The following is a 57,671-nucleotide window of genomic DNA, read 5'->3' on the forward strand; positions in this document are numbered from 1 at the left end:
CGCGACCTCTTCGGGCTCGTCGACCTCGGGGAACACCAGCACGCCGGTCGTCGAGGTGTGGATGCGCCCCTGCGACTCGGTCTGCGGCACGCGCTGCACACGGTGCACGCCGCCCTCGTACTTCAGGTGCGCCCAGACACCCTGCGACGGGTCGGTCGTGTTCGACTTGATCGCGACCTGGACGTCCTTGTAGCCACCCAGGTCGGACTCGGTGCGCTCGAGGAGCTCGACCTTCCAGCCCTTGGTCTCGGCGTAGTGCGAGTACATGCGCAGGAGGTCGGCCGCGAACAGCGCCGATTCCTCGCCGCCCTCGCCGCCCTTGATCTCCATGATCACGTCGCGCCCGTCGTCGGGGTCGCGCGGGATGAGCAGCCGGCGGAGACGCTCCTGGCGCTCCGCCAACTGCTCCTCGAGCTCGGGGACCTCGTCCGCGAACGCCGAGTCCTCACGCGCGAGCTCCTGGGCGGCGGCGAGGTCGTCCCCCGCCGCCTGCCAGGACTCGTACGCGGACTTGATCTGGTTGAGCTCGGCGTAGCGCCGGTTCACCTTCTTCGCCCGGGCCGCATCGGCGTGGAGCGCGGGGTCCGACAGCTGCTGCGTCAGGTCCTCGTGTTCCGCCAGCAGCCCTGCCACCGACTCGAACACGCGTTACTCCTGGTGACCGTTGTGGTGAGCGCCGCCGGTCGTCGGGACCGACTTCTGCACCTGCACCAGGAACTCGACGTTCGACTGCGTCTCCTTGAGGTTCCGCAGCACGATCTCGAGGGCCTGCTGCGGGTCGAGCCCGGCGAGGGCTCGGCGCAGACGCCAGGTGATCTTGACCTCGTCGGCGGAGAGCAGCTGCTCCTCGCGACGGGTGCCGGAGGCGTTGACGTCGACGGCCGGGAAGATCCGCTTGTCGGCCAGGTGACGGTTCAGGCGGAGCTCCATGTTGCCGGTGCCCTTGAACTCCTCGAAGATGACCTCGTCCATCTTGGAACCGGTCTCGACGAGCGCGGTGGCGAGGATGGTCAGCGAGCCGCCGTCCTCGATGTTGCGCGCGGCACCGAAGAAGCGCTTCGGCGGGTAGAGCGCCGCCGAGTCGACGCCACCGGAGAGCACGCGGCCCGACGCCGGGGTCGACAGGTTGTAGGCACGGCCCAGACGGGTGATCGAGTCGAGCAGCAGCACGACGTCGTGGCCCAGCTCCACCAAGCGCTTCGCACGCTCGATGGCGAGCTCGGCGACCGTGGTGTGGTCCTCGGCCGGACGGTCGAAGGTCGAGGCGATGACCTCGCCCTTCACCGTGCGCTGCATGTCGGTGACCTCTTCGGGCCGCTCGTCGACGAGGACGACCATGAGGTGCGCCTCGGGGTTGTTCTTCGCGACGGCGTTGGCGATGGCCTGCAGCACGACGGTCTTGCCGGCCTTGGGCGGCGAGACGATGAGGCCGCGCTGGCCCTTGCCGATCGGCGACACGAGGTCGATGATGCGGGTGCTCAGCTTGCCCGGCTCCGTCTCGAGGCGCAGGCGCTCGTTCGGGTACAGCGGGGTGAGGTCCGAGAAGTCGACACGGGCCGCTGCTTCTTCGGCGGTCTGGCCGTTGACCGAGTCGACGGTCACGAGCGCGTTGTACTTCTGACGGCTCTGCTGCTCGTTGTCACGGGGCTGCTTGATCGAACCGACGACGGCGTCGCCCTTGCGCAGGTGGTACTTCTTCACCTGGCCGAGGGAGACGTAGACGTCGTTCGGTCCGGGCAGGTAGCCGGTGGTGCGGACGAACGCGTAGTTGTCGAGGACGTCGAGGATGCCCGCGATCGGGATCAGGACGTCGTCCTCGGTGACCTCGGGCTCGAAGTCGTCGTTCTGGCCGCCACGGCCGCGCTTGCGGTCACGCTGGCGACGGCTGCGGCCGCCCTCGGTGTCGTCGGCGTTCTGCTGGGCCTGCTGGCCCTGCTTCTGCTGACCGTTCTGCTTCTGCTGGTTGGCCGCCTGCTGCTTCTGCTCGGCGCGGTCGTCCTGCTTCGCGTCGCGCTGCTTGGAGTCGCCCTGCTTCGCGTCGGCCTGCTTGGCGTCGGCCTGCTTCTGCTGGTCGCCGCCGTTCTGCTTCTGCTGGCCGCCCTGCTGGTGCTGCTGGCCGTCCTGCTGCTCGCCGTTCTGCTCGCCGTTCTCGGCGTTCTGCCCACGCCCACGACCACGACCACGGCTGCGACGGCCGCGACGCGAACCACCCTCACCGTTCTGGTCGTTCTGGTCGTGCTGCTCGCCGAAGTCGGCGGCACCGGACTGGTCCTGCGACTCGCCGTCGGTGCTCTGCTGCTCGGTCCGCGCCTGCTGTTCGGTCCGCGCCTGCTGCTCGGTGCGGGCCTGCTGGTCGGTCTGAGCGGGTGCCGAGGTCGGCGTCTGCTGGTCGGCCGACTCGTTCGGCTGCTGGGCCTGCTGGTCGGCACCGCGCTGGCCGCGGCCGCGACGCTGCCCACCGGTCTGCGTCTGGGCGGCTTCCTGGGCGTCCTTCTCGGCACGCACCTGGTCGAGGCCCGCGAGCAGGTCCTCGGTGCCGGTGTGGCCGGCGTTGGTGTGCTCGGCGGCCGAGGTCGGGCCGGCGTTCACGGTGCCACCGGACGACGCGCGGCGCGAACGGCGGGCACGCGACGGCGCGGCCGGCTCGGACTCGACGGCGGGTGCCTCGGGGTCGGCGACCGGAGCGATCGGTGCCTCGGCTCCGGGCTCCGGCAGCGTCGGCTGCTCGGTCACCGGCGCCGCGGCGGGGGTCGTGGCGGGCGCTGCCGCAGCGGGGACGTCGTCCGTGACGGGGCGCTTGTCCTCGATGGAGGCGATGAGGTCGCCCTTGCGGAGCTTGGAGAGCCCGGTGATGCCGAGCGAGGAGGCGATGCGCTGGAGTTCCGGCAGGCGGAGGGCGCGCAGGTCGCTGGGGATCTCCACCGGGGCGGAGTTGTTGTCGGTCAAGGTCGGTGTTTCCTTTCGAACCGCAGAACGCGGAGAGTTTCCACCGTCCCGGATGCACGGGTATGCATCGACCGCCGTTCAGACGACGGACCGGGATTCGGTGATCAGAAAGAGATGCACACCCGCGCGCCGGACCCTGCGACGTCGCAGGCGCTGTCCTTGAGGACGGGCATACCGTGCGGTTACGCGGGTTCGGCTTCGAGCGCCGAGTGCGCCACCACTGTAGCACCACCGAGATCGACGGCCAGCATGAGCGCGCGCCAGTCGGATTCCCCGTGTCGGGCGACGAGATCCGCGGCCGTGAGCCGTTGTGCCGGGTCGCTGCCGAGCACGAGCAGGCTCGGTCCCGCCCCGGACACGACGGCCGCGAGGCCGTGCTGCCGGAGCAGGCCGATCAGTGCGTCGGTCTCCGGCATCGCGCTCGCCCGGTACGCCTGGTGCAGGCGGTCCTCGGTCGCGGCGAGCAGGAGCTCGGGGCTCTGGATGAGCGCGGCGACGAGCAGCGCGGAACGGGAGACGTTGAACGCGGCGTCGGCGTGCGGGACGTTCTCGGGCTGCAGGGAGCGGGCGAGCTTCGTCGACAGCGTGGACGTCGGCACGAACACGACCGGTGCGACGCCGCGGTGCACCAGGAGGCGCTTGTACGCGGGTCCCTCGGCCGTCATCCACGCGATGGTGAGCCCACCGAAGAGTGCGGGGGCGACGTTGTCCGGGTGCCCCTCCATCTCGGTGGCCAGGCTGAGCAGGGTCGAGGCGTCCAGGTCGACGATGCCCTCGAGCAGCCCGCGGGCCGCCATCAGGCCGGCGACGATCGCGGCCGCCGAGGAACCGAGCCCGCGGCCGTGCGGGATCGCGTTCGTGGCGTGCAGCTCGAGGCCGGGCTGGTCGACGCCGGCGTGCTCGAGGCCGCGGCGGACGGCGCGCACGACCAGGTTCGTGTCGTCGGTGGCGACCTCGCCGGCACCGACGCCCTGCACCGTGACGGTGGCGCCGGCTTCCGGTCGGACCCGGACGACGACCTCGTCGTACAGCGAGAGCGCAAGACCGAGCGAGTCGAACCCCGGGCCGAGGTTCGCGGACGTCGCCGGCACGCGGACGCGCACGGCCCGTCCGGCGGGCAACACGTGGGCCGCCCGCCCGGCGGGCACAGCGTGGACCGCCCGTCCGGCCGGTACAGCACTGTGGGCGGTGACGCCCTCCCCCGGTCCGGACGAGCGGTCGGGGCTCACTGCGCCGCGACCAGTCCGAGCACGTCCGCGATCGACTTGGTGTCGACCGGCACGCTCGTCGGGGTGACCTCGCTGCCGTCCTCGGTGCGCAGGGCCCACTGCGGGTCCTTCAGGCCGTGGCCGGTGACGGTGATGACGACCTTCGCGCCCTTCGGCACGACGCCGGCGTCGGCGCGCTCGAGCAGCCCGGCGACACCGATGGCCGACGCGGGCTCGACGAAGACGCCGACCTCGGCCGACAGGATGTGGTGCGCGGCGAGGATCGCCTCGTCCGAGATCGCGCCGAAGTAGCCGTCGGTCTCGTCGCGGGCCTCGAGGGCGAACTGCCACGAGGCCGGGTTGCCGATGCGGATCGCGGAGGCGATGGTGTCGGGGTTCTTGACGACCTCGCCACGGACGATCGGTGCGGAACCGGCGGCCTGGAACCCGAACATGCGCGGGAGCTTCGTCGTGCGACCGGCGGCCACGTCCTCGCGGTAGCCACGGGAGTACGCGGTGTAGTTGCCCGCGTTGCCGACCGGCAGGAAGTGGAAGTCCGGGGCGTCGCCGAGGACGTCGACGACCTCGAACGCAGCGGTCTTCTGACCCTCGATGCGGTCGTTGTTGACCGAGTTGACGAGGTGCACCGGGTAGTTCGCCGCCAGGTCGCGGGCGATGTCGAGGCAGTCGTCGAAGTTGCCCTGGACCTGCAGCAGCTGGGCGTCGTGGGCGACGGCCTGGCTGAGCTTGCCCATGGCGATCTTGCCCTCGGGCACGAGCACCGCGGCGGTGATGCCGGCGTGCGTGGCGTACGCGGCGGCCGAGGCGCTGGTGTTGCCGGTCGAGGCGCAGATGACGGCCTTCGCGCCGTGCTCGACGGCCTTCGAGATCGCCATCGTCATGCCGCGGTCCTTGAAGGACCCGGTCGGGTTCATGCCCTCGAACTTGACGTAGACCTCGGCGCCGGTGCGCTCGGAGAGCCGACGAGCCGGGATGAGGGGCGTGCCGCCCTCGCCGAGCGTGACGATCGGCGTCGCCTCGGTCACGTCGAGTCGGTCGGCGTACTCGCGCAGGACTCCCTGCCACTGGTGGGCCATCAGGCTTCTCTCTCTGTCCGGTGGGTCGGTCTGGTGGTGGTTCGCGGTCGGCCTGGAGGCCCGTGGTGCGTCAGGCGCCGACGAAGCGCAGGACGCTGGTCACGTCCAGGACCACGTCTTCGCCGCGGAGCGTGCGGACGGTGTCCGCCAGGTCGGCTTCGCGCGCCAGGTGCGTGCCGATGACGAGCGCTGCCGTCCCCTCGGAGGCACCCGTGGTGGTCTGCTCGACGGTCTCGACGCTCACGCCGTGCTTCGCGAGCACGCCGGCGACCGTCGACAGCACGCCGGGAGCGTCCGTGACGTGCAGGGTGATCTGGTAGCGCGTGCGCACGGTGCCGATCGGGAAGACGGGCAGGTCCGACTGGGTCGACTCCGCGACACCCGGGCCGCCGATGACGTGCCGACGTGCGGCGGACACCAGGTCGCCGAGGACGGCGGACGCGGTCTCGACACCACCGGCACCGGCGCCGTAGAACATGAGGTCGCCCGCGGCCTCGGCCTCGACGAACACGGCGTTCTTCGCGCCGTGCACGCTCGCCAGGGGGTGCGACTCCGGCACGAGGGCCGGGTAGACGCGGGCGCTGACGCCCTCGCGGCCGTCCTCGTCGGTCAGTCGCTCGGCGGTCGCCAGGATCTTCACGACGTAGCCGGCCTTGCGCGCGGCGCGGACCTGCTCGATGGTCACCGAGGTGATGCCCTCGCGGTGCACGGCAGCGAGCGGCACCGAGGTGTGGAACGCCAGCGAGGCCAGGATCGCGGCCTTCTGCGCGGCGTCGTAGCCCTCGATGTCGGCGGTCGGGTCGGCCTCGGCGTACCCGAGCTCGGTCGCGGTCGCCAGGGCGTCCTCGAACGTCGCGCCCTCGCGGTCCATCAGGTCGAGGATGAAGTTCGTGGTGCCGTTGACGATGCCCATGATCCGCTCGATGCGGTCCCCGGCGAGCGAGTCGTGCAGCGGTCGGATGATCGGGATCGCTCCGGCGACGGCGGCCTCGTAGTACAGCTGCGCACCGACCTGCTCGGCCACCGCGAAGAGCTCCGGACCGTGGGTCGCGAGGAGCGCCTTGTTGCCGGTCACGACGTCCGCGCCGGACTGCAGCGCCTGCAGCACGAGCGTGCGCGCGGGCTCGATGCCACCGATCAGCTCGACGACGATGTCGGCACCGAGGATGAGCGACTCGGCGTCGGTCGTGTAGAGGTCCTTCGGCAGGTCGACGTCGCGCGGGGCGTCGACGTCGCGCACGGCGATCCCGACGAGTTCGAGGCCGGCACCGGCGCGCGAGGCGAGTTCGTCGGCGTGCTCGAGCAGGAGCCGCGCGACCTGGGACCCGACCGAGCCGGCCCCGAGCAGCGCGACGCGGACGTTGCGGTATTCGATCATCTGGAGTTGGTTCCTGTTCGTCGGGTCAGCGACCGGTGCCGGCGTGGGGCACGGGGCGGACCCCGGTGTCGCGGGCGAGGAGGTCGTCGATCGACTCGCCCCGCACGAGGATACGGGTTGTGCCGTCCGCCACGGCGACGACCGGCGGGCGGCCCACGTGGTTGTAGTTGCTCGACAGCGCCCAGCAGTACGCCCCGGTGGCTGCGACGGCGAGCAGGTCCCCCCGCTGGACGTCACCCGGCAGGTACTCGTCGCCCACCACGATGTCCCCGCTCTCGCAGTGCTTCCCGACGACGCGGGTGAGGACGGCCGGCGCCTCGGACGTCCGGGCGAGGCGAGCGGTGTAGTCGGCGCCGTACAGGGCAGGACGGGCGTTGTCGCTCATGCCGCCGTCGACGGACACGTAGGTGCGGGTGGCGTGGCCGGTGTCCGCGTCGCCGGTCTCGAGGGTGACGGGCTTGATCGTGCCGACGCGGTAGAGCGTGATGCCCGCCGGCCCGACGATGTAGCGACCGGGCTCGACGGCGACCTCGGGCACCGGGATGTCCCGCTCGGCGCAGGCCTCGGCGATGATCGCGGCGAGGGCGTCGGCGACGTCCTCGGGAGCGAAGGCGGAGTCGGCCTCGGTGTAGTCGATGCCCCAGCCGCCGCCGAGGTTCAGCTCGGGCACCGGACCGGTCTCGACGAGGGTGGCGTGCACGTCCATCAGGCGTCGAGCGGCTTCGCGGAACCCGGACTCGTCGAAGATCTGCGACCCGATGTGCGAGTGCAGCCCGACGAACACGAGCGACGACTCGGCGCGCACCGCCTCGGCCGCGGCGACGGCCTCGGTGAGCGGGATGCCGAACTTCTGGTCCTCGCGCGCGGTCGCCAGGTACTCGTGAGTGGACGCGTGGACGCCGCTGTTGATGCGGATCCGGACGCGCTGCACGACCCCGGCGTCGGCAGCGGCACGGGCGACGCGCTGGACCTCCTCGTGGCTGTCGAGCACGATCGTGCCCACGCCGACCTCGACCGCGCGGGCGATCTCGGCGTCGGACTTGTCGTTGCCGTGGAAGCCGAGCATCGCCGGGTCGATGCCCGCAGCCAGGGCGACCGCGAGCTCCCCGCCGGTGCAGACGTCCACACGCAGGTCGGCCTCGGCCATCCACGCCACGACCTGCGTCGTCAGGAACGCCTTGCCGGCGTAGTAGACGTGCGCCCGGGTGCCGATGCCCTCGAAGGCCTCGGTGAACGCGTTCCGCACCCGGACCGCACGCGACTGCACGTCACGCTCGTCGACGACGTACAGCGGAGTGCCGTACTGCCGGACGAGGTCCGTCGCGGTGACACCGCCGACCGCCAGGTCGCCGTCGTCGGTCCGCGTCGCGGACGCGGGCCAGATCCGGTCCACCAGCTCGGAGGCGTCCGTCGGGAACCGCAGTCGCGGCGGTGCAAGGGGGTTCTCGCTCACGGGACCCGATCCTACCGACGCGGGGCGGGCCTCCCGTCCGTGTGACGCAGCCACGGGATCAGCCGCAGCTGCCGACCGTCTGCAGGCCCTGCTCGTTGAGCGGTAGCGCGTCCGCGGTGACGCGGACCGTCGCGTCGGCCTTCGAGACGTCGAGCGAGCGCACGCGGAGCGCCTCGGGCAGGAACTGCGCCGTGCAGACCTGCACCGGCACGTTCGTGACGCCGGGGATCGAGTCCACCTTGAGGCCGAGGTCGGAGTTCGTGATCCGCACGCTCTTCGGGGTGATCGTGATGCCGCGGCCGTCGTCCTGCGCGACCACGTCGCCCTTCGCCGCGTAGGTGATGTCGTAGCCGAGCACCGCCGTGGAACCGGACAGCTCGACGCCGCCGTCCACCAGGGACAACCGGTCGAACAGCGGGCTGTACTTCGACAGGTCCTTCACGCTCGACGACGCCAACGTGACCGTGCCGTCGACGTCGTGCACGTCGCCCTTGCCGTCCACGGGGACGTCCTTCGCGGTGACGTCGGCGGCGAGCGGGATGCCGTCGACGGTGAGCTTCTCGGACGTGATCTCGACCTGGTCGAGGGTGCCACCGATCAGCTGCGGGATGACGATGCCGTCGGCGTGCGCCTCGACCTGGCCCGTCGTGCCGTCGGGCAGCGACTGCTCGACCTGCTGGGCGATGATGCGGTCGACGACCCCGCGGAGCACGAACTCGGCGATCACGACGAGGGCGGCGAGCAGGACGACGACCACGAGCAGGACGACGGGCCAGCGGCGGCGCTTGCGGGGGCGTTCGGTGGCGGCGGACATGCGTCCCACCCTGCCAGGTGGTCCCGTCAGCCTGCCTGGAGGCGCGGGGGGCGTCCGGTGGGCGGGTGCGGCGGGGCGATGGGTTCCTTCCACACCGTGGAACGGACACAGCACCGCGGGATTCCGCGGTGCTGTGTCCGGAACCTGGTTCCGGGGGGGGGGGCGGGCGCTCCGCTACATGCGGGACGGAGCGCTCACGCCGAGCAGGCCGAGGCCGTTGCGGACGACCTGGCCGGTGGCGTCGTTCAGCCACAGGCGCGTGCGGTGCAGGTCGGTGACCGGCTCGTCGCCGAGCGGGGTCACGCGGCAGGCGTCGTACCAGCGGTGGTACAGGCCGGCGAGCTGCTCGATGTAGCGGGCGATGCGGTGCGGCTCGCGGAGCTCCGCGGCGTGGCGCACCACGCGCGGGTACTCGGCGAGGGCGCCGAGCAGCGCACCCTCGGAGTCGTGCGTCAACAGCGAGGCGTCGAACACGGAGCGGTCGACCCCCGCGGCCTCGGCGTTGCGGGCCACCGACTGGGTGCGCGCGTGGGCGTACTGCACGTAGAAGACGGGGTTGTCGTTGGTCCGCTTCGTGAGCAGGTCGAGGTCGATGTCGATCGCGGTGTCGCTGGCGAACCGGACGAGCGAGTACCGGCCGGCGTCGACGCCCACCGCGTCGACGAGGTCCTCCATCGTGACGATCGTGCCGTTGCGCTTGGACATGCGCATCGGCTCGCCGTCCTTGAGCAGGTTGACCATCTGCCCGATCAGGATCTCGAGGTTCGTGCCCGGCTCGTCGCCGAACGCGGCGCACATCGCCATCATCCGGCCGACGTAGCCGTGGTGGTCCGCACCGAGCATGATCAGGTTGCGATCGAAGCCGCGCTCGCGCTTGTCGAGGTAGTACGCCAGGTCGCCGGCGATGTACGCGGGCTCGCCGTCGGACTTGATGACCACACGGTCGCGGTCGTCGCCGAAGTCGGTCGTGCGGAGCCACTCGGCGCCCTCGGCCTCGTACATCACGCCCGCCGAACGCAGCCGGGCGATGGCGCGCTCGACGGCCTTCGACTCGTGCAGGGCGTTCTCGTGGAAGTAGACGTCGAAGTCCACGCCGAAGTCGTGCAGCGACGACTTGATGTCCGCGAACATGAAGTCGACGCCCTCACGCCGGAAGAGTTCCTGCGCCTCGTCGCGCGGCAGGTCCTTCACGTCGACCGAGGGGTCGAGCGTCGCGATGACGCGGGCCGCGATCTCGGCGATGTACGCACCGCCGTAGCCGTCCTCCGGCGTGGGCTCACCGAGCGCCGACGCGACGAGCGAGCGGGCGAAGCGGTCGATCTGCGCGCCGTGGTCGTTGAAGTAGTACTCGCGGGTGACGAGGCCGCCCTGCGCCTGGAACACGCGAGCCAGGCTGTCGCCGACCGCCGCCCAGCGCACGCCACCCATGTGGATCGGGCCGGTCGGGTTCGCCGACACGAACTCCAGGTTGATCCGGACGCCGTCGTACAGGTCGCCGTGCCCGAAGGCGTCGCCGCCCTCGACGATCGTGCGGGCGATCTCACCGGCCGCTGCGGCCTCGAGCGTGATGTTGATGAACCCCGGGCCGGCGACGTCGACCGAGGCCACGCCGTCGAGCTCGGTCAGCTCGCCGGCGATCTCCGTCGCGAGCTCGCGCGGGTTCGTGCCGATGCGCTTCGCGAGCTGCATGGCGGCGTTCGAGGCCCAGTCGCCGTGCGCACGGTTCTTCGGACGCTCGAGCACCACGTGGGAGTCCCCGATCGTCACGGTCTCGGACGCGCCTCGTCGCTCGACGATCCCGGTCAGGATCGACAGGTACGCGGCGGAGAGTTCGGCAGGAGTCACGGCGGACGAGTCTACCGGGACACCCAGGTGCACGCCGGACGATGGGCCATCATGTCGGGATGACCACCCGAAGCCGTGCCCGGGCGTGCTCCGTCGCCGTCGTCACCGCCGCAGCAGCACTCGCGTTGTCGGCCTGCTCGGGCGGCGGGGACAGCCACCCGACGCCCAGCCCGACCCCGGTCGGCAAGACGGTGTCGCAGACCTGCGCCGAGCTCCTGCCGACCGAGGCCCTGTCGGTGTACGGGACGACCTTCGCGCTCGACGGCTCCTTCACCCCCGCGAAGGGCTCCCCCGCCGCCACGATCGCGAAGCAGCGGGGCCGCGTCTGCCAGTTCGTCGCCACCGACGACGACACCGAGACGATCACCCTGGCTGTCGCCGACCTGCCTGAGAAGTCGCTCACGAACCTGAAGGACGCCCTGTACGACCGGGGCGGATCGGTCCCCACCTACCGCGTCGAGGGCTACTTCGCGCTGAACGACGGCATCGGCCGCGCGGATGTCTTCGCCGACCCGTACTGGATCACCACGCAGTCGACGCTGTTCACGGAGCCCGGCGGCGCACAGCCCGTCGTCGACGCGGTGCGCGCAGCGCTGCAGCCGTCGGCGACGGCGACGGCGACACCCGCGGGCTGAGGCGACCGCGCCGGCACGGTGCGGGGTCCGCCGCCCGGTGCGAGGTTGCACGCTTGGTGCGCGCTTGCAGCGCCGCACGGAGCGCGCAAGCCCGCACGGGCCCGAAACGCGCGCACGGTGCGGACGGGAGGCCCGTGGCGGGCCCGCACCGCGCCTCCCGTCCGACGGCCACCACGCACAGTGCCGGGCCCGCCGCCCGGTGCGAGGTTGCACACTTGGTGCGCGCTTGCAGCGCCGCACGGAGCGCGCAACCTCGCACGGGCCCGAGACGCACGCACGGTGCGGACGGGAGGCCCGTGGCGGGCCCGCACCGCGCCTCCCGTCCGCCCTGCAGCCGCGTCTCGTGCGCGACACGCGCTGTCCAGGAGGGCACGCCGGACCTGCTACGGTTGTTGCACCCCTTGGCCCCCATAGCTCAGGGGATAGAGCACTGCCCTCCGGAGGCAGGGGCGGAGGTTCGAATCCTCCTGGGGGCACCGTGACATTCCCGCGCAAGCAGTTGTCTTCGCTGCGCTCAGTCAGTTGCGCGCGATGTCGCCTGCGGCGACCTTCCCCCGTTGAGACTCTCCGGGATGGGTTGCGCACGTCGTGGCGGATGTTGGCGTTCGCGCGGATGATGAGCAGGAATGGTCGGGTCGGGGGAATCGACTCGACAGTTTCTGCTCACGAAGCGCCCGCGCGCACCGCGCTACCCCGTGTTTCCCCGCGCGTCACGCGCACCCCCTAGGATCACGGGCCGGTCGTCCTGCACGCGACCGGGAAGAGGGAACCGATGACCACCGGCACCGGGAACGCGCAGCTCGAACTCGCACGCGGCGGGCACGCCCCCGCACCACGGACCCTGTTCGACGTCCTCGCGGCGACCGCGGCCACCCACCCGACCGCCACCGCGCTCGAGGACCCCGCGGGCACCGTCGACTACGCCGCCCTGCTCGACCTGGTGCGCGCGCAGGCCGACGACCTCGCCCGTCGCGGCGTCCGCCGGGGTGACCGGGTCGGGGTGCGGATCCCCTCCGGCGGGCGTGCCCTGTACCTGTCGATCCTCGCGGTCCTCGCCGCCGGAGCCGCCTACGTGCCCGTCGACGCCGACGACCCCGAGGAACGCGCGACCCTCGTGTTCGGCGAGGCCGGCGTCGTCGGCGTCATCGGGGCCAGCGGCGTCCTGCGCGACCGCGACGGCGGCGAGCTGCCCGTGACGGACCCCACGGCGAGCGCCGCACGCCCCCACGAGGACGACGACGCGTGGATCATCTTCACCTCGGGGTCGACCGGGGTGCCGAAGGGCGTGGCGGTCACCCACCGCAGTGCTGCGGCGTTCGTGGACGCCGAGGCGCGGATGTTCCTGCAGGCGGCGCCGATCGGTCCCGGTGACCGCGTGCTGGCGGGGCTGAGTGTGGCGTTCGATGCGTCGTGCGAGGAGATGTGGCTGGCATGGGGGCACGGTGCCGCGTTGGTGCCGGCGCCGCGGTCGCTGGTGCGGACGGGGGTGGACCTCGGGCCGTGGTTGATCGCGCACACGATCACGGTGGTGTCGACGGTGCCGACGCTGGCCGCGCTGTGGCCGGACGACGCGTTGGAGCAGGTGCGGCTGGTCATCTTCGGTGGTGAGGCGTGCCCGCCGGAGCTGGCGGCGCGGATCGCGAGCCGGGATCGTGAGGTGTGGAACACGTACGGTCCGACGGAGGCGACGGTGGTGGCGTGCGGGTCGCTGCTCGACGGGAGCCAGCCGATCCGGATCGGGCTGCCGCTGGACGGGTGGGACCTGGCGGTCGTGGACGGTGCCGGGCAGCGGGTGGAGCCGGGCGGGGTCGGTGAGCTCGTGATCGGCGGTGTCGGGCTGGGTCGGTACCTGGACCCGGCGAAGGACGCGGAGAAGTACGCCCCGTTCCCGGAGCTCGGGTGGGAGCGGGCGTACCGGAGTGGTGACCTGGTGCGGTACGACCCCGAGGGGCTCGTGTTCCAGGGGCGTGCGGACGACCAGGTGAAGCTCGGTGGTCGGCGCATCGAGCTCGGGGAGATCGACGCGGCGCTGCAGGCGCTCGACGACGTGGCCGGTGGTGCGGCCGTGGTGCAGCGGACCCCGGCGGGCAACCAGGTGCTGGTGGGGTACGTGGCACCGGTGGCGGGTGCCACGGTGGACGTCGCGGCTGCGAACGCCCGGTTGCGGCGGGAGCTGCCCGCTGCGCTCGTCCCGCTCGTCGCCGTGGTGGACTCGTTGCCGACGCGGACGTCGGGCAAGGTCGACCGTGCGGCGCTGCCGTGGCCGTTGCCCGGGGCGACGGACGCCGCGATGCTGCCGGACACGGTGGCGTGGATCGCGGAGCGCTGGGCGGCGATCCTCGGGGTGCCGGTGTCGAGCGTCGACGACGACTTCTTCGCGCACGGTGGCGGGTCGCTGACGGCGGCGCAGCTGGTGTCCGCGATCCGCGAGCGGTTCCCGACGACGACCGTCGCCGACGTCTACGACCACCCGCGCATCGGCGCGCTGGCGGCCGCGTTGGACGAGTCCGGTCCGGTGGCGGCCGCATCGCGCGACGTGACGCCGGTCCCGCCGACGACGGGCCTCGCGATGACGCTGCTGGGCTTGCCGGTGCAGGTGCTGCGCGGGTTGCGGGTCCTGACGTGGACGGCGCTGGTCGCGGCGGTGCTGCACGCGACGACGCTGCCGTTCCTGCCGGTGCTCCCCTGGCCGGCGCTCGTGGTCGCGCTGCTGGTGTTCGTGACGCCGATCGGCAAGATGGCGCTCACGGTCGTGCTGGCCCGGCTGCTGCTCGTCGGGGTCCGGCCGGGCGACCACCCGCGGGGCGGTTCGGTGCACCTGCGGGTCTGGCTGGCGGAGCGGATCGCCGAGGCGGTCGACGGTCCCTCGACCGCCGGGGCACCGTGGATCAGCTACTACGCCCGTGCGCTCGGGGCGCGGATCGGCACGGACGTCGACCTGCACACGCTCCCGCCGGTGACCGGGATGCTCACGATCGGCAAGCGTGCGTCGATCGAGCCCGAGGTGGACCTCGCGGGGCACTGGGTGGACGGTGACGTGTTCCGGCTCGGCCGGGTCCGTGTCGACGACGACGCCGTCGTGCACAGCCGCACCACGCTGCTGCCCGGTGCGCACGTGGGCGCGGGTGCCGAGGTCGAGGCCGGCTCGGCCGTCGCCGGCCGGGTGCCCGCCGGTCAGCGCTGGGCGGGTTCCCCCGCCGAACGCGTCGGGTCGGCCAGGCACGGCCGGGAGGCCCGTCCCCCGTCGCGTCGACGCTGGCTGCTGGCGTACGGGGCCGGCTCCGTGGCCGTGGCCGGGTTGCCGGTGATCGGGGTCGCGGTCGGGCTGCTGGTCGCCGTCGCCCTGGTCGGGCGTGCGTCGACGCTCGGTGACGCGGTGCTGCGCGCCCTCGCGACCGTGCCGCTCGCGACCGTCGTCGCCGGGGCCGTGTACGCGCTGCTCGTGGTGGGGTCGGTGCGGTTGCTCGGCATCGGGCTGCACGAGGGGCGTCACCCCGTGCGTTCGCGGATCGGGTGGCAGGCGTGGTCGACGGAGCGGGTGCTGGACGCGGCGCGGACGCTGCTGTTCCCGCTGTACGCCTCGCTCGTGACGCCCGTGTGGTTGCGGCTGCTCGGGGCGAAGGTCGGCCGGAACACGGAGATCTCGACGGTCCTGCTAATCCCCGCGCTGACGCAGATCGCGTCCGGCGCCTTCCTGGCCGACGACACCATGGTCGCCACGTACGAGCTCGGTGGTGGCCGGGTGCGGATCGGCCGGTCGAAGGTCGGGCGGCGGGCGTTCCTCGGCAACAGCGGGATGACGGGCGCCGGACGCTCGGTCCCGCGCGAGGCGCTGGTGGCGGTGCTGTCCGCCGTGCCGAAGAAGGCCAAGCGCGGGTCGTCGTGGCTCGGCTCACCCCCGGTGCGGCTGCGCCGTGCGGCGACGCAGTTCGACGAGGAGCGCACCTTCCGTCCGCCCGTCCGACTCAAGGTCGCCCGCGGCTGCTGGGAGCTGCTGCGGCTCGTCGCCCCGATGGTGTCCGCCGCGATCGCCCTCGGGGTGGCGGGCACCCTGCTCGCCCTGTGGTCGGCGGTCGGCGTCGGGTGGACGGTGCTGCTCGCCGGACCGGTGCTCATCGTCGCCGGGGCCGTCGCCGCGGTGGTGTCGACGATCGCGAAGTGGGCGTTCGTCGGCCGGATCACCGCCCGGGAGCACCCGCTGTGGTCGTCGTTCGTGTGGCGCAACGAGGTGCAGGACACCTTCGTCGAGACGGTCGCCCGACCCTGGTTCGCCGAGCAGGCCACCGGCACCCCGGCCCTGGCGGCGTGGCTGCGGAGCCTCGGCGCGACGATCGGCCGCGGCACCTGGCTCGAGACCTACTGGCTGCCCGAGGCCGACCTCGTCACGATCGGGGCCGGCGCATCGGTGGCGCGCGGGACCGTCGTGCAGACCCACCTGTTCCACGACCGGGTGATGCAGCTCGACACCGTGCACCTCGACGCCGGCGCGACCCTCGGGCCGCACAGCGTCGTCCTGCCCGCAGCCGGCATCGGCACGGGCGCCACGGTGGGTCCGGCCTCGCTCGTGATGCGCGGCGAGCAGGTGCCCACCGGGTCCCGCTGGTCCGGCAACCCCATCGCTCCGTGGACAGCCGAACCGGCCACCGTGGCGGACTGACCGGCGCCATGGGGTTGACTGGGACCGTGCCGAACACCCCCACTGCCGACCCGTACACCCCGCACAGCGGCGACCGACGCTGGAGCGCCGAGCACTACGACCTCCGCCTCGACTACCGCGTGGCCACGAACCGTCTCGACGGCACGGCGACGATCACCGCCCGAGCCCACGAACCCCTCGACCGGATCGTCATCGACCTGCACGGCCTGAGCGTCGAGCGTGCCGACGTCGACGGCACCCGCGCGAAGAAGGTGTCGAAGGCGGTGCACAAGGTCACCGTGACCCCGGCGTCGCCGATCGCGGCCGACACCACGTTCACCGTGCACCTGCGGTACCGCGGCAACCCGCGCCCCGTCCGCAGCGCCTGGGGCCAGGTCGGGTGGGAGGAACTCACCGACGGCGTCATCGTCGCAGCCCAGCCGACGGGGGCACCCTCGTGGTTCCCGTGCAACGACCGACCGGACGACAAGGCGACCTACCGGTTCGAGATCGCCGCCGAGGCTGCGTACGACGTCCTGGCGAACGGTGAACTGCTCGGCAAGGAACGCGACCGCATCGGCACCCGCTGGACCTACGCCACCACCGAGCCGATGGCGACGTACCTGGCGACGGTGCAGATCGGGCGGTACCGCACGACGAGGCTCCGCGGCGCCGTCGTCCCCGTGACCCTGCACCACCCCGCCGACCTGGCGGCCGCCGCGAAGACCGACTTCGGGCAGGTACCGGAGATGCTCGCGCTGTTCTCGGACCGCTTCGGCCCGTACCCGTTCGCGGCGTACGGCGTCGTGGTCACCGACGACGAGCTCGAGATCCCCCTCGAGGCCCACGGGCTCGCGGTGTTCGGCCGGAACCACGTCGACGGCGAGCACGGCACCGACCGGCTCATCGCGCACGAGCTCGCGCACCAGTGGTTCGGCAACTCGGTGACGGTCACCCGCTGGCAGGACATCTGGCTGCACGAGGGGTTCGCCTGCTACGCCGAGTGGTTGTGGTCCGAGCACCACGGCGGCGACACCGCCGACGTGCTCGCTGCGCAGTACCGGCAGGGGCTCCTCGACCAGCCAGAGGACCTCGTCGTCGGCGACCCCGGCGCGAAGGACATGTTCGACGACCGGGTCTACAAGCGCGGCGCCCTCGCACTGCATGCCGTCCGCCACGCGTTCGGCGACGACGCGTTCACCGCCGGGCTCCGCAGCATCACCGAACGGCACCGGCACGGTTCGGTGACGGTGCCCGACGTGCTCAGTGCGTTCGCCGACGCCGCCGGCCGTTCCGTCGCGGACGTCCGGGCGGTGACCGGGCCCTGGATCGACGAGGCGTCGGTACCGGCGCTGCCCGCGCCGCGCGTCGACTAGCCAGCCAGCTCGCCGTCGGCCGGGTCGCAGCTGACCTCGGACCAGACCGCGTCGAGCGACAGCCCGACCACGCCGGCGACGGACGCGATGGTCGAGAACGCCGGGGTCGCGATCCGCCCGGTCTCGATCTTGCGGAGCGTCTCGGGCGAGATCCCGGCGGCGAGGGCGGTGTCGACGATCGACCGTGGGCCACGTGCGCGGCGGAGCAGGGCACCGAGACGGCGGCCGCGCGCGACCTCGTCGGGGCGGAGCGGGAGACGGACCATCCCCACATAGTAATACCGGTATGATCATCCGCGTGATCGAGATCCTGACACCCGCCGAGGTCGAGAAGGCCCGTGCCACCGGAGCCCTCGTCGGCACCATCCTGCAGACCCTGCGCGAACGGACCCGCGTGGGCACCAACCTGCTCGAGATCGACCGGTGGGCGAAGCAGATGATCGAGGACGCCGGCGCGGACTCCTGCTACGTCGACTACGCACCGTCGTTCGGCCGCGGTCCGTTCGGCCACCACATCTGCACCGCCGTGAACGACGCCGTGCTGCACGGGCTGCCGCACGACCGGGTCCTGGCGGACGGCGACCTGCTCACCCTTGACCTCGCGGTGTCGCTGGACGGCATCGCCGCCGACGCCGCCGTGAGCTTCGTCGTCGGCACCCCGCGCGACGAGGACCTCGCCCTCATCGACGCGACCGAGCGCGCCCTGGCCGCCGGGATCGCCGCCGCCGGCCCCGGGGCCCGCATCGGCGATCTGTCGCACGCCATCGGGACCGTGCTCGAGGGTGCGGGCTACCCGGTCAACGTCGAGTTCGGCGGCCACGGCATCGGCTCGACCATGCACCAGGACCCGCACGTGTCGAACACGGGCCGCGCGGGCCGCGGTTACACGCTCCGGCCCGGCCTCCTGCTCGCGCTCGAACCGTGGGTGATGGCGGACACCGACGTGCTCGTCACCGATGCCGACGGCTGGACGCTCCGCAGTGCCACGGGAGCCCGGACGGCCCACACCGAGCACACCATCGCGATCACCGAGGACGGCGCCGAGGTGCTCACACTCCCCCGCTGAGCGTCCCCTCGACCACGACGGGCAGCCCGCCGGCCGCGACGACGAGCACCAGGTCGGGTGCCGGCCGGTGGATCGTCACCGGGTGGTCTCGCCCCTCGAACCGCGCGGTGCCGGCAGCGACGTCCACGTCGACCGACAGCGGATCGACGCGCAGGCCCCGACCGTCGCGCTTCAGCACGGCCTCCTTCGCCGCCCAGCAGGCCGCGAGCAAGCCGGCATCACCGGCCGAGCGCTCGCGTTCGCCGGGCGTGAAGACGTCGAGGGGCGCTGCGCCGACGCGGGACACCCGCTCGAGGTCGACGCCGACCGGGCCCGGCGCGACCGCGAGCGCGAGCACGCCGGTCGTGCGCGACAGACTGACGCCGACCGCGGTGCCGTGCACCGTGGCCCAGGGACGACCGTGATCGGTCCCGGCACAGTGTGGGCAGACGCGCCCCGCGCGCACGGCCGCCGTCTCGACGCCCGCAGCCGCCGCGACGGCGGCGACCAGGGCCTCCCGGTCGGCGGCACGGTCCGGACCCGGCGCGCACAAGGTCACCACGACCGCCTGGAGGCCCGACTCACCCACGCACGCAGCCTACGGTGCGCGGACGGCCGGCCCAGGGCCGTGGTCGCTACGCGTGCGTGAGTGCGATCAGTGCGACGTTCATCGTGCTGTAGAGACCCTCGGATCGGGTCGCCTGGCGGACGCGTCCGCGCAGCACTTCGTAGCGGCCGTCGTGCTCGCGCACGAAGCCGATCACGCCGGTCGCCGGCGTCGAGACGCGGTGGTAGCCGTCCTCGAGCGGGACGACCTCGGTACTCGTGGTTCGCTCCATTGCTGTTCCCTTCCGTTCGTCGTCGAACAGTGGCGCCAGCATACCCCGGTCCGGGGGACAAGACACCCATGGATCGGCTTGTCCACAGGGTTCGCCGAGAGTCCGTCCGTCGCTTGCGCGCCGTGGATAGACTCCGGGCGACGGCGCTCTCAGAGCGCCGTTCGGGACGGCGTCGACGGCGCCGACCGGTGACGGACGGAGGACGGATGCGAACGGTCCAGCGTGGATCGGGCACAGGCGGGTCGAGGACGGAACGGGGGACAGCGCGGCTCTGGGGTCGCGTCACGGCAGCAGTCGTGGCGATGCTGATCGTCCTGGCTCCGGCGGCGACCGCGCAGGCCACGGCACCGGTCGACCTGGGTGGGGCGTACGTCCTCGACGAAGCCGACGCCCTCAGCTCCTCGCAGCAGGCGCAGGTCGAACAGGCGGTGCAGGACCTGTACGCCGAGACCCAGACGCAGCTGTACGTCGTGTTCGTGCCGACGTTCACCGATCCGACGGACCACACCGCGTGGGGCTCCGCGGTCATGGAGCAGAACCAGATCGACACCGACGGCATCCTGCTGTCGGTCGCCGTCGACGACCGCAACTACGACGTGCAGCAGACGAACGAGACCGCCATCTCCGAGTCCGACGTGCAGAGCGCCGTGAACGACTCGCTGCTCCCCGCGCTGAAGCAGGGCGACTGGTCCGGCGCGGCCGTGGCGTTCGCGAACGGGCTGACGGACACCCAGGCGCCGCCGAACCTGACCTGGCTCTGGATCCTGTTGCTCGTCGTCGTCGTCGGCCTGATCGTCGTCGTGCTCGTCATCCGCACCCGCAACAAGCGGAAGACCGCCGCGGCCACCCAGGCACAGCAGGAGTCCCTCGCCGACCTCGAGCGCACCGCCGGCGGCGCACTCGTGACGATCGACGACGAGCTCCGCACCGCCGAGCAAGAGGTCGGGTTCGCCACGGCCCAGTTCGGTCCCGACGCCGCGAAGCCCTTCGCCGACGCCGTCGCCGCTGCGCAGCAGGCCGTGCGCAAGGCCTTCACGTTCCGGCAGCAGCTCGACGACGAGATCCCGGACTCCCCCCAGCAGCGTGCCGACTGGGCGAACCAGATCATCGCGATCTGCCAGCAGGCGCACGCCTCGATCGAGGAACAGACCGAGTCGTTCGACAAGCTCCGGTCGCTCGAGGACGGCGTCGAGGAAGCAGCCGCCGCACTGGCCCAGGCCGTCGCGGAAGCGCCGGCGTCGGTCGGCGCAGCAGCAGCCGCGCTCGACCGCGTCCGAGCCAACTACACCGGACGCACCCTCGCGACCGTCGCCGACAACGTCGACCAGGCACACCAGGTGCTCGCCTACGCCACCGAGCGCTCGAACGCGGCCACCGCGGCGATCGCGGCCGGCGACAAGGGCGAAGCGGTGGTCGCCGTGCGCGACGCCCAGCACGCCCTGGCCCAGGTGCAGCAACTCACGAACAGCGCGGTCGCGGCCGAGGGCACCTTCACCGAGGCCACCGCACGCGCCGAGGCGATGCGCATCGACATCGAGGGCGACGTCGCCGCGGCCCGGACCCTCACCGTGGGCGGGCCCGACCTCGCCGCGGCCGTGACCCGGGCGCAGACCGTGCTGCGGCAGGGGTTCGACCCGAAGGACCCGATCACCGCGGTCGACGCCCTCACGAAGGCGAACACCGAGATCGACCAGGCCATCGCGGCCGCCCGGGGTGCCGAAGAGCAGCAGCGCCGGGCGTCCCGCGCCCTCGACGACGCCCTGCGCGACGCCCGGAACCGGATCAGCCAGGCGCGCGAGTACATCTCGCTGCACCGTGGCGGCATCGGACCGACCGCCCGCACCCGCCTGTCCGAGGCCGAACGCGCCCTCGACGACGCCGTGCAGCTCGCCACCACCGACCCCGGACAGGCACTGCAGGCAGCACGGGCGGCCGAGCAGTACGCCGCCGCGGCGATGGACTCGGCGAACGACGACATGGGCGGCTGGGGCGGCGGCGGCGGCGGCTTCGGTGGTGGCGGCGGCAACGGCGCCCAGCTCGGCGGCCTCGTCACCGGCATCGTGCTCGGCGGCCTGCTCGGCGGTCGCGGTGGCAGCTTCGGCGGCGGCTCCTTCGGGGGCGGCGGGGGCGGCGGCTTCGGCGGCGGGGGCGGTTTCGGCGGTGGCGGAGGCGGCGGCGGAGGCGGGTTCTCCGGCGGCGGCCGCTTCTGACCCCGACCCACCCGACGACCAGACCACACACCCGACAGACCAGACACACGACGTCAGACCTTCCAGGAAAGGGAACAGCAATGGCAAAGCAGACGATCTTCGGCCGCATCTCCACCCTCGTGCGGGCGAACATCAACCAGCTCATCGACAACGCCGAGGACCCGCAGAAGATGCTGGACCAGCTCGTGCGTGACTACACGAACAACATCGCCGACGCGAAGACGGCGATCGCGCAGACGATCGGCAACGTGCGGCTGCTCGAGCAGGACCACGAAGAGGACAAGCGCGCCTCGTCCGAGTGGGGCCAGAAGGCCGCCAACGCCTCCACCGCCGCGGACAAGTACCGCGCCGAGGGCAAGACGGCCGAGGCGGACAAGTTCGACAACCTCGCCAAGATCGCGATCGGCAAGCAGATCGCGGCCGAGCAGGAGGTCAAGGACGCCGAGCCGAACCTCGCCTCGCAGAACGAAGCGGTCGAGAAGCTCAAGACCGGGCTCGCCGGCATGGAGCAGAAGCTCGAGGAGCTCCGTGCGAAGCGCGACAACCTCGTCGCCCGCTCGAAGACGGCCGAGGCGCAGTCCAAGGTCAACGACGCCCTCGGCAACATCGACGTACTCGACCCGACGAGCGACCTCGGTCGCTTCGAGGAGAAGGTCCGTCGTGAAGAGGCCAAGGTCCTCGGGCAGCAGGAACTGCAGTCGTCGAGCCTCGACGCCCAGTTCGAGAGCCTCGAGGACGTCGGCAAGGACGCCGAGGTCGAGGCACGTCTCGCCGCGCTGAAGTCGGGCGGCTCGTCGAGCCTCTGACGTTCCCGGACGACCTTCCCGGACGACGCCGGACCCCAGCTGACAGACTGAGACGATGCAGTTCCTCGTGGTCGGTCAGTGGCAGGGTTCGGCGTCGTCGCGCGCGATGCGCCTCGGGGACGGAGCGACCGCGATCGCGGCCGACCTCCCCCGTGCGTCCACCACCGTGGTCGACGTCCCCGCCGGCGCGGGCGACCGGCTCGAGACGGCCGTCGCCCGCTACACTTCCGTGCTCGCCGTCGCCGACCGTGTGGCCGAGGAGACCGGCGTCGCGAGCGAACCGGTCCTCGTCGTCGGTGGGGACGGTGCGAGCGTCCTCGGTGCCACCGTCGGCCTCGGCCCGGACACCGCGTTCGTCCGCATCGCCGGGTCCAGCGGGTACCGCGCACTCAACCGCGCCCAGCCCGTCGCCGCTGAGACCGCAGCCCTCCGGATCCTGGTCGACCGCGCCGACGACCTGTTCCCCGGGCTGCCGGTGCTACCCGCTTCGTCGGTCGTGGTCGCGGGCGTCCGCGGGCTCGACGACGCCGAGGACGCCGCACTCGACCGTGCCGGGATCACCCGACTCGACGTCGACGCCGCGACCCCGGACGCCCTCGCCGCCGCCGTCGACGCCACCGGAGCGACCTCGGTGTTCGTGCACGTCGACCTCGACGTCCTCGACCCGTCCGAGGTCGACGGCCTGCTCGAGCCGGTGCCGTTCGGACTCGACGGCGCGGGACTGGTCGAGCGGATCCAGGCCGCGACCCGCGGCCGCCGCCTGGCCGGCGCCGCGCTCACCGGATTCGCTCCCGTCGACCCGGAGCGTGCAGTGGACGACCTCGGCGTGATCCTGCGCGTCGTCGGGGCGTTGACCAGCGCCTCCCGGGTGGCCTGAGAACCGACCCGGCGCGCCGGGCGCACCCCATGCCGGTCCGCGTACGCTCGGCCTCATGACGGACTACGACCTCATCGTGATCGGCGCCGGCGCAGTCGGCGAGAACGTGGCGGACTACGCCCACAAGCGCGGCCTGGCGGTCGCGATCGTGGAGTCCGAACTGGTCGGCGGCGAGTGCTCCTACTGGGCGTGCATGCCGTCGAAGGCACTGTTGCGCAGCGGCCACGCCCTGGCAGCGGCGAAGCGGCTCGACGGCGCGAAGCAGGCCGTCACCGGCGAACTCGACGCCGCCCACGTGCTCGCGCGCCGCAACTCGTTCACCTCGGACTGGAAGGACGACGGCCAGGTGTCCTGGCTCGAGTCCGCCGACATCGCCCTGATCCGCGGCCACGCCCGCATCACCGGCGAGAAGACGATCGAGGTCGGCGGCGAGACGCACACCGCCCGTGCCGCCGTCGCCGTCGTGACCGGTTCGCTGCACGCGCTGCCGGACGTGCCGGGACTCGCCGAGGCGAAGCCGTGGGGCACCCGCGAGGGCACCAGCGCCCAGCAGGTGCCGGAGAGCCTGCTCGTGATCGGCGGCGGTGTCGCCGGCTCCGAGCTCGCCACCGCCTGGGCATCGCTCGGCGCGAAGGTCACCCTCGTCGCCCGGCACGGACTGCTCGGTGGCATGGAACCGTTCGCCGGCGAACTCGTCACCGATGCCCTCCGCGAGCTCGGCGTCGACGTCCGCACCGGCGTGAGCCCCGTGCGGGTCGACCGCGACGAGCACGGGCTCGTCACCACCACGCTCGACGACGACACCACCGTCATCACGAGCGAGGTGCTGGCCGCCACCGGCCGCACCCCGCACACCGCCGACCTCGGGCTCGAGTCCGTCGGGCTCACCGCCGGCGACTGGCTCGAGGTCGACGACACGACGCTCGTGCACGGCACCGACTGGCTGTACGCCGTCGGCGACGCCAACCACCGCGCCCTCCTCACCCACCAGGGCAAGTACCAGGCCCGCGCGGCCGGCGAGGCGATCGCCGCCCGGCACCAGGGCACGCCGCTGCACACCGAACCGTGGGGCGCACACGTCGCGACCGCCGACCACGCCGCGGTCCCCCAGGTCACGTTCACCGACCCCGAGGTCGCGAGCGTCGGCCTGACCGAGAAGGCCGCGCGCCAGCAGGGGCTGAACGTCCGTGCCGTGGAGTACGACCTCGGCGGCGTCGCGGGTTCCGCGCTGCAGGCCGACGGCTACACCGGCCGCGCCAAGATGGTCGTCGACGAGGACCGCGGGGTCGTCGTGGGCGTCACCTTCGTCGGCCAGGACGTCGCCGAGATGCTGCACGCGGCGACGATCGCCGTCGTCGGCGAGGTACCGGTCGACCGCCTCTGGCACGCGGTGCCGGCCTACCCGACGATGAACGAGATCTGGCTCCGTCTGCTCGAGACCTACGGTCGCCCGGCCTGAGCATGCGCGGACTGGCACGCCGGACGCTGCTCGACTCCCCCGTGTCGCGGGTGGGCTGGCTGTTCGCCACGGCGGTGGGTCTGGCGATCGGCGTGCCGCTGTCGACCGGTCGCGTCCGCGTGGTCGACGGGCTCGTCGTCTGCTCGGGGCTGCCGCGGTGGGTGTTCCGTCGCGGCGGCACCTGCGTGGGTTCGGTGTACCTGACCCGGGACAACGACGGGCCCCGGGTGCTGCGGCACGAGCGGGTGCACGTCGAGCAGTGGCGGCGGTACGGCATGCTCATGCCCGTGCTGTACGCCGTCGCCGGCCGAGACCCGCTCCGCAACCACTTCGAGGTCGAGGCGGGGCTGGAGGACGGCGGCTACCGCTGACGGGTGTCCGTGCGCGGCTCCCTCTGTGCTGCGCCGCCGTGTGCCGATCGGTCACGACACCCCGTCGGGCCGGCGCCGAGTGGTCGCAGACCGTCGGCGGCTCCGGCCGCATCCGACGGTCTGCGACCGCTCGGCGCGGCACGCTCGGCGCGGCGTGACCTCCGGTGAGGGCCGGCGGGCGACGAGACGTGACCGAACGGCGGACGGGAGGCACGGATCACGGCCGCCACGGGCCTCCCGTCCGCCGTGGCCCGGCCTACCTGCCCGGCTGAGGAGCGCTGATCGGTCGCGACACCCCGCCGGGGCGGCGCCGAGCGGTCGCTGACCGTCGGTCGCACCGGCCGTGGCCGACGGCACGCGGCCGGTCCGCGACGCGCGCGCGTCGCGCCGCGTCTCGTCGCGGTCGGTCAGACGCCCTGAACTCCTGGCGCCGAGGTTCCACGACATGCCGCGTGCGTTGCGCCGAGGTTCCACGGGCAGCCCGGATGCGGCGCGAGATGCCGAGATTTCGGAACCTCGGGGAGTCGCCTCGGCGGCACGTGGAGCGCACTCGCGACTGGACGGGTGGGTGGGGAGCGATGCGTCTCCGTCGCCGCGAGGTTCCACGACATGCCGCGTGCGTCGCGCCGAGGTTCCACGGACGGCCCGGATGCGGCGCGAGATGCCGAGATTTCGGAACCTCGGGGTGCGGGCGGGCGGGCGAGTGCGGCGCGGGGCGCGGGGCGCGGGCGCGGGTCAGGCGGCGGGACGACGGGGGACGATGAGGGGCGTGCCGGTCTCGGGGTCGGGGACGACCACGCACGGCAGGCCGAAGACGTCCTCGACGAGGTCGGCCGTCAGCACCGCGGCCGGGGGCCCGGCAGCGACGATCGACCCGCTGCGCATCGCGATGACGTGGGTGGCGTACCGCGCCGCCTGGTTCAGGTCGTGCAACACCGCGACGACCGTCCGACCCGCGGCGTGCAGGGCCGAGGCCAGCTCGAGCACGTCGTACTGGTGCGCGATGTCGAGGAACGTCGTCGGCTCGTCGAGCAGCACGATGTCGGTCTCCTGCGCCAGGACCATCGCGATCCACACCCGCTGCCGCTGCCCGCCGGAGAGCTCGTCGACGCTCCGGTCCGCCAGCTCCACCGTCGACGTCTGCTCCAGGGCGGCCTGCACGGCACGCCGGTCGGACCCGGACGACGGGTGCAGCAGGTCCTGGTGCGGGAACCGCCCGCGGGACACGAGGTCGCGCACGGTGATGCCGTCCGGTGCGATCGGCGTCTGCGGCAGCATGCCGACCCGCCGGGCCACGGCCTTCGGGCGGTAGGAGTCGATCGGCGCCCCGTCGAGGTACACCGTGCCGGCTCGGGGCTTGAGGGTGCGCGCGAACGACTTCAGCAGCGTCGACTTGCCGCACGCGTTCGGGCCGACGATGACGGTCAGTTCACCGTCGGGGACGTCCACGTCGAGCCCGTCCACCACGATGCGGTCGTCGTACGCGAGCGTCAGCCCACGCACGCCGAGCGCGGTCGTCGGGACTCCGACCACGCTGGTCGTCAGTCCGGCTGCGGCGTTCAGTTCTCGGCCTTGCCGTGCCGCCAGTACCCCATGAACGCGACCTGCTTGCGGTCGATGCCGACCCCGCGCACCAGGTGCCGTCGGAGCTCCTTGACGCAGCCGGCCTCGCCCGCGATCCAGGCGTAGACGGGGCGCGACTCCTCGGTGGCCGGCACGTCCCAGAGGACCTGCTCGTCGACGTCGACGTCCGCCAGCTCGACGGCGTCCCCACAGGCGGGACCCGCGGCGACAGGTGCAGCACCGGCGACGACCGTCGACGCCCACGCGTGCACCTGGTCGGTCATGCGGACGCCGTGGGTCGCACCGTTCCGGGCGATCCAGCGGACCTCGACCCCGGCGGGCGCGCTCACGGGCAGCCGGTCGGCGTCGGTCGGCACCTCGATGAAGACGTGTCCGACGGTCGAGACGTCGAGCGCCTCGAGGATGGCGCAGATGGCCGGGGCGGCGGTCTCGTCCCCGGCGAGCAGGATGCGGTTCGCGTGCCCGGGTGCGAACTCGGCGGCACCGGTCGGCAGGTCCTCGGGCGACTCCGGCACGCGGGGTCCGACGATCCGGAGTTCGTCGCCGACCCGGCAGGACGACACCCACCGGGATGCGGGTCCGGCGTCGCCGTGTGCGACGAAGTCGATGTCGAGCTCACGGGCGTCGGGCCGGAACGAGCGGACCGTGTAGGTGCGCAGCGGGTTGCGTTCCGCGTCCGGCAGCGCACGCCAGGCGGCGTACCAGTCCTCGTCCTCGGGCAGTTCGGAGAACCCCACACCGTCGAGCGGCAGGACGACCTTGATCCGCTGGTCGAGCCCGACCGAGGAGAAGTCCGCCAGGGCATCGCCCGTCAGCGTCACCCGGACGAAGTGCGGGGTGAGCGACGTGACCGCTGCCACACGGACGGAGAAGACGCGGTACCGGGTTGCCACGGATCCGAGTATGGCATGCCTTACCTAACGTCTCCAGACCCCGCAGACGGTGCGAAGATCGGTTCCGTGCCCGATGCCCCCGACGACGAATTCGCAGACCTGGCCGCCCTCGCCCGCGCGAGCGGCGTGACGGAGCCGCTCCGCGCCTCCAGGCAGGTGGTCCGCACCGATGACGGGCAGGAGACGTCCGCCATCCGGTGGGGCGACCGGGAGGCCCGGATCACCTACCTGCACGGGCTCGGCATCGACGCCCACAGCTTCGACCAGACCGCGCTCGCCGTCGGCGAGCCGGCGGTCGCCCTCGACCTGCCCGGCCACGGGCGGTCGTCGTGGCGGGACGACGCCGACTACGGGGCGTCCGTGACGGCGCCGACCGTGCTCGCGGCGCTCGACGCCCTGGAGGTCCCGCCGGGGATCGTCGTCGGGCACTCGCTCGGCGCGATCCTGTCGGCACGACTCGCGGCCACGGCACCGGAGCGGGTGACCGGGCTCGTCCTCGTCGACATGTCGCCGGACTTCGCGCAGCGGGCGGTCGACCGGATCGCCCGCGCGCTCGAGGCCGAGGAGCCGTTCGCCACCCTGGACCAGGTCGTCGACCGGGCGATCGAGGCACGCGTCGGCGACGACCGGCACGTGCTGCTGCGTGAGGCGCGCCACACCACGCGGCTCGGTGACGACGGAGCGCTCGTGCGGCGCCACCACTTCCCGCACCTGCCCGCCGGCCGCACGTCGTCGGTGGGGCGCTTCGCCGACGCCTGGCCCGACCTCGAGGCCCTGCGCGTGCCGACCCTGCTCGTCCGCGGCGACCGCGGGTACGTCTCGCCGAAGCTGCACGCCGCGTTCGCCGAGCGGCTGCCGGAGGCCGAGATCGTGACGGTCACCGCACGGCACGCAGTGCAGAACCAGGCGCCCCTCGAACTCGCTTCGGCGATCCGGGCATGGGCCGCACGTCACGGATTGTTGCACCGGATCGATGAACCGTCGCGGGACCGTACCGGCCCCCGGTAACCTCGTGCGAGCGCGAGCTGTGACCATCGCCCTCGCGTCCGGAAGGAACCCACACCCCATGAGTCCGCTCCTGTCCCGCCGTACCGCCCGGGCTGCGCGCACCACGCGCCTCGGACGTGCTGCCCTCGCCGCCACCGCGGTCGCCGTCGTCTCCGCCCTCGCGCTGACCGGCTGCTCCGGCTCGTCGAACGAGGACGGCGGCGCCGACGCCACCGTCCGCGTCGGCCTGGTGCTCGAACCGACCAGCCTCGACATCCGCACGCAGTCTGGTGCAGCGCTCGACCAGGTGCTCATCGACAACGTGTACCAGGGGCTCGTCGGCCGGACCGCCGACGGCGACATCCGCGACGTGCTGGCCTCCGAGCACGAGGTCTCCGACGACGGGCTGACGTACACGTTCACGCTGCGCGACGGCATCACCTTCCAGGACGGCAAGGACGTCACCGCGGCCGACGTCGTGTGGTCGCTCGAGCAGGTCAAGTCGAACGAGACCTACGTCGACTCCGCCAAGCTCGCCGGCGTCACCTCGATCACGTCACCGTCGACCGGTGTGGTCGAGCTCAAGCTGGCGAAGCCCGACTCGGACCTGCTCTGGAACCTGACCGGCCGCTCCGGCCTGGTGCTCGAGAAGGCCGCGACGAACGACCTGTCGGACACCGCGAACGGCACCGGCCCGTACGAGGTCGCGAGCTGGAAGCAGGGCGACTCGCTCACCTTCGACCGCAACGACGACTACTGGGGCACGAAGGCGAAGGTCGCGAAGATCGTCTTCCGGTACATCACCGATCCGTCGACGGCCGTCAACGCCATGGCGAACGGCGACCTCGACGTCCTCAACCCGGTCGACGGCACACTGAAGAGCCAGCTCGACGGCAACTCGGACATCGCGCTGCACTCCGGCAAGACGACCGACAAGTACACGCTCGCGTTCAACGACCAGAAGGCGCCGTTCACCGACAAGAAGGTGCGCCAGGCGATCCGGCAGGCGATCGACCCGAAGGCCCTCATCAAGGCCATCGGCGGCACGGGCGTCGAGCAGGGCGGCCCGATCCCGGAGCTCGACCCCGGGTACGAGGACCTGACCGACATCGACGCATACGACCCCGACAACGCGAAGCAGCTCCTCGCCGCCGCCGGTCAGGAGAACCTGAAGCTCACGCTGACGTACGCGAACATCTACCCGGCGACCATCGGCGACGTGCTCAAGTCGCAGCTCGCCGACGTCGGGATCACCCTGACCGTCAAGCGCGTCGACTTCGCCACCTGGCTGTCGACGGTGTTCCAGGCGCCGAAGTCGGGTGAGCGCGACTTCGACCTGTCAATGGTGGACCACGTCGAGGCCCGCGACTTCGGCAACTGGGCGAACCCCGACTACTACTTCGGGTACGACAACGCCGAGGTGCAGTCGCTGTACGCCGAGTCGATCGCGGCCACCGACGAGGACGCCAAGGTCGACGCCCTGCGGAAGGCCGCGAAGATCGTGAGCGAGGACGCCGCCGGCGAGTGGCTCTACACGGCCACCGAGATCACCGCGGTGCGCTCCGGCGTGACGGGCTTCCCGGTCGACGGCGGCAACTCGCGACTCGACCTGTCGAAGCTCGCCGTCAAGTGAGACGACCCGCGCCCGGAGCTCCGAGCACGTGACCCGGTTCCTGGTCGGCAGGATGCTGCTGTTCGTCGTCGGGCTGCTCGTCGCGAGCGTCATCATCTTCGCGACCCTGCGGGTGCTGCCCGGCGACGTCGCACAGGTCGTCGCCGGCACCCAGTCGACCCCGGCGCAGGTCGAGCAGCTCCGGCAGCAGCTCGGCCTCGACCGGCCCGTCGTGGTGCAGTACCTCGACTGGATCGGCGGGGTGTTCCGCGGCGACCTCGGCCGGTCCCTGGTGACCAACGGGCAGGTCGCGCCGGAGATCGCGCAGAAGCTGGCGATCACGCTGCCGCTCGCGGGCATGTCACTCTTCACCGCACTCGTGATCGGCGTCCCCCTCGGGGTCGTCGCCGCGGTGCTCCGCCGTCGACCGGGCGGCGCCGTCATCGGGTTCGTGGCGCAGGCCGTCGCCGCGATCCCGGTCGTCTGGGCCGGCATGCTGCTCGTCGCGCTGTTCGCCGTCACGCTGCACTGGCTGCCGACCCAGGGCTTCCCGCTCGACGGCTGGTCCGAGCCGGGGCGTGCGTTCGCGTCGCTCGTGCTGCCCGCCCTGACCATCGGCGCGGTCGAGGGTGCCGTCATCCTGCGCTTCACCCGCTCCGCGACGCTGTCGGTGCTCGACGCCGACCACGTCCGCACCGCGGCCGCGATCGGGCTGACGCGCACGCAGGCGTTGCTCCGGCACGGGCTGCCCTCGGTCGCCCTCACCGTGCTCGCCGTGCTCGGGGTGCAGATCGCCGGGCTGCTGGTCGGGGCCGTCGTCGTCGAGCAGCTGTTCTCGCTGCCCGGGGTCGGGCGCATGCTCGTGACCGACGTCGGTCGCCGCGACGTCACCAAGGTGCAGTCCGAGCTGCTCGTGCTCACCGGGCTCGTGCTGCTGGTCGGCTTCGCCGTCGACGTCGTGCACCGCGCCCTCGACCCACGCCAACGCGAGGTGTCCGGATGATCCGCCGCCTGCTCTCCCGCCCCACCGGGGTCTTCGCCGTCGTCGTGCTCGGCCTGCTCGTGGTGCTCGCCGCGGTGTCGCTCGTGTGGACGCCGCAGGACCCGTTCCGCGCCGATCCGTTCCAGCAGTGGGAGGGCCCGAGCGCCGCGCACTGGTTCGGCACCGACGCCGCCGGCCGGGACATCGCGAGCTACCTGCTCGCCGGCACCCGCACCACCGTGCTCGTCGCCGTCGGAGCCGGGGTGATCGCGAGCGTCGTCGGCATCGTCCTGACCGCGATCGGGTCCCTCACCGCCCGCTGGGTGCGCGAGGGCACGGCCGTCCTGCTCGACATCCTGGTGGCGTTCCCGACCCTGCTGACCGCGATGCTGCTGACCGCGGTGTTCGGCGGCTCGCTCGGGGTCGTCATCGTGAGCGTCGGCCTGTCCTTCGGCGTCACGATCGCCCGGGTCGCCCGCGGCGAGATCCGGCGTATCGCCCGCAGCGACTACGTCACCGCCGCCCGGGCCTCCGGTGTCGGTGGTGTCGGGGTGCTGTTCCGCCACCTGGTGCCGAACGCCGCGCCGCTGTTCACCGTGCAGCTCTCGCTCGCGATGGCCACCGCGGTCCTCGCCGAGGCCGGTCTGTCGTACCTGGGCTACGGCGCCGGGTCGGACACGGCGTCGTGGGGCAACCTGCTCTCCGACCTGCAGACCTACATCGGCGTGCACCCGTGGAGCGCCACCTGGCCGGGAGCCGCGATCGCGCTGGTCGTCGCCGCGCTCTCCCTGCTCGGTGACGCGATCCGCGACGCGACCGACCCACGGCTGACGACGAACGACCGCGCAGCGGGCGGCGACCGCCGCGCCGACCCGGCCACGACCACCCCGGGGGTGACCGCATGACCGACCGCAGCCACAGCGACACCGGCAGCCGCAGCGACACCGGCCCCGGCGGGCTCGCGGTGGTGGGGCTCTCCGTCCGCATCGCGGGGCGGACGATCCTCGACGACGTGACGTTCACCGTGCCTCCCGGCGAACGCGTGGGCGTGATCGGCGCATCCGGATCCGGCAAGTCCATGACCTCGCTCGCCCTGATGGGCCTGGAGCCCGCCGGCGCGACCGTCACCGGCAGCATCCGCCTGGACGGCACCGAACTCGTCGGCCTGCCCGATCGGGAGCGTGCGAAGCACCGCGGATCCGGCATCGGCATGGTGTTCCAGGAGCCCGGCACCGCCCTCGACCCGCTGCGCCGCGTCGGCGCGCAGATCGCGGAGCCGCTGCGCCTGCACCGCGGACTCGACCGGCGGGCGGCACGCGTCGCGGCGACCACCCTGGCGGCGGACGTCGGACTGCCGGACCCGGAGTCGCTGCTGCGGCAGTACCCGCACCAGCTGTCCGGCGGGCAGCGACAGCGGATCTGCATCGCGATGGCGATGGCCGGGCAGCCCGCGTACCTCGTGGCCGACGAGCCGACCACGGCGCTCGACGTCACGACCGAGGCGCGGATCCTCGACCTCTTCGAAGGGCTGCCGGCCGGCATGGTCTTCGTCACGCACGACCTCGCCGTGCTCGCGCGGATCGCCGACACCGCCGTCGTGCTCGACGGCGGACGGGTCGTCGAGCAGGGCTCGGTCGCGTCGCTGCTCGCCGCGCCGCAGCACCCCGCGACCGTCGCGCTCGTCGACGCCGCGCGCGCCACCGCCCGTCGTGCCCGTCCGTCCGGAGGCTCCGCATGACCGCCATCCTCGACGGGGTCGGGCTGCACCGCACCTACCGGCTCCCCCGCCGCGGGCCCTTCGAACCGGGCCCCGTCCGCACCGCCGTCGACGGCGTCGACCTGACGGTCGCCCCCGGCCAGCGGCTCGGGATAGTCGGCGAATCGGGGTCCGGCAAGTCCACCCTGGTCCGGCTGCTCGCCGGCCTGGAGGCACCTTCCGCGGGTTCCGTGACCGCCTCCGGTCGTCCGGTGGTGGCGTCCGGGTCCGCGGCCGCGATGCGCTGGTTCCGTCGCGAGACCGGGGTGGTGTTCCAGGACCCGTACGCGTCCCTCGACCCGCGGATGCGCGTCGGCGCGATCGTCGGCGAACCGCTGCGGGCACTGCGGATCGACGGGGATCACCGGACGCTGGTGCGCGACGTGCTGGAGCGGGTCGACCTGCCGGCAGACGTGGTCGACCGGTACCCGCACGAGTTCTCCGGTGGGCAGCGGCAGCGCATCGCGATCGCCCGGGCCGTGGTGCACGGGCCGCGGATCCTGTTCGGCGACGAGCCGATGAGCGCCCTCGACGTGGTGGTGCGGGCACGGGTCATCGAGCTGTTCCGCTCGCTCGCCGACGACCTCGGGCTGACCATGGTCCTGGTGTCGCACGACATCGGTGTGGTCCAGCGGCTGTGCGACACCGTCGCGGTGATGTCGGCGGGGCGCATCGTGGAGCACGGGCCGGTGTCGTTGCTCGATGCGCCGGCGCACCCGGTGACGCGGGCGCTGGTGGACGCTGCGCCGACGCTGCCGTAGCCGTAGGGGCGGGCGGCGGGGCGGCACGCGATTCGCGACATCCCACGAGTCGATCGAAGCGTGGCCTGTCGGAACATGCACACGCACCGCATGCACGTGCATGGTGCGACGATCCACGAGGTGATCGACGCGTGGCCTGTCGGAACATGCACACGCACCCGCCTCGCTCCCCATCGCGTCGCGAGGGGTGTGCGACTCCTGTTCGACTGGGCGGGACTCCTTGCCCACTGAGCGGGACGCCGAGACGATCGACCTGCACCGATCGTTTCTCGAAGGGGAGAACGCATGAGCAAGTCGCACGACATCACCAGGCGCACGGCACTCGGACTCGGCATCGTCGCCACCGCATCGGCAGCGAGCGGGGTGCTCGGCAGCACACCGGCGAGCGCCCACGGCCGCGCCGGCCCCGGCCCCGGCCACCCCGGTCGCCCGCACCTCGCCGCCGCGGTCGAGCGGGAGTTCGCCGCCGACACCACCACGGTCCTGCGGAACCCGCTCAACGGCTGGGCGCTGTACGGCTCGTCGGCACCGCCCGCGAACTACTGGACGCAGTACGACGACGTCCCGCTGCCCGACGGCACCACGGTCACGGTGTCCGACCACGCCTCGGTCATGTACATGCGGGTCTCGTGGACGATCCTCGAGCCGTCCGAGGGCGTGTACGGCTGGGACACGAACGCGGCGTTCGCGGGCATCCTCGCCGAGGCCCGTCGCCGTGGGCTGCGGCTGGCCTTCCGCGTCGTGGTGGACAGTCGCGACAAGTCGTCGGACTTCACGCCCGCGTGGGTGCGTGCCGCCGGGGCCGCCGGGTACGAGACGCAGACCGGCAGCAAGACCGTGTGGAGTCCGTACCCGGACGACCCGGTGTTCCAGGCGAAGTACGCCGCGTTCGTCGCGGCCTTCGGCAAGCAGTACGACGACCCGGCCACGACGGACTTCATCGACGGGTACGGGCTCGGCAAGTGGGGTGAGGGCCACTCGATGCTCTACCAGGACGCCGCGAACCGCGAGCCGGTGTTCGACTGGATCATCGACCTGTACCAGGAGCACTTCACCCGGGTACCGCTGGCGTTGAACTACCACCGGATGATCGGGGGCCCGAAGGACTGGGGCACCCCGGACCCCGAGAGCGAGCGGATGCTCGACGGTGCGTACGAGAAGGGCTACGTCCTGCGCCATGACGCCTTCGGCATGACCACGTACTACGCGGACTGGGAGAAGTCGATGGCCGCGAAGTGGCGGTACCGGCGGCCGATCATCATGGAGGGCGGGTGGGTCACCGCCCAGCACGACGTCACGCAGGACCCGCGCGGGTACGTGACGACCGCCGACGTCCGTCAGGGCGAGTTCGACGACTCGGTCGAGGCGCACGTGAACATGATGGACCTGCGGAACGGCGAGGCCCTGTCGTGGTTCGCGGCGCAGACCTTCCCGTTGACGCAGCGGTTCGACGCCGAGGGCGGCTACCGCCTGCACCCGTCGCGCGTGGTCGTGCCCGGTTCGGCGTCCGCCGGCGCGACGGTCGAGGTCACGCACGAGTGGACGAACACCGGTTGGGGCTACCTGCCCGACAACCTGCCGGTGTGGAACGGCAAGTACAAGGCGGCCGTCGCGTTGCTCCGTGCGGACGGCAGCGTCGCGAAGACGTTCGTGGACAGCGCGTCCGACCCGTCGACGTGGTTGAAGGGCTCGCCGACGTCGTACGCGTTCCGTCCGTCGCTGGCCGGCGTCGCGGCTGGCGCGTACCGGTGGGGCATCGCGATCGTCGACACCACCGCGGGCAACGCCCCCGGCATCGAGCTCGGTGCGCAGGGCACGCAGCAGGCGGGCTGGCTGGTCGTCGGCGACGTCACCATCGCCTGAGACGCGCCTGCCTGGAGGCCCGGTGCCGGTCCACGAGACCGGCACCGGGCCTCCAGGCGGTCGCCCCCACCCCGTCAGCGCAAGTGGAACGTCAGCGCAGGAGGAACGCGAGGGCGCGCGTCAGGAACGCGCGGTGCTCCGGCGACGCGAACGACGCGGCGGAGTGGCCGAGCGCGTCGTAGACGGTGGTGCCGCCGCCGGGTCGTTCGTGCACCCAGGCGAGCGGGTGCCGCTCCCCCTCGTGCTCGTGGTCGAGCAGGACCCGCACCGATGGCGAGACCCGCAGGTGCGTGTAGCGCTCGTCCTCCAGGGTGAAGTCCGGCAGGCCGGCGGTGATCGGGTGCGCCGCGTCGACCACCCGGACGGCCGCGGGCCCGAACGGCGGGTGCATCGTCGTGCCGCGCTCCCACACCCCGCCGAGGGCACGCTCCCAGTGCGGGTCGTCGGCGAACGACGTCGCGGCGACGTGCAGCACGAGCAGGGGCACGTCGCTCGCGAGCAGGCGGTGGAAGCCGGCCCGGGCGTCGGTGAGCGGGACGGGGCGGTCGTCCCGGGGCAGCCCGACGTCGACGACGACGAGCGACGGCAGGGGTCCGGTCGCGCAGGCGGCCAGGGCGGTGTCGACGTCCTCCGGTTGCTCGAGCTCGACGCCTGCCGACGCAGCGAGCGCCGTGACCGCCGCGTTCGTCTCGGCGAAGGGGTGCCACGGGTCGGTCCAGCGTCCGGAGCCGCCGAGCAGGACCGCGCTCACGGTGTCGCCCGGGTCACGGTGAGCGCGTGCTCGCCGTCGGTGGACGCGTGCCGCGCGACGAGCCGCACACGGTGCACCGCCGGGCCCCAGACCCGCTCGAGCTTCGCGTCGTCGACGTCCCGCCGCTCGACGTGCACCGCGAACCGATCGATGTCGACGGACAGGTGGGCGGGGCCGACGCGCAGCCCGCCGTCGACGGGCACGGGTTCGTCGCGGGTCATGAGCACCAGGGTCATCGTGCCGGGCTCCGCGAACGTCCAGGTGTCGCGGACGACCACGCGTTCGGCGGCGCGGTCACGGGACACCGCCCGGTCGAGCGTCGCGGTGCGGTGGAGCGATCGCAGTCCGCCGGTCGCCGGGTACGCGGCGGTCAGGTCGGCGGACCACGACGCGACGTCGCCGTCGTCCTCGAACACGGTGCCGGTCGCGCGGAACGCGGCACCCTCGTGTTGTTCGACGCCGTTCGGCAGCGGGACGGTGTGCCAGGCACTCCGCATCGTCCAGATGCCGTAGCGGTGCTCCGGCATGAACGTCTCGCGGCGGTACACGCCCACCCCGACGTCGATGAGCACCGGTTCGCCGTCGAGCGAGACGATCACCCCGCCGGCGTCGTTGTGGTTGTGGCTGACGTCGTTGTGCCCGCCCTTCACCGCGAGGACGAACCCGTCGGTCGCGCCGTCGTGAGCACGGGCGACGGCGACCTCGGTGCCGGGCAGCCACAGCGACGCGGGCATCCCGGGCTCGGCCGGCCCGTCGGTCCACGAGGGGTCCCGCAGTTCGGCGAGCGTCCGACGGAACAGCGCGGCGAGCTGCCCGTCGAACCGCAACGCGTGCTGCCGGCCCATCCACCGGGCGTGCCGCACGACCCGGTCGTCGTCGACGCGCTCCCCGAAACGGGCGAGCAGGTTCCAGTTCGCGTTCTCGGCCAGCGCCGGGGAGCCGTCGGAGTGGTTGACCTGCGTCGCGGCGCCGATCTGCATGCCCATCGGGAACCGGGACATGGCGGCGACCGGCTCGACCGAGAAGCCGTCGAACGCGCCGCCGGTGAGCTCCTCGACCAGGTCCAGGGCCTCGAACAGGGTCGCGCCGGCCCACCACCAGTACGTGGCACCCTCGTCGCAGCTGCCGTCGGCGTCGTAGCCGGCGCGGAACCGGTCGAGGATCACGAGCGCACGGTCGATCGTCGCGGCGAGGCGATCGCGGTCGGGCTCGACCACGGCGGCGCACACGAGCACGTTCGACACGATCCACGGCGCCCAGTTGTTCGGCGGCCCGTCGACCCCGTGCCAGAAGTACACCTCCTGCTCCCACGGGTCGAGCACGCGGCGGCGGATCTCGTGGTGGACGTGCGCGCGGATGCCGGGGCGGTCCTGCTCGAGGCGCTCCCCCGCGATCGCGTCGATCGCCGCGAGCATGCCGCCGACGTAGGCATCCGACAGGTCGAGCACGTCCCGACCGGGCACGGGCAGGAACGGCCGGCTGCCGTCCTCGGGGAGCGCGTAGTGCGACGGCAGGCACCAGGCGCGCAGCTCCAGGATCCGCCAGACCTGGTCGCCGAGCACGTCCGCCCACTCGGCGTCGCCGGTAACGCCGAGTGCCAGGGCCGCGGTCGCGGCGGACTCGAGCAGGTTCCGCTGTGCCCGCTCGTACGGCTGGCGGTTCCCGTCGCGACTGTACGTCGCCCACAGGGCGAGGGTCGGGAAGGTGACCGCCGCGGCGGCGCGACGGTCGTGCGCGACCGCGAGCAGGGCCTCCCGGTCGGCGTCCGCGACGTGCGCCCACGCCGGGCGGTCGCTGACGGGAGGCGCGGGTCGCCACGAGCGCGGACGGAGCGCCGCGCGCGCTGCCGGGGTGAACCGGTCGGTGAAGGACGGGGCGTCGACGGTGACGGTCATGGGGTGGGTCTCCGGGTGGTGACGGTGGTGGACGGGTGGCGGCGGCTGGGGGGTGGCAGCTGGTGGCGGCGGCTGGTGGCGGGCCTCAGGCCTGGACGGCGAAGCCGTCGGGGACGATGGGGTCGGTGAACGCGCCGGTGGCCGCGAACGCGATGGTCTCGCGCACCGCGTTGTCGGCGAGCCGACGCAGCTCGTTGCCCAGGGACCCGGCGATGTGCGGCGTGATGAAGGTGTTCGGCGTCGACCGCAGTCGGGCGTCCGGTGGCAGGCGTTCCGGCTCGGTGACGTCGAGGACGGCGGCCAGGTCGCCGCGGTCCAGGCGGTCGGCGAGGGCGTCCTGGTCGACGATCGCCCCGCGCGCGGTGTTCACGAGCGTGGTACCCGGCCGCATCCGACCGATCACGGCACGGTCGACGAGCCCCCGCGTCGACGGCAGCAGCGGCGCGTGCAGGGTGACGACGTCGCTCGAGGCGGCGAGGGTGCCGAGGTCGACGGCGGTGACGCCGAGCAGCGCGGCCTCGGCGTCGTCCAGGTACGGGTCGCTCACGAGCACGCGGACGTCGTAGTCGCGGAGCCGTTCGATGACGGCCCGCCCGACACGCGAGGCGCCGACGACACCGACGGTCACGCCGTGCATGCCGACGACCGGCCACGAGCCCTCGACGTCGACCGGGGTCTCGTCCGAACGCAGCGCGGCGGCGCTGGCGAAGGCCCGCTTCGCGGCGAGCACGATCACCGCGACCGTGAACTCGGCGACCGGGACGGCGTTCGCGGCGGCGCTCGACGCCACGGCGATCCGTCGCTCCCACACGTCGGTGTCGACGACGGGCTTGACCGACCCGGCGGAGTGCACGACGGCGCGGAGCCGCGGCATCCGGTCCAGACGGTCCGCGGACAGCACGGGGCTGCCCCACCCGGTGACGAGCAGCTCGGCGTCGGCGAGCAGCGGGAGGTCGCACGGGTCGTCCGGGTCGAGCGGACGGTCGGCGACCAGCCGGACGGCGTCGGAGGCGTGCAGGGCGGCGAGGTCGCCGGGGTCGAACACCCGGGTGAAGGTCGCCTCGGGCATCACGAAGGCGACGGGGACGGGCGAGCGGTGCGCGTGGCCGCGTGGGGCGGGGGGCACGGGCACCGCCGGGGGCGCGGGCTGCGCTCGGGGCGCGGGTTGCGCTCGGGGCGTGACGGGGCGTGACGTCATCGTCGGACGGTTCCTCTCCGGGGGTACGGCGTCCCCATGCCAGCGTTCGGCGGTGTGCGGAGTCAAGCCGCGGGGCGCAAACGCTCACGAAGCGAACACGACGGGCGCGTGGATCGCGCGCCGGCCGTTCACGGACCGGGGACGACAGCCGCGGTCGACGCCCGCACGCTCAACGTCGGCGCCAGGGTCATGTGCCGACGGGCGAAGCCGACCTGCGCCGTCGCCGAGATGCGCTCGAAGCACATCGTCGCCGCGAACCGGCCGACGTCGTTCTTCGGGGGCGCGACCGCGGTGAGCGGCACCCCGGCGAGCGCCGCGACCTCGTCGTCGTAGGCGACCACGGACAGGTCGTCCGGGATCGAGAGGCCCATCTCGGTGACGGTCTCGACGAACTCGACGGCGTACTGGTCGGAGTGCACGAAGACGGCGGTGGTGCCGGTGGCGAGGCAGCGTTCGATGAAGGCCCTGGTCGCGGCACCCACACCCTGGTCGTCCGGGATGACCTGGACCGGGGCGTCGGGGTCGAGGCCGAGTTGCCGGACGGCGCGGTCGTACCCGGTGCGGAGCTGCGGGGTGGTCGGGGTGTCGAACACGGCCATGCCGATGCGGCGGTGCCCGAGTTCGGCGAGGTGGCGGACCGCGATGCCGGCGCCGGACTCGTGGTCGCTGCGGACGGACTCGAGCGCGGAGCCGACCGGGGCCTCGACCACGGAGCGTTCGACCACGACGACGGGCATCGGTGCGTGGTCGAGGAGCTCGAGGGTCGTGAAGGCGTCGGCGACGGTGGTGGTGACGAGCAGCCCGTCGACGCCGGCGGCGATGAGGCGTTCGACCTGCTGGCGTTCGCGGGCGGGTTCGTAGCGGGAGACGCCGAGCACGACGCGGCCGCCCAGGGCCTCGGTCCGTTCGGCGACGCCGGCGACGATCTTCGGGAAGTAGTAGCCGGGGTCGGGGACCACGAGCCCGAGGGTGAAGAGCGCGCCGCTGCCGTCGGTGGTGTCCCGGTCGGGGCGGGGTGCGGGTCGGTGCGGTGCGCCCGCGGTGGGCAGGGTCTCGACGGAGACGGCGCCGCCGTGCACGCGCCGGAGCACGCCGCGGTCGGCGAGTTCGGACAGGTCGCGGCGGACCGTCATGGCCGAGATCCCCTCGCGCTCGGCGAAGTCCGAGGCGGACAGGGTCCCGTGCACACGGAGCTCGGCGAGGATCCGTTCGTGGCGTCTGGTCGGGTGCATCGTCGCTCCCAGTGTTCGATTCGTGTGCGGGTGAATACCGCGGCTTGACCGTCATCATACGGACGCCACAGGATGACGAAACCCCCAGCCACGTGAGCAAAGGAGCCACATGAGCGCGACGCTGGTCGATCCGACCACCGAGCCCCGGACCACCCGGTCCGGCGGCGCCCCGGCCCCGCGGAAGGTCCCGTTCCTCGCTCGGCTGCGGCGCGACTACCCGCTGCTGCTCATGGTGGCGCCGGCGGTGGTCCTGCTGCTGCTGTTCGTGTACGTGCCGATGATCGGCAACGTCATCGCGTTCATGGACTACCAGCCGTACATCCCGATCGCCCAGAGCCCGTGGGTCGGGTTCACGAACTTCCAGCTGATGTTCGCCGACCCGGAGTTCTGGCGGGCGACGGTGAACACGCTGGAGATCACGTTCCTGCAGCTCATCCTGTTCTTCCCGGTGCCGATCGCGCTGGCCATCCTCATCCACTCGCTGGTGTGGCCGTGGCTCCGCGCGACCGTGCAGTCGGTGCTCTACCTGCCGCACTTCCTGTCGTGGGTGATCGTCGTGGGGTTCTTCCAGCAGTCGCTCGGGTCCGGCGGTGTGGTCAACCACACGCTGCGGCAGCTCGACATGGGGACCATCGGGATCATGAGCGACCCGGAGACGTTCAAGCTGCTGCTGACGTCACAAGTGATCTGGAAGGACGCCGGCTGGGGCACGATCATCTTCCTGGCAGCGCTCGCGGCGATCGACGACAACCTGTACGAGGCGGCGGCGATCGACGGGTCGGGAGCGTGGAGCCGGTTCTGGCACGTCACGCTGCCGGGCATCCGTCCCATCATCGTGCTCCTGCTGATCCTGCGGCTCGGCGAGGCCCTGTCCGTCGGGTTCGAGCAGATCATCCTGCAACGGAACGCCGTGGGGGCCGATGCCGCCGAGGTCCTCGACACCTACGTCTACTACCACGGCGTCGTCGACGGGAACTGGTCCACGGGCATCGCGGTCGGTCTGGTCAAGGGCCTGGTCGGGTTCGTCCTCATCATGGCGGCGAACAAGGCCGCCCACATGCTCGGTGAGCAGGGAGTGTATTCACGGTCATGAGCACCATCGCCCGTCCGGTCTGGGCCGGAAAACCCACACCCGTCGTCCTCGCACTCAAGGCCGTCGCGATCGTCCTGATCCTCGCCGTCGTGCTGTTCCCGTTCCTCATCGTCTTCTCGACGAGCGTGTCGAGCCAGGCGGACGTCACCGCTGCCGGTGGCTACGTCGTGTGGCCGCGGTCGTTCGACCTGTCCGCGTACGTGCAGATCCTGTCCGGCGGGGTCGTCACCCGCGCCGTGGTGGTCACGTTGCTCGTCACGGTCGTGGGCACCGTCATCAGCCTGGCGTCGACGGTGCTCGCCGCGTGGGCGCTCAGCCGACAGGGCTCGCTGTTCCAGCGGCCGCTGCTGACCTTCGTGCTCATCACGTTCCTGTTCGCGCCGGGGATGATCCCGCTGTACCTGATGGTGAAGCAGCTCGGACTCCTCGACAACTACTGGGCGCTGATCCTGCCGAGCGCGTTCAGCGTGTTCAACATGGTGGTCGTCCGCGGCTTCATGATGAGCATCCCGCAGGAGCTCATCGACAGCGCGAAGATCGACGGCGCCGGCGAGTTCCGCATCCTGTGGCAGCTCGTCCTGCCGCTGTCCCGCGCGGTCATCGCCGTCGTCGGCCTGTTCTACGCCGTCGGCTACTGGAACGCGTTCTTCAACGCGCTGCTCTACCTGTCGGACTCGACGAAGTGGACGCTGCAGCTGGTGCTGCGCACCTACGTCCTGCAGGGCTCCAGCCTGGTGTCCGGTGCCGGGTCCGACGCCTCGATGCAGCCGCCGGCGGAGTCGATCCAGATGGCCGTCGTGATGATCGCGATCATCCCGATCCTCGCCGCCTACCCCCTGGTGCAGCGCCACCTCACCAAGGGCGTCCTGACGGGCGCCGTCAAGGGCTGACACGGCCCCACCACCCCACTGCCACCCGACGCTTCAAGGGAGAAGCCATGACCGACACCACGACCGGCGGCCTCAGCCGCCGGACCCTCATCTCCGGCGCCGCCTTCGGCCTCGTCGCCCTCGGCGCTGCCGGCAGCCTGACCGGGTGCTCCACCGGCGGCAACGCCGCGACCATCTCGGACCAGGTGGCCGCGCTGCCGACCTACGTCCCCATCACCAAGGGGCCGAAGCCCGACCTGCCCGGCAACGGCGTCGTCCAGCCCGTGTACTACTCGTACCCGCAGGACAGCGAGCTCTTCACCTCGGTCACCGGCAAGGTCGGCGACGGCGAGAAGACCACCGGGTTCGTCGTGACCTACGCGGCGCCGCCGCCGGCGCAGAACTCGTTCCTCGAGTACGTCGGGGGCCTGACGGACACCGAGTACGACCTGACGTTCGTGCCCGGCGACTCGTTCGCCGCGAAGTTCGCGACGATGACCGCCGGCAACGACATCCCGGGCATCGTCGAGTTCCTGACGTTCGCGATGCCGCCCCGGTTCCCGCAGCTGCTCGACGCGAAGTTCGCGGACCTGTCGGAGCACCTCTCCGGCGACGCCGTCAAGGACTACCCGAACTTGGCGAACATCCCCACCGCGTCGTGGCGGAGCGCCCGCATCAACGGGAAGATCTACGGCGTCCCCGAGCACCGGCCGCCGTTCGGGTCGGTGATGATCTGCCGCCCCGACCTCATCGAGCAGCTGACGGGCGCAGCACCGGCCCCGAAGGACAAGGACGAGTTCACCGAGCTGTGCACGGCCGTCACCGACGCCAAGGCCGGCCGGTACGCGATCGCCGGCCAGGGCGGGGCGAGCGGCGTCGACTGGGCGTACGACTTCATCGGCGCCACCTTCGGCGTGCCGAACCAGTGGGCGATGTCGAAGGGCGGCGAACTCACCCACAAGAACGAGACCGACGCGTGGCTCGAGACCCTCGGCTACGTCAAGAAGCTCTGGAACCTCGGCGTCTTCCACCCGGACACCCCGAGCCTCGAGAGCGCGAAGGCGAAGACGTACATCAACAACGGCACCGTGCTCATGCACCTCGACGGCATCTCCGCACTGCTCGACGTGTCCATGCCGAAGGGGATCGTCACGGGCGGCATCGTGCCCTTCGGAGCGACGGGCGGCCCCGGTGCGAACTACCAGGGCACGTCGAGCTTCTCGTTCGCCGCCCTGAAGAAGACGACGCCCGAACGCATCAGGGCCCAGCTCCGGCTCATCGACTACCTCTCCGCACCGTTCGGGTCGAAGGAGGCGTTCACGCTGACCCACGGCGAGAAGGGCGTCCACCACACCGGCAGCGGCCCGGACGCGACGCTGACGAAGGCCGGCGAGCAGACCATCAACGCCAGCGCGTTGTACCGCCTCGGCGCCGGCCCGCAGGTGCTGAACACCGCGGTCCGCATCGACGAGCAGCTGCGGCAGTCGCACCAGTACCAGACCAAGACGCAGGACATGCTCGTGAAGAACCCGGTGGACGGCTTCTACTCCCCCTCGGCCGCGGCGACGGCGTCGGCGAGCACCGCGTTCAACAGCGTGTGCAACGACTACGTGCTCGGGCGGACGAACCTGGCGAAGGTGAAGGCCGCGCGGGCGACGTGGGTGTCGGCCGCCGGGGACAAGATGCGCCGCGAGTACTCCGAGGCGATCGAGAAGCAGAGCTAGCCCGGGCGGCGGCTCGCACGCGTTCTGCGACGTTCCACCAGTCGATCACCGGGTGCTTCGTCGCACCATGCACACGCATCCGATGCACGTGCATGGTGCGACGTTCCACGAGTCGATCGACGCGTGGATCGTCGGAACCTGCACACGCGTCGACCCCCGCGCAGGCGGTCAGGCGGTCCAGGCAGCCGGGTGCCGCCGCTGCCAGCGCAGCCGCCGCTCGAGCTGGGCCCCGATCGCGAGCAGCACCCGCTCGCCCCCGGGACGCCCGATCAACTGGACGCCCATCGGCAGGCCGCCGCCGTCCGGGTGGTCGTCGGCGGTGACCCCGACGGGCAGGGTGATCGCGGGCAGCCCGGCCACGTTCGCCATCGAGGTCCACGGCGAGTACGCGCACTGGCGGCGGAAGTCCTCGTCCGGGTCGTCGCCGTACCAGCCGAGCGGCCGCGGGGTCAGTGCGAGGGTCGGTGACAGGACGGCGTCGAACCGGTCGAACGCACCGATCAGCGTCGCCGAGAACGTGTCGAGCACGGTCATCGCGTCGAGCACCTGCGTGCCGGTGAGCCGCTGTCCCCGCTCCACGAGCCACGCCACCAGCGGCGTGAGCGCCGTCAGGTCGATGCCGGGGACCATCGGCAGCCGCGCCGCGGAGCTCTCCCACGCCACCCGGAACGCGTCGGCGTACGGCGCCCGCGGCATCTGCACGTCCTCGACGCCGTGCCCCAATTCGCCGAGCACCCGCACAGCGGTCTCGACGGCAGCGCGCGCCGCGGGGTCGACCACGACGTCGACGGTGTCGTCCCACGGTGAACCGTCGAGCAGCCCGACGACGAAGCGTCCCTCACCGCGGACGGCCGCCGCGGTGAACGGGCCGTCACCGCGCGACGGCGTGACCAGGGCGTACGGCGACGGTTCCGGCAGGCCGGTCGGCGCGACGAGGGCGTCGAGCAGCATCCCTGCGTCCGCGACGGACCGGGTCAGCGGCCCGGCGACGGAGAGCCCGCCGACACCGGAGCGACCGGGCATCGCCGGCACACGCCCGCGGCTCGGCTTCAGACCGACGAGTCCGGTCGCGGCGGCCGGGATCCGGACCGATCCCCCGCCGTCGGACCCGACGGCCGCGGGCAGCAGCCCGGCCGCCACGGCGACCGCCGCCCCGCTCGACGACCCACCGGGCGCGCGGGTCGTGTCGTAGGGGTTCCGCGTCACGCCGAACCGCGTCTCCGACGACGAGGACATCCCGAACTCCGGCGACGCCGTCTTGCCGAGGCTCACCGTGCCGGCGGCGTCGAGCGCCGCGACGAGCGGGTGGTCGGCCCCGGCAGGGCGCTCCGGCAGACTCGCGGTGCCGGAGCGCGTGGGGACCCCGGCGCGGTCGTACAGGTCCTTGTCGGCGGACGGGAGGCCCCACAACGGTCTGGACGTCGGCACCAGGTGCCCGAGACGGTCGGCTCTCGTGCGCGCGGCGTCCGCCGTGACCGTCACGAACGCACCGAGGGCCGGGTCGAGGCGCTCGATGCGGGCGAGGTAGTGCTCCGTCACCTCGAGCGCGGTCGCCTCCCCCCGGCGGATCCAGTCCCAGAGTTCCTGCGCGGCGAGGTGGTGGAGTTCGAACACGGTTCCCGAGCCTAGGCGGCGACGGTGCCGGTCGTGCTTCAGTGCTGGTCGACCGTCAGTGCTGGTCGTACGCGTAGAAGCCGCGGCCGGTCTTCACGCCAAGGTGCCCCGCGTCGACGTACTGCCGGAGCAGCTGCCGCGGGCCCTCGGGCAGGTGCGGGTCCTCCGCCGCGTAGTGCTCCTCGATGTCCAGGACGACGTCGAGCCCCACCTGGTCCATCATCCGGAACGGCCCCGCGGGCGAACCGGTGTTCACCGCGAACATGGCGTCGACGTCCTCCGGCGTGGAGACCCCGTCGGCCACGACCGCCAGGGACTCGCGCTTGATGGCCGCCCAGATGCGGTTGAAGATGAACCCGGTCGACTCCTTGCGGGCGACGAACGGCCGGACGCCGTAGGTCGGCAGGACCTCGAGCAGCAGGTCGATGACCGCCGGGTCGGTCTCCCCGTCGCTCATCAGGTCGACGGCGTTCTGCGCCGGCGGCATGTAGAAGTGCATGTTCAGCACGCGCTCCGGGTGCTCGACCTCGTCGATCACGAGTCGGCTCGCGTACGACGACGAGTTGCTCGCCAGGATCGTGTCCGCCCCGACGGCGCGGTCGAGCTGCCCGAACACCGTCGTCTTGAGGTCGAGTCGCTCCGGGATCGCCTCGACGACGAGCCACGCACCGGCGACGGCCTCATCCAGGTCGTCGAACGCGCGGACGGTGCCGACCGCGCCCCCGTCCCGCGCCGCGGCGAGCGCCGGGAGCTCGCGCTCGACGTACTCGACGGCGGCCGTGCGGACCGGCTCGGCGAGGTCGTACACGCGGGACTCGCCACCGGCGCTGGCGAACACCAGGGCGATGCGACGACCGAGGGTCCCACCGCCGATCACGGTGACGGGTCGGTTGCGGATGTCGGTCGGCAGGGAGAAGCCCATGGTGTCCTTCGTTCTCGGGTGTACGTTCGATACACAACGTACTCAGTACGGAACGTATCGCAACTCGACAAGGAGTTCCCATGCAGGCCTCGGACGTCCTCCGCCACGCCACCACCCCCCTCACCGGGCCGGTCTACCCGCTGCGCCCGACGCGCTTCACCGATCGCGAGTACTTCAACGTCGTGTACCGGACCGACCCCGACGCCCTCCGCGCCGTCGTGCCGGAGCCGCTGCAGGTCGACGCGCCGCTGGTCCGGTTCGAGGTCATGAAGATGGGTGACGTCGACGGCTACGGCCCCTACGTCGAGTCCGGTCAGGCGATCCAGGTCACCCACGACGGCGAGGTCGGCGAGTACCTGCACGCCATGTACCTCGACAACTCCGCGGCGACGCTCGCCGGTCGCGAACTGAGCGCCTACCCGAAGGTGCTCGGGACCCCGGGGTTGCGCGTCGACCAGGGCGCCCTCGTCGGCACGCTCGACCGCGGTGCCGAGCGCGTGGCGACGGCGACCATGGCGTACCAGTGGGAACCGATGGACCCGGTCGAGGCCGCGGCGCAGATCACGGTGCCGACCTGGATGGTGAAGCTCGTCCCCGACGTGACGACCCTGGGGCTGCGCGCCGCCGATCTCGTTCGGACCGAGATCACCGACATCGTCGTGAAGGGGGCCTGGACCGGGCCCGCCCGCCTGCAGCTGTTCGAGCACGCCCTCGCGCCGATGGCCGACCTGCCGGTGCTCGAGGTCATCAGCGCCTCGCACGTCCTGACCGACCTGACGCTCGCGCCGGTGCGGTCCGTGCACGACTACCTGGCCGACCCGCGCCGGTCGGACGACGCCTCCTAGGATGAGCCGATGTCCCCACGAGTGAGCGACGACACCGCCGCAACCGCCCGCCCCACCCGGCGGCGCAGCAGCACCCGCGCGGAGCTCGTCCGCGCGGCCGAGGCGCTGTTCGACGAGACCGGATCGGCCTCGGCCAGCGTCGAGGCGATCGTCGCGCGTGCGGGGTTCACGCGCGGGGCCTTCTACTCGAACTTCGCGACGACCGACGAGCTCTTCTTCGCGGTGTACGAAGCGCAGGAGGCCGTGGTCGTCGAGCGGCTCGAGGACGGCTTCCGGGCCGCGCTCGGCACGACCGACCCGCAGTCCGTCGACGCGATCGTCTCCGGGGTCCTCGGCGGCCTGCCCCCCGAGGGCAAGTGGTACGCGATCCGCTCGGTCCTGCTGTCCCGGGCGCGACACGAACCCGAGCTCCGGGCACTGCTCCGAGCGCACACCGACGCCTTCCACGCGGCACTCGAACCGCTGCTCGTCGAGTCGGTCACGGCACAGGGCCGGCGACTGACCGTCGCCCCGGACGTCTTCACCCGGGCGGTCGTCGCCGCGCACGTCGGCGCGGTCAGCCAGACGGTGCTCTACGACGACGCCGCGACCATCCGCGTCGCCGCGGTGCGGGGCGCACTCCTCGGACTCAGCGAGCCGGCGCGCGAGCCCGACGGTGCCGACGACACCGACGACACAGGAGGTACAGCGTGATCGTCCCCGAAGCCGCGGTCCCGCTGTTCCTGCGGGCCACGCACGCGAACGCGCCGTTCGTCACCGAAGCGGGAGCGCACCGAGCGGTCCGCCGACAGGCCCTCCGCCCCGAGCCGTTCGGACCACCGAAGCGCCTCCGGCCCGACGTGCGCGTCGACGTCCACCGGCAGGGCGGCACCCCGGTGTACACCGTGACGCCGAGCCGCCAGCCACCGCTCCGCGACGTCGTGTACGTGCACGGCGGCGGGTGGGTCCACGAGATCGCCCCGCAGCACTGGGCGCTCATCGCCCAGCTCGCCGCCGAGGCGCGCGCCACCGTGACCGTGCCGATCTACCGACTCCTGCCGGACGGCAACGCTCGGCAGGCGCACGACCTGGTCCTCGACGTCGCACGCCGCGTCATCGACCGGCGCGGACGGGTGCAGCTGGCCGGTGACTCCGCCGGTGGGCAGATCGCGCTGTCCGTCGCCCAGACCCTGCGCGACCAGGGCGTCCCGTCGCTCCGGACCGTCCTGGTGTCACCGGCGCTCGACCTCGGCTTCTCGAACCCGCGCATCCCCGAGGTGCAGCCGAGCGACCCGTGGCTCGGTCGCGACGGGGGCCGTGTCCTCGGTCACCTGTGGGCCGACGGCCTGTCGATCGACGACCCGGTCGTCAGTCCCCTGGCCGGTTCGTTCCACGGCCTCGGCCCGATGCTCGTCCACACCGGGACCCACGACGTGCTGAACCCCGACGCGCACCTGCTCGTCGCGGCCGCCCGGTCCGCGGGCGTGGACGTCACGCTGCGCGAGCGCCCCGGCGCCCTGCACGTGTTCCCACTGCTGCCGACGCGCAGCGGACGAGCAGCACGGCAGGAGATCGTCAGGGCCGTCCGCGGCGCCTGACCGTCAGCGCAGGACCGGCCGGCGCGTGCCCGTGACGGCCACGGCGGCGGACCGCCGGCCGTCCTGCGCGACGCGGGGCGGGCCTCCCGGTCAGACCGTCAGACCATCAGACGCCCAGGTGGGCGGCGAGCACGTCGCGGACGCTCGTCCACCCGTGCGGACCGGAGCGGTCGTCGTCGACGTGGTGGAGCTCCGCCTCGCCGCTGAACATGCTCACGAAGTACTGCATGCCCTGCCAGGCCGGGAACGGTTCAGCGTCGTCCTTCGACAGTCGACGGCCGATCCGTGCCATCGCCGACAGCGTGCCGGTCGTCCCCGCCCACTGCAACCGGAACGGGGTGCCGGTCAATCGGGACATCGTGTCGGCGATCGACCGTGCCGTCACGCGGTCACCGGCGACCTCGACCACACGGGGTGCGTCCGCGTCGAGTGCGACGAGCGCCGTCACGCGCGCGACGTCGTCCTTCGTGGTGAAGTCGAGGACCTGGTCGGCCGACGACCAGTAGAGCACCCGCTGGCGGTCGAACAGGATCAGCGGCGCCTGACCGGTGAGCATGTCCGTGAACGCCCCGTTCAGCACCGAGGTCGCACGGATCGGCGCGGCGTCGAGGGCGGCGGCGAACTCGCGGCGGAGCTCGAAGTTCCGGTTCGAGCCGGGCGTGATCGAACGGTAGTCGGCGGCGTAGTCCGAGGGGATGAACCGCGGGACACCGGCCTGGACCGCGGCGTCGAGCAGGGCGCGCTGGGCGTCCACGATCACCGCGCGGGTGCCGCTGACCGTGGAGACGACGACGTCGACCCCGGCGAGCGCCGTGACCAGCGCCGGTGCGTCCGTGTAGTCCGCGGTGACGACGTCGATGCGGTCGTCGTCGGCGAACTGCCGCTGGGCGCCGGTGCTGGACGGGCGGGTGAGGACGCGGACGCGGGTGTCGTGCTGCAGGAGCTCGCGGACGATGCGTCCGCCGAGGTCTCCGGTGGCGCCGGCGACGAGGACGGTGGTGGTCATGGCGGCCACGCTACGGGTGCGGGGGTGCGGCGGGCACAGGTGCGCTGGCGGCGGCGCCGGTGCGCTGGCGCCGGGTTCTGTGGCCCTATCCTGCGGAGGTGGACACGACTCTCCCCTCCGGCACGACGAAGCGCCGGATCGAGCTCCGGCTCGCTCGCCCCCTGCTCACCTGGTTCGCCCGCCCGACCGTCACGATCGACGGGGTCGGGCACCCGGCGCAGTGGGGCACGGGCACATGGGCGGTCGCCGACGACGGCCGGACCGTGATCGGGGTGTACCTGTTCAACCGGGCATGGCGCTTCGGTGCGGCGACGGTGACCGTCGGCGATGCCGAGGTGCTCGAGTACCGCGCGGGTGTGCTGCCCGTCGGCGCGGGCCGGTTGGCGCCGGTGCCGGTGCCGGGCCTGCCGGGCGTGCCGGACCTGCCGGGCCGAGGTTCGCGCTGAGCGACACTCCACGCGGCGCGGGACCCGAGGAGTGTCGCTGAGCCCGAGACCCGGGCCCAGCACCAGGCCCGGCCCGGCGCTACTCGTGCTCGATGTCGGAGAACAGACCGGTGAACGTGGCACCCGTGCCGCCGAGCTGCTGGAAGAACGCGCCGGCCTCGGCGGTCGCCACCGCGTCGGAGGCATCCCCGTACGAGGCGAAGTACAGGTCGAGGGTGCGGTGCGCCGGTGTCGGCGTGCCGTCCTCCTTCGGCCAGACCTTCGCCGCCTCGAGGCGCTGCAGGCCGGGCAGCTTCGCGGCGAGTGCCTCGAGCTCCACGTAGGACTGCTCGAACGCCGACGGGTCGGCCGGGTTGTCGATGATCAGGGTGATCTTCGTGGTCATGGTGTGCTCCTGCGGGTGTCGGTGGGACGGGTGACGGTGCAGCGCCCACTCCACTCCGTTCCGCGCACCGCTGCCCGGGATCGGCTACTCGAACATCTCGGCGAGGAGTGCGTGCGGGTCACCGTCGACGACGTGTGCCGAGGGCGGCTCCGGCCAGTGCGTCGTGCCGTCGTCCGGCCAGCACGGCACGACGTGGAAGTGCAGGTGCCGCACGCTCTGCCCGGCATCGGCGCCGGAGGCCTGCAGCACGACGGTGCCGGTGGCGCCGAGTGCGCCCCGCATCGCCCGTGCGACACGCTGCGCGAGCGCGACGGTGGCGGCCAGTGCCACCGGGGCGGCACCGAGCAGGTCGTCGGCGTGCTCGACCGGTACGACGAGCGTGTGCCCGGGTGCGAGCGCGGACCCGGGCAGCGGCGCGAACGCGACGGCGTGGTCCTCGCGCTCGACCCACACGGCCGGTTCGTCGCCGGCGATGATCGCGCAGAAGACGCAGGATGCCATCCGTCCAGTGTGCTGCACCCGGAGCACCGGGCGCTCCGAGGGCGGTGCCGTGCGCGCGCCGCCGCGTGGGACGATTGGCGCATGACCGCCACGCTCGTCGCCAAGGGCCTGTCCGGCGGGTACGCCGCTCGCACGCTGTTCGACTCCCTCGACCTCACGGTGGCACCGGGCGACGTGATCGGCGTCGTCGGCGTGAACGGTGCCGGCAAGTCCACCCTGCTCCGACTGCTGGCGGGTGTCGACGAGCCCCTGGCCGGCACGGTGTCGCTCGCACCGACCGACGCGTTCGTCGGCTGGCTCCCCCAGGAGCACGAGCGGATCGCGGGCGAGACCGTCGCCGCGTACATCGCCCGACGGACCGGCTCGGCCGAGGCGACCGAGGCCATGGACGCCGCGGCTGCCGCGCTCGGCGACCCGGACGCCGGCGACGCTGCCGCGGACCGCTACTCGACGGCGCTCGACCGCTGGCTCGCCGCGGGCGCCGCTGATCTGGAGGACAGGATCCCCGCCGTCCTGGCCGACCTCGGCCTCGAGACCGGAACCGATGACGACGGCGTCGGGCCGGACTCGCTCATGACCGCGCTGTCCGGTGGGCAGGCCGCTCGGGTCGGGCTGGCGGCGCTGCTGCTGTCGCGGTTCGACATCGTCCTGCTCGACGAGCCCACCAACGACCTCGACCTCGACGGGCTGGACCGGCTCGAGGGGTTCGTCCGGGGCATCCGCGGCGGGGTCGTGCTCGTCAGCCACGACCGGGAGTTCCTGGCACGGTCGGTGACGAGCGTGCTCGAGCTCGACCTGGCGCAGTCGTCCAACCGGCTGTTCGGCGGCGGCTACGACTCGTTCCTCGAGGAACGCGAGATCGCCCGGCAGCACAAGCGCGACGCGTACGAGGACTACGCCTCCACCAAGGCCGACCTGGTCTCCCGTGCCCGCACACAGCGCGAGTGGTCGAGCCAGGGCGTGCGCAACGCCATGAAGAAGGCCCCGGACAACGACAAGATCCGGCGCAAGGCCGCCTCGGAGTCGAGCGAGAAGCAGGCGCAGAAGGTCCGCCAGATGGAGTCCCGCATCGCGCGACTCGACGAGGTCGAGGAGCCCCGCAAGGAGTGGCAGCTCGAGTTCACGATCGGCAGCGCGCCCCGGTCCTCGGCCGTCGTGGCCACCCTGTCCGACGCCACCTTCACGCAGGGCGACTTCACGCTCGGCCCGGTGTCGTTGCAGGTCGACGGCGGCGACCGCATCGGCATCACCGGACCGAACGGCGCCGGCAAGTCCACGCTGCTCCGGGCACTGCTCGGCAAGCAGGCGCCGACGACCGGCACCGCCTCGCTCGGGTCGAGCGTCGCCGTCGGCGAGGTCGACCAGGCCCGTGCGGCCTTCACCGGCGACCAGTCACTCGCCGCGGCGTTCGAGGCGATCGTGCCCGAGTACACCACTGCCGACGTCCGGACGCTGCTCGCGAAGTTCGGGCTGAAGGCCGACCACGTCGGACGGCCCGCGTCGGCGCTCTCCCCCGGCGAACGGACCCGCGCCGGACTGGCGCTGCTGCAGGCCCGCGGGGTGAACGTGCTCGTGCTCGACGAACCGACGAACCACCTCGACCTGGTGGCCATCGAGCAGCTCGAACAGGCGCTGGAGTCGTACGACGGCACCCTGCTGCTCGTCACGCACGACCGGCGCATGCTGGAGACCGTCCGCCTCGACCGGCAGTGGCACGTCGACGCCGGCCGGGTCACCGAACGCTGACGACACCAGGAGCACACACCCAGACGACGAGCGCACGCTGGACCAGGAGCACAGGGGGATGCCGATGCGACGCAGGGGCTGGATCGCCGTGGTCGGGGGTGCAGCGGCGCTCGCCGTCGCGGCCGCCGTCGTCGTCGGGGTGACAGCCGACCGTCCGGACACCGACCCGACCCACGTCGCACGGGCCACCCCGACCGCGACGCCGACGCCGACCCCCACCCCGACGCTCGCGGCCGTCCCCCGAGCGCCGTCGGCCGCCACCCTCGCCGCCCTGCCGTCGGCGTTCCACGACGGCGTCGTCCCCGAACTGCTCGACGGCGGGGACGTCCGCCCCGCGGACACCTGGCAGATCGCCACCCCGCGGCACGACCTCGTGGCCCTGTACGCCAGCCCGTCCAGCCGCGCCCGCCCGGTGGCCACGCTGTCGCACCTGGTGTCGACGATCGACCTGCCCGCCGCCACCGCTGTCTGGGGCCGGTCGCCCGGCGTCGACGGCGGCATGCTCCTCGTCTCGACCCCGGCCCGGAACCGCACCCCGGGCGTCGGCGGCGACCCGGAGGCGCCGAGCGCCACGTTCGCCTGGGCACGGGCCGCCGACTTCACGGTCGCCGACACCGACCGGATGATCCGCGTCGACGTCGCCCGGAGCACGGTCTCCGTCGTCACCCGGAGCGGCCAGGTCACCGCGACCGAGGCGGCCCGGCTCGGCACCCCCGAGGACCCCACGCCGTCGGACACCGCCACCTACGTCGAAGCGGCGTACGTGGACACCCGCGTGACCTACACGCAGGGCAACCCGATCATCCTGACCGGCGCGCACTCGTCGCGGATCCCGTCGTACGGCGGCAACGCGGCACTGACGGCGCTGCACTACTACCCCGACCCGACCGGCAGTTCGCACGGGTGCGTGCGGATCTCGGCGGAGATGACCCGCACCCTCGCCGCCCTGCCCGTCGGCACCCCGATCCGGTTCAGCTAGCGGCCGCCGCCGAGCCCGAGCCGCTCGACGACCTCGGCGCTCTCCTCCTCCGGAGTGCGGTCGGCCGCGATCGTCAGGTGCGCCTCGTCGTCCTGCGGCGGCTCGAGCGTCGCGAGCTGGGACTGCAGCAGCGACGTCGGCATGAAGTGGCCCGACCGCTGCGACATGCGCTGTTCGATCAGCGCGCCGTCACCGGCCACGTGCACGAACACCACGCCGGGCGCCCGCAGCACGTCGCGGTACGACCGCTTCAGCGCCGAGCAGGTCACGACACCGTGGGTGCCGGCGTCGAGGTGCCCGCGGATCCAGCCGGCGACGACGTCGAGCCACGGCCAGCGGTCCTCGTCGGTGAGCGGTGTGCCGGCGTGCATCTTGTCGACGTTGGCCTGCGGGTGCATGGCGTCGCCCTCGGCGAAGTCCCACCCGAGCTGCTCGGCGACCATCGCGGCGACGGTCGACTTGCCGGAACCGGAGACCCCCATGACGACCAGGACACGCGCATCCAGAGCGGAGTCGCTGCTCATCGGATGAACACCCCGGCCAGCAGCACCCCGAGCAGACCGAGCACCGAGATGAGGCACTCGAGCACCGTCCACGTCTTGAAGGTCTGTCCCACGGTGGTGTTGAGGTAGCCCTTGACGAGCCAGAACCCGGCGTCGTTGACGTGCGACAGGAACACCGAGCCCGCACCGATCGCCAGCACGAGCAGCGAGGTCATCGGCGTGGACAGGTCGGCGGCGATCGGGGCCATGATGCCCGCCGCGGTGACGGTGGCGACCGTGGCCGACCCGGTGGCGACACGCACCAGGGCCGACACGACCCAGGCGACGAGGAGCACCGAGACGCCGGAGTCCTTCACGGCGTCGGCGATCACCCCGCCGATGCCCGTGTCGATGAGCACCTGCTTGAACCCACCGCCGGCACCGACGATGAGCAGCACCCCGGCGACCGGGGGCAGCGCGCTCTCGAGCGACTTCGCCACGGCGGACCGGTCCATGCCGCCGCCGATCGCGAAGAAGACCATCGCGTAGATCGCCGCGATGCCGATCGCGATCATCGGCGACCCGAGGAAGTCGAGCAGGCTCACCCACGAGCCAGCGGCGTCGGGCATCGTGGCCTCGCGGACGGCCTGGGCGAGCATGAGGACGACGGGCAGCAGGATGCCGATGAGCGCGACGGTGAACGACGGGCTGCGGGGCTCGCTGATGACGCGCGTGAAGTCGCTCTTGCCGTTGGGAAGGGACGCGGTGTCCTGCGTGGCGGGGCCGCGCCGGGCCTCCCGTCCGCCCGAGGCGGGGTCCTGCGGACCGGACGCCGAGCCGGCGTCCGACCCACGCGACCCGAACATGTCGGGCGCGGGGATGTCGACCCAGCGGGCCGCGAACTGGGCGAACACCGGCCCGGCCAGGATGATGACCGGGATCGCCAGCACGATGCCGAAGGCGAGCGTGGTGCCGAGGTTCGCGCCGACGGTCGAGATCGCGACGAGCGGGCCGGGGTGCGGTGGGACGAACGCGTGCATCGTCGACAGGCCGACCAGGGCGGGCACGGCGATCTTCATGATCGGCACGGAGCTGCGCTTCGCGACGAGCACGATGATCGGGATGAGGAGCACGAGGCCGACCTCGAAGAACATCGGCAGGCCGATCAGCGCACCGATCAGGGCCATCGTCCACGGCAGCGCGGCCTTCGACGACCTGCGCACCAGGGTGTCGACCACGCGGTCGGCGGCGCCGGAGTCGACGAGCATCTTGCCGAACATCGACCCGAGCCCGACCAGGATGCCGACGCTCGTCATCGTCGCACCGAAGCCGTTGCCGAAGCTCACCACGGCCTTGTCCGGTGCGAGCCCCGCACCGATGCCGACGCCCAGGGCACCGATCACGAGCGCGATGAACGGGTGCACCTTGAGCCAGGTGATGAGCGCGATGATCACGACGATGCCGACGAGGGCCGCGATGATCAGCTGCGGGATCGGCCCGGACGGGTCGACGGTCTCGGTGCCGCCGCCCTCGGCCGCGAGGACCGTGCCCACGGGGTGGGCGAGCAGGTGGACTGGAGCGTGAGGCATCGGTGCCCCTTCCTGGAGCCGCTGCCGCGCGGCTCCGTCGCCTTCGTGTCGAGGGGCGGCTGGCGCTGCGCGCGCCGACCCTCAATAATCTGATTAATCAGACTATACGACGATCCGCCGCGCGCCATCCACCCTCGGACGCAGTCTGCCGTTTCGATGGGACCGACGTCACGCCGATCGCGTGACCCGTACTGCACGGAGGAACGATGCCCCCAGCCCGCGGACTCCACGCCCACGTGCTCGACACCCTCGGGCAGCGCATCGTCGACGGTGCGCTCGACCCTGGCACGGTGGTCCGCCCCGAGCTCGTGGCGGACGAGTTCGGCGTGTCCCGGTCGGTCGTGCGCGAGGCGCTCCGCGTCCTGCAGTCGCTCGGACTCGTCGAGCCCCGGCAGCGCGTCGGCACGCAGGTGCTCGGCATCGGGTCGTGGGAACTGCTCGCCCCGACGGTCATCCGGTGGCGTGGCGCCTCGCCCGCCTACTTCGTGCAGCAGCGGGAACTCCTCGAACTGCGGCTCGGCGTCGAACCCGTCGCGGCGTCGCTCACCGCCGGCGGGTCCGGGGCGTCCGCAGTCCTCGACGCCGCGCAGGACATGCTCGCCGCCTGCGCGCGCGAGGACAGCCGCGCGTACCTCGAGGCCGACGTCCGCTTCCACCGCGCCCTGCTCACCGGCTCCGGCAACGCCGTCTTCGCGCACTTCGCCGGCACCGTCGAGGCGCTGCTGCGCACCCGCACGTCGGAGTCGCGCGACACCATCACGCGCTGGACGCGCGAGGCCGCCCTCCGGCACGAGGCCGTCGGGCACGCGCTCGTCGCGGGTGACGGGGCCGCCGCGGCGGCCGCGACGACGGCGCTCGTCGGCGTCACGCGCGACGAGTTCATCGCGGAGGCCCCGCGGCCCTGACGGGGTGTGCGGGGGCCGGCGGCGGGCGAGGGGCGGGCGAGGGCCGGCACGCCGGGCGCTGACCGCCGGGGTTCCACAACACGCCGTGCGCTGGTCGTCGAGGTTCCACAACGCGCGCGATCGCACGCCGAGATGCGCAGATCTCGGAACCTCGGCGCGGCCCACCGCACCGAACGACGACGGACGACGGACGACGGACGACGGCCCGACTACTTGCGCGCGAAGAGGCGGGGACCGCGCAGCCGCAGGCGCATCGTCACCGTGCCGAGCCACCGGTCGTACTTGTAGCCGACCTTGCCCATCCGGCCGACCTCCTCGAAGCCGAGCCGCTCGTGCAGGCGGATCGAGGCCTCGGCCTGCCGGTCGGCGATCACGGCGACGACCTCGCGGACCCCGGCGGACCGGCACTCGTCGAGCAGGGCCTCCATGAGCGCACGGCCGAGCCCCTTGCCACCGGAGGCCGCTCCGAGGTAGATCGA

At 72.5% G+C, this 57,671-nt stretch carries 51 protein-coding genes and 1 tRNA gene (2 of these 52 running past the window's edge); 27 read left to right on the plus strand and 25 right to left on the minus strand.

Features of this window, described 5'->3' with window-relative positions:
* The 8 genes from prfA to argS all read right to left on the minus strand — a co-directional run.
* Positions 1-645, minus strand: the 5' portion of a protein-coding gene (gene prfA, locus EDF48_RS09890; protein WP_123294274.1) for a peptide chain release factor 1. Its footprint begins 438 nt before the window's first position; the window shows 645 of its 1,083 coding nt (coding positions 1-645); the start codon lies at positions 643-645; the stop codon falls past the left edge of the window.
* 3 nt (positions 646-648) lie between these two features.
* A complete protein-coding gene (rho, locus tag EDF48_RS09895; RefSeq protein WP_131879680.1) occupies positions 649-2,946 on the minus strand; it encodes a transcription termination factor Rho in 2,298 nt (765 codons plus the stop codon).
* Positions 2,947-3,128: 182 nt separating this feature from the next.
* A complete protein-coding gene (gene thrB / locus EDF48_RS09900; protein ID WP_123294435.1) occupies positions 3,129-4,070 on the minus strand; it encodes a homoserine kinase in 942 nt (313 codons plus the stop codon).
* A gap of 101 nt (positions 4,071-4,171) precedes the next feature.
* On the minus strand, positions 4,172-5,251 hold the full coding sequence (gene thrC, locus EDF48_RS09905) for a threonine synthase (RefSeq protein ID WP_123294272.1): 1,080 nt from the start codon (positions 5,249-5,251) through the stop codon (positions 4,172-4,174).
* A 70-nt stretch (positions 5,252-5,321) separates the two neighbouring features.
* The gene (locus EDF48_RS09910) at positions 5,322-6,629 is read right to left on the minus strand and encodes a homoserine dehydrogenase (protein ID WP_123294271.1); all 1,308 of its coding nucleotides are present in this window, start codon (positions 6,627-6,629) and stop codon (positions 5,322-5,324) included.
* Positions 6,630-6,654: 25 nt separating this feature from the next.
* Positions 6,655-8,082, minus strand: coding sequence for a diaminopimelate decarboxylase (lysA, locus tag EDF48_RS09915; RefSeq protein WP_131879682.1), 1,428 nt, complete (start codon positions 8,080-8,082; stop codon positions 6,655-6,657).
* Between the two features lie 58 nt (positions 8,083-8,140).
* Positions 8,141-8,896 (minus strand): DUF2993 domain-containing protein, encoded by a 756-nt coding sequence (locus tag EDF48_RS09920; protein WP_131879684.1) that lies wholly within the window; start codon positions 8,894-8,896, stop codon positions 8,141-8,143.
* 174 nt (positions 8,897-9,070) lie between these two features.
* Positions 9,071-10,741 (minus strand): arginine--tRNA ligase, encoded by a 1,671-nt coding sequence (argS, locus tag EDF48_RS09925; protein WP_131879686.1) that lies wholly within the window; start codon positions 10,739-10,741, stop codon positions 9,071-9,073.
* A gap of 59 nt (positions 10,742-10,800) precedes the next feature.
* On the opposite strand from argS, the gene EDF48_RS09930 reads away from it, so the two are divergent.
* The 4 genes from EDF48_RS09930 to EDF48_RS09945 all read left to right on the plus strand — a co-directional run bounded on the left by EDF48_RS09930 (position 10,801) and on the right by EDF48_RS09945 (position 17,388).
* Positions 10,801-11,376: a hypothetical protein gene (locus EDF48_RS09930; RefSeq protein ID WP_131879688.1), complete on the plus strand. Its 576-nt coding sequence runs from the start codon at positions 10,801-10,803 to the stop codon at positions 11,374-11,376.
* 404 nt (positions 11,377-11,780) lie between these two features.
* Positions 11,781-11,852: transfer RNA gene (locus tag EDF48_RS09935), tRNA-Arg, on the plus strand.
* A 296-nt stretch (positions 11,853-12,148) separates the two neighbouring features.
* The gene (locus tag EDF48_RS09940) at positions 12,149-16,033 is read left to right on the plus strand and encodes a Pls/PosA family non-ribosomal peptide synthetase (protein WP_131879690.1); all 3,885 of its coding nucleotides are present in this window, start codon (positions 12,149-12,151) and stop codon (positions 16,031-16,033) included.
* 26 nt (positions 16,034-16,059) lie between these two features.
* Positions 16,060-17,388: a M1 family metallopeptidase gene (locus EDF48_RS09945; RefSeq protein WP_243698083.1), complete on the plus strand. Its 1,329-nt coding sequence runs from the start codon at positions 16,060-16,062 to the stop codon at positions 17,386-17,388.
* On the opposite strand, the gene EDF48_RS09950 is transcribed toward EDF48_RS09945, so the two are convergent.
* On the minus strand, positions 17,385-17,654 hold the full coding sequence (locus tag EDF48_RS09950; protein WP_027465796.1) for a helix-turn-helix domain-containing protein: 270 nt from the start codon (positions 17,652-17,654) through the stop codon (positions 17,385-17,387). The two genes, EDF48_RS09945 and EDF48_RS09950, sit on opposite strands and share 4 nt — an antisense overlap.
* Positions 17,655-17,686: 32 nt before the next feature.
* On the opposite strand from EDF48_RS09950, the gene map reads away from it, so the two are divergent.
* A complete protein-coding gene (map, locus tag EDF48_RS09955; RefSeq protein ID WP_131879692.1) occupies positions 17,687-18,454 on the plus strand; it encodes a type I methionyl aminopeptidase in 768 nt (255 codons plus the stop codon).
* Here the strand turns inward: map and EDF48_RS09960 are convergent.
* Positions 18,438-19,022, minus strand: coding sequence for a 4'-phosphopantetheinyl transferase superfamily protein (locus EDF48_RS09960; RefSeq protein ID WP_131879694.1), 585 nt, complete (start codon positions 19,020-19,022; stop codon positions 18,438-18,440). The two genes, map and EDF48_RS09960, sit on opposite strands and share 17 nt — an antisense overlap.
* Before the next feature lie 46 nt (positions 19,023-19,068).
* A complete protein-coding gene (locus tag EDF48_RS09965) occupies positions 19,069-19,272 on the minus strand; it encodes a hypothetical protein (RefSeq protein WP_071255966.1) in 204 nt (67 codons plus the stop codon).
* Between the two features lie 302 nt (positions 19,273-19,574).
* Here EDF48_RS09965 and EDF48_RS19555 point away from each other — a divergent pair, with 302 nt between their 5' ends.
* From EDF48_RS19555 to EDF48_RS09990, 5 genes are all read left to right on the plus strand, one after another.
* Complete coding sequence (locus tag EDF48_RS19555; RefSeq protein WP_279432385.1) at positions 19,575-21,482, plus strand: TPM domain-containing protein; 1,908 nt, start codon at positions 19,575-19,577, stop codon at positions 21,480-21,482.
* Between the two features lie 80 nt (positions 21,483-21,562).
* Entirely contained in the window at positions 21,563-22,288 is a 726-nt protein-coding gene (locus EDF48_RS09975; protein WP_123294264.1) for a PspA/IM30 family protein, read from the plus strand.
* Between the two features lie 55 nt (positions 22,289-22,343).
* Positions 22,344-23,165: an arginase family protein gene (locus EDF48_RS09980; RefSeq protein ID WP_131846469.1), complete on the plus strand. Its 822-nt coding sequence runs from the start codon at positions 22,344-22,346 to the stop codon at positions 23,163-23,165.
* Positions 23,166-23,220: 55 nt separating this feature from the next.
* Positions 23,221-24,624, plus strand: a complete 1,404-nt coding sequence (locus tag EDF48_RS09985) for an NAD(P)/FAD-dependent oxidoreductase (RefSeq protein WP_131879698.1) — start codon at positions 23,221-23,223, stop codon at positions 24,622-24,624.
* A 2-nt stretch (positions 24,625-24,626) separates the two neighbouring features.
* Complete coding sequence (locus EDF48_RS09990) at positions 24,627-24,995, plus strand: Fe-S oxidoreductase (protein WP_131879700.1); 369 nt, start codon at positions 24,627-24,629, stop codon at positions 24,993-24,995.
* A gap of 735 nt (positions 24,996-25,730) precedes the next feature.
* Here EDF48_RS09990 and EDF48_RS09995 read toward each other — a convergent pair.
* A complete protein-coding gene (locus EDF48_RS09995) occupies positions 25,731-26,528 on the minus strand; it encodes an ABC transporter ATP-binding protein (RefSeq protein ID WP_243648767.1) in 798 nt (265 codons plus the stop codon).
* A gap of 26 nt (positions 26,529-26,554) precedes the next feature.
* The gene (locus tag EDF48_RS10000) at positions 26,555-27,472 is read right to left on the minus strand and encodes a siderophore-interacting protein (protein ID WP_243648766.1); all 918 of its coding nucleotides are present in this window, start codon (positions 27,470-27,472) and stop codon (positions 26,555-26,557) included.
* Positions 27,473-27,538: 66 nt separating this feature from the next.
* Here EDF48_RS10000 and EDF48_RS10005 point away from each other — a divergent pair, with 66 nt between their 5' ends.
* The 7 genes from EDF48_RS10005 (at position 27,539) to EDF48_RS10035 (ending at position 35,433) form a co-directional block, all read left to right on the plus strand.
* Complete coding sequence (locus EDF48_RS10005; RefSeq protein WP_165932367.1) at positions 27,539-28,480, plus strand: alpha/beta fold hydrolase; 942 nt, start codon at positions 27,539-27,541, stop codon at positions 28,478-28,480.
* A 58-nt stretch (positions 28,481-28,538) separates the two neighbouring features.
* Positions 28,539-30,092 (plus strand): ABC transporter substrate-binding protein, encoded by a 1,554-nt coding sequence (locus tag EDF48_RS10010; protein ID WP_131879706.1) that lies wholly within the window; start codon positions 28,539-28,541, stop codon positions 30,090-30,092.
* Between the two features lie 28 nt (positions 30,093-30,120).
* The gene (locus EDF48_RS10015) at positions 30,121-31,074 is read left to right on the plus strand and encodes an ABC transporter permease (RefSeq protein WP_131879708.1); all 954 of its coding nucleotides are present in this window, start codon (positions 30,121-30,123) and stop codon (positions 31,072-31,074) included.
* Complete coding sequence (locus tag EDF48_RS10020) at positions 31,071-31,958, plus strand: ABC transporter permease (RefSeq protein ID WP_131879710.1); 888 nt, start codon at positions 31,071-31,073, stop codon at positions 31,956-31,958. The genes EDF48_RS10015 and EDF48_RS10020 overlap by 4 nt, the downstream gene beginning before the upstream one ends.
* Positions 31,955-32,791 (plus strand): ABC transporter ATP-binding protein, encoded by an 837-nt coding sequence (locus EDF48_RS10025; protein WP_131879712.1) that lies wholly within the window; start codon positions 31,955-31,957, stop codon positions 32,789-32,791. Before EDF48_RS10020 ends, EDF48_RS10025 begins: the two co-directional genes overlap by 4 nt.
* Positions 32,788-33,570, plus strand: a complete 783-nt coding sequence (locus EDF48_RS10030) for an ABC transporter ATP-binding protein (RefSeq protein WP_131879714.1) — start codon at positions 32,788-32,790, stop codon at positions 33,568-33,570. The genes EDF48_RS10025 and EDF48_RS10030 overlap by 4 nt, the downstream gene beginning before the upstream one ends.
* 285 nt (positions 33,571-33,855) lie before the next feature.
* Entirely contained in the window at positions 33,856-35,433 is a 1,578-nt protein-coding gene (locus EDF48_RS10035) for a DUF4832 domain-containing protein (protein ID WP_131879716.1), read from the plus strand.
* Between the two features lie 91 nt (positions 35,434-35,524).
* On the opposite strand, the gene EDF48_RS10040 is transcribed toward EDF48_RS10035, so the two are convergent.
* The 4 genes from EDF48_RS10040 to EDF48_RS10055 form a co-directional block, all read right to left on the minus strand.
* Complete coding sequence (locus EDF48_RS10040; RefSeq protein ID WP_165932368.1) at positions 35,525-36,184, minus strand: ThuA domain-containing protein; 660 nt, start codon at positions 36,182-36,184, stop codon at positions 35,525-35,527.
* Positions 36,181-38,079: a heparinase II/III family protein gene (locus EDF48_RS10045; protein WP_131879720.1), complete on the minus strand. Its 1,899-nt coding sequence runs from the start codon at positions 38,077-38,079 to the stop codon at positions 36,181-36,183. Before EDF48_RS10045 ends, EDF48_RS10040 begins: the two co-directional genes overlap by 4 nt.
* Positions 38,080-38,164: 85 nt before the next feature.
* Positions 38,165-39,205: a hydroxyacid dehydrogenase gene (locus tag EDF48_RS10050; protein ID WP_131879722.1), complete on the minus strand. Its 1,041-nt coding sequence runs from the start codon at positions 39,203-39,205 to the stop codon at positions 38,165-38,167.
* 200 nt (positions 39,206-39,405) lie between these two features.
* Complete coding sequence (locus tag EDF48_RS10055; RefSeq protein WP_131879724.1) at positions 39,406-40,509, minus strand: substrate-binding domain-containing protein; 1,104 nt, start codon at positions 40,507-40,509, stop codon at positions 39,406-39,408.
* A 109-nt stretch (positions 40,510-40,618) separates the two neighbouring features.
* On the opposite strand from EDF48_RS10055, the gene EDF48_RS10060 reads away from it, so the two are divergent.
* Genes EDF48_RS10060 through EDF48_RS10070 form a run of 3 tightly spaced genes read left to right on the plus strand, consistent with a single transcriptional unit; the run spans position 40,619 to position 44,195 of the window.
* Positions 40,619-41,602, plus strand: a complete 984-nt coding sequence (locus EDF48_RS10060; RefSeq protein ID WP_123294248.1) for an ABC transporter permease subunit — start codon at positions 40,619-40,621, stop codon at positions 41,600-41,602.
* Entirely contained in the window at positions 41,599-42,492 is an 894-nt protein-coding gene (locus tag EDF48_RS10065) for a carbohydrate ABC transporter permease (protein WP_123294247.1), read from the plus strand. The genes EDF48_RS10060 and EDF48_RS10065 overlap by 4 nt, the downstream gene beginning before the upstream one ends.
* 47 nt (positions 42,493-42,539) lie before the next feature.
* Positions 42,540-44,195 carry an extracellular solute-binding protein gene (locus EDF48_RS10070; protein WP_131879726.1) on the plus strand — a complete coding sequence of 552 codons (1,656 nt, stop codon included), beginning with the start codon at positions 42,540-42,542 and terminating at the stop codon, positions 44,193-44,195.
* A 168-nt stretch (positions 44,196-44,363) separates the two neighbouring features.
* Here the strand turns inward: EDF48_RS10070 and EDF48_RS10075 are convergent, their stop codons facing one another.
* The gene (locus EDF48_RS10075) at positions 44,364-45,809 is read right to left on the minus strand and encodes an amidase (RefSeq protein WP_131879728.1); all 1,446 of its coding nucleotides are present in this window, start codon (positions 45,807-45,809) and stop codon (positions 44,364-44,366) included.
* Between the two features lie 55 nt (positions 45,810-45,864).
* Positions 45,865-46,731 (minus strand): 3-hydroxyacyl-CoA dehydrogenase NAD-binding domain-containing protein, encoded by an 867-nt coding sequence (locus tag EDF48_RS10080; protein WP_131879730.1) that lies wholly within the window; start codon positions 46,729-46,731, stop codon positions 45,865-45,867.
* 80 nt (positions 46,732-46,811) lie between these two features.
* Here EDF48_RS10080 and EDF48_RS10085 point away from each other — a divergent pair, with 80 nt between their 5' ends.
* The 3 genes from EDF48_RS10085 to EDF48_RS10095 are packed head-to-tail and all read left to right on the plus strand — an operon-like array spanning position 46,812 to position 49,153.
* A complete protein-coding gene (locus EDF48_RS10085; protein WP_123294243.1) occupies positions 46,812-47,576 on the plus strand; it encodes an acetoacetate decarboxylase in 765 nt (254 codons plus the stop codon).
* Positions 47,577-47,585: 9 nt separating this feature from the next.
* Entirely contained in the window at positions 47,586-48,269 is a 684-nt protein-coding gene (locus EDF48_RS10090) for a TetR/AcrR family transcriptional regulator (protein ID WP_131879732.1), read from the plus strand.
* Entirely contained in the window at positions 48,266-49,153 is an 888-nt protein-coding gene (locus EDF48_RS10095; RefSeq protein ID WP_131879734.1) for an alpha/beta hydrolase, read from the plus strand. The genes EDF48_RS10090 and EDF48_RS10095 overlap by 4 nt, the downstream gene beginning before the upstream one ends.
* 106 nt (positions 49,154-49,259) lie before the next feature.
* Here EDF48_RS10095 and EDF48_RS10100 read toward each other — a convergent pair whose 3' ends face one another.
* Positions 49,260-50,159 (minus strand): NmrA family NAD(P)-binding protein, encoded by a 900-nt coding sequence (locus EDF48_RS10100; RefSeq protein WP_131879736.1) that lies wholly within the window; start codon positions 50,157-50,159, stop codon positions 49,260-49,262.
* Positions 50,160-50,257: 98 nt separating this feature from the next.
* On the opposite strand from EDF48_RS10100, the gene EDF48_RS10105 reads away from it, so the two are divergent.
* Positions 50,258-50,605 carry a hypothetical protein gene (locus EDF48_RS10105; RefSeq protein WP_123339786.1) on the plus strand — a complete coding sequence of 116 codons (348 nt, stop codon included), beginning with the start codon at positions 50,258-50,260 and terminating at the stop codon, positions 50,603-50,605.
* Between the two features lie 79 nt (positions 50,606-50,684).
* On the opposite strand, the gene EDF48_RS10110 is transcribed toward EDF48_RS10105, so the two are convergent.
* Together EDF48_RS10110 and EDF48_RS10115 are read right to left on the minus strand one after the other, a co-directional pair.
* Positions 50,685-50,990, minus strand: a complete 306-nt coding sequence (locus EDF48_RS10110) for an EthD family reductase (protein ID WP_123294430.1) — start codon at positions 50,988-50,990, stop codon at positions 50,685-50,687.
* Positions 50,991-51,074: 84 nt separating this feature from the next.
* Positions 51,075-51,491, minus strand: a complete 417-nt coding sequence (locus EDF48_RS10115) for an HIT domain-containing protein (protein WP_123294238.1) — start codon at positions 51,489-51,491, stop codon at positions 51,075-51,077.
* A gap of 81 nt (positions 51,492-51,572) precedes the next feature.
* Here EDF48_RS10115 and EDF48_RS10120 point away from each other — a divergent pair, with 81 nt between their 5' ends.
* Both EDF48_RS10120 and EDF48_RS10125 read left to right on the plus strand, forming a co-directional pair.
* Positions 51,573-53,237: an ABC-F family ATP-binding cassette domain-containing protein gene (locus EDF48_RS10120; protein ID WP_131879738.1), complete on the plus strand. Its 1,665-nt coding sequence runs from the start codon at positions 51,573-51,575 to the stop codon at positions 53,235-53,237.
* A 64-nt stretch (positions 53,238-53,301) separates the two neighbouring features.
* Positions 53,302-54,216 carry a L,D-transpeptidase gene (locus EDF48_RS10125; protein ID WP_131879740.1) on the plus strand — a complete coding sequence of 305 codons (915 nt, stop codon included), beginning with the start codon at positions 53,302-53,304 and terminating at the stop codon, positions 54,214-54,216.
* On the opposite strand, the gene EDF48_RS10130 is transcribed toward EDF48_RS10125, so the two are convergent.
* Positions 54,213-54,740, minus strand: coding sequence for a gluconokinase (locus EDF48_RS10130; RefSeq protein WP_123937732.1), 528 nt, complete (start codon positions 54,738-54,740; stop codon positions 54,213-54,215). The two genes, EDF48_RS10125 and EDF48_RS10130, sit on opposite strands and share 4 nt — an antisense overlap.
* Complete coding sequence (locus tag EDF48_RS10135) at positions 54,737-56,287, minus strand: SLC13 family permease (protein WP_131879742.1); 1,551 nt, start codon at positions 56,285-56,287, stop codon at positions 54,737-54,739. Before EDF48_RS10135 ends, EDF48_RS10130 begins: the two co-directional genes overlap by 4 nt.
* A gap of 206 nt (positions 56,288-56,493) precedes the next feature.
* On the opposite strand from EDF48_RS10135, the gene EDF48_RS10140 reads away from it, so the two are divergent.
* A complete protein-coding gene (locus EDF48_RS10140) occupies positions 56,494-57,192 on the plus strand; it encodes an FCD domain-containing protein (RefSeq protein WP_131846445.1) in 699 nt (232 codons plus the stop codon).
* A 209-nt stretch (positions 57,193-57,401) separates the two neighbouring features.
* Here EDF48_RS10140 and EDF48_RS10145 read toward each other — a convergent pair whose 3' ends face one another.
* Positions 57,402-57,671, minus strand: the final stretch of a protein-coding gene (locus EDF48_RS10145) for a GNAT family N-acetyltransferase (RefSeq protein ID WP_123294233.1). It continues 333 nt past the right edge of the window; the window shows 270 of its 603 coding nt (coding positions 334-603); its start codon lies off the right edge, out of view; its stop codon occupies positions 57,402-57,404.

The organism is Curtobacterium sp. PhB191 (assembly GCF_004346515.1).
In the GTDB taxonomy this organism is placed as follows: domain Bacteria; phylum Actinomycetota; class Actinomycetes; order Actinomycetales; family Microbacteriaceae; genus Curtobacterium.

Coding starts and splice junctions, on each gene's coding strand:
- EDF48_RS10125 (WP_131879740.1), top strand. CDS start 53,302: ATGCGACGCAGGGGCTGGATCGCCGTGGTCGGGGGTGCAGCGGCGCTC.
- EDF48_RS10055 (WP_131879724.1), bottom strand. CDS start 40,509: ATGCACCCGACCAGACGCCACGAACGGATCCTCGCCGAGCTCCGTGTG.
- EDF48_RS10010 (WP_131879706.1), top strand. CDS start 28,539: ATGAGTCCGCTCCTGTCCCGCCGTACCGCCCGGGCTGCGCGCACCACG.
- EDF48_RS09910 (WP_123294271.1), bottom strand. CDS start 6,629: ATGATCGAATACCGCAACGTCCGCGTCGCGCTGCTCGGGGCCGGCTCG.
- EDF48_RS10085 (WP_123294243.1), top strand. CDS start 46,812: ATGCAGGCCTCGGACGTCCTCCGCCACGCCACCACCCCCCTCACCGGG.
- EDF48_RS09940 (WP_131879690.1), top strand. CDS start 12,149: ATGACCACCGGCACCGGGAACGCGCAGCTCGAACTCGCACGCGGCGGG.
- EDF48_RS09980 (WP_131846469.1), top strand. CDS start 22,344: ATGCAGTTCCTCGTGGTCGGTCAGTGGCAGGGTTCGGCGTCGTCGCGC.
- EDF48_RS10070 (WP_131879726.1), top strand. CDS start 42,540: ATGACCGACACCACGACCGGCGGCCTCAGCCGCCGGACCCTCATCTCC.
- EDF48_RS10120 (WP_131879738.1), top strand. CDS start 51,573: ATGACCGCCACGCTCGTCGCCAAGGGCCTGTCCGGCGGGTACGCCGCT.
- thrC (WP_123294272.1), bottom strand. CDS start 5,251: ATGGCCCACCAGTGGCAGGGAGTCCTGCGCGAGTACGCCGACCGACTC.
- EDF48_RS10030 (WP_131879714.1), top strand. CDS start 32,788: ATGACCGCCATCCTCGACGGGGTCGGGCTGCACCGCACCTACCGGCTC.
- EDF48_RS10090 (WP_131879732.1), top strand. CDS start 47,586: ATGTCCCCACGAGTGAGCGACGACACCGCCGCAACCGCCCGCCCCACC.
- EDF48_RS10130 (WP_123937732.1), bottom strand. CDS start 54,740: ATGAGCAGCGACTCCGCTCTGGATGCGCGTGTCCTGGTCGTCATGGGG.
- EDF48_RS10110 (WP_123294430.1), bottom strand. CDS start 50,990: ATGACCACGAAGATCACCCTGATCATCGACAACCCGGCCGACCCGTCG.
- EDF48_RS10020 (WP_131879710.1), top strand. CDS start 31,071: ATGATCCGCCGCCTGCTCTCCCGCCCCACCGGGGTCTTCGCCGTCGTC.
- EDF48_RS09920 (WP_131879684.1), bottom strand. CDS start 8,896: ATGTCCGCCGCCACCGAACGCCCCCGCAAGCGCCGCCGCTGGCCCGTC.
- EDF48_RS10060 (WP_123294248.1), top strand. CDS start 40,619: ATGAGCGCGACGCTGGTCGATCCGACCACCGAGCCCCGGACCACCCGG.
- EDF48_RS09990 (WP_131879700.1), top strand. CDS start 24,627: ATGCGCGGACTGGCACGCCGGACGCTGCTCGACTCCCCCGTGTCGCGG.
- EDF48_RS19555 (WP_279432385.1), top strand. CDS start 19,575: ATGCTGATCGTCCTGGCTCCGGCGGCGACCGCGCAGGCCACGGCACCG.
- EDF48_RS09950 (WP_027465796.1), bottom strand. CDS start 17,654: ATGGTCCGTCTCCCGCTCCGCCCCGACGAGGTCGCGCGCGGCCGCCGT.
- EDF48_RS10115 (WP_123294238.1), bottom strand. CDS start 51,491: ATGGCATCCTGCGTCTTCTGCGCGATCATCGCCGGCGACGAACCGGCC.
- EDF48_RS10140 (WP_131846445.1), top strand. CDS start 56,494: ATGCCCCCAGCCCGCGGACTCCACGCCCACGTGCTCGACACCCTCGGG.
- EDF48_RS10100 (WP_131879736.1), bottom strand. CDS start 50,159: ATGACCACCACCGTCCTCGTCGCCGGCGCCACCGGAGACCTCGGCGGA.
- EDF48_RS10080 (WP_131879730.1), bottom strand. CDS start 46,731: ATGGGCTTCTCCCTGCCGACCGACATCCGCAACCGACCCGTCACCGTG.
- EDF48_RS09975 (WP_123294264.1), top strand. CDS start 21,563: ATGGCAAAGCAGACGATCTTCGGCCGCATCTCCACCCTCGTGCGGGCG.
- EDF48_RS10045 (WP_131879720.1), bottom strand. CDS start 38,079: ATGACCGTCACCGTCGACGCCCCGTCCTTCACCGACCGGTTCACCCCG.
- EDF48_RS09930 (WP_131879688.1), top strand. CDS start 10,801: ATGACCACCCGAAGCCGTGCCCGGGCGTGCTCCGTCGCCGTCGTCACC.
- EDF48_RS09965 (WP_071255966.1), bottom strand. CDS start 19,272: ATGGAGCGAACCACGAGTACCGAGGTCGTCCCGCTCGAGGACGGCTAC.
- EDF48_RS10065 (WP_123294247.1), top strand. CDS start 41,599: ATGAGCACCATCGCCCGTCCGGTCTGGGCCGGAAAACCCACACCCGTC.
- EDF48_RS10025 (WP_131879712.1), top strand. CDS start 31,955: ATGACCGACCGCAGCCACAGCGACACCGGCAGCCGCAGCGACACCGGC.
- EDF48_RS09985 (WP_131879698.1), top strand. CDS start 23,221: ATGACGGACTACGACCTCATCGTGATCGGCGCCGGCGCAGTCGGCGAG.
- EDF48_RS10135 (WP_131879742.1), bottom strand. CDS start 56,287: ATGCCTCACGCTCCAGTCCACCTGCTCGCCCACCCCGTGGGCACGGTC.
- EDF48_RS10035 (WP_131879716.1), top strand. CDS start 33,856: ATGAGCAAGTCGCACGACATCACCAGGCGCACGGCACTCGGACTCGGC.